The organism is Acinetobacter sp. NIPH 284, assembly GCF_000369425.1.
In the GTDB taxonomy this organism is placed as follows: Bacteria; Pseudomonadota; Gammaproteobacteria; order Pseudomonadales; family Moraxellaceae; genus Acinetobacter.
In genome coordinates, this window is record NZ_KB850011.1 from 1,454,997 (window position 1) to 1,512,667 (window position 57,671).

Sequence of the window (57,671 nt, forward strand, 5' to 3'; positions counted from 1 at the left end):
TTGGAAAAAAAGAAGAATTTAAGAAAGTGCTCGCAATTTTAAGGAAGAAAAAGCCTGATAGGACAAGGGCCCTATGAAATTTGTCGTGTACAGAGTTATATTGGATAAGCACAAAATTAATTATACGGTATTTTCATTTTGGTTATGTGGCAAATTTCCCGTGTAACTATAGTTAAATTTCAAGGAGAATTTATGCATAGTCCCAAAGCGAAAGCACTATATGATCATGTGGATTTCTTGCGTAACCTTATTAATGGGCGACTTGCCAAGGGTCCAAGGGAAGAAGAGTCGTTCCCTTGCTATGCAAAGCGATCACTGAAATTGAATGACGGCAAAGATTGGAGTTTTCTCTGCTCAGGAATGGATCTTATCGGTGATACTTCCTTATCGCTTGATCATTTTTTAAGATTCGGCATGGAAGGTGTTTCGAGGTACAACGAAGTCGGCGAGAAGTACCTCAGATTGTATGGGGCTTTGAATTCAACATACATCCAGCAAGAAGCGGTTTTTACTATTTGTAAACTTTGCCAACTTTCAGAGCAGTCTGCTTTCCGAGATAGACTAGAGAAGCTTGAAATCCGTGATATCAGGCATAAGCTAGGGGCTCATAGCATTGACTATATAGATAAGCAAAAGGAAGACGTTCTTTCTTTCGTCCCAGTAAGATTCGATATGAGAGGGCTGCATCTTAATTATATTAATAACAATGATCTATCACAGATATCTGTAAATTTACTATCAGGCATAAATGAACATCTGGATTTAATGTCTGACATTATTTACGCAACTCTAGAGAAGATTAAGAAAACACTTTATAAATCGAATCCAGATAAGATCGAAGAGATAGATAAAGGTTTGGAAGAGTTGCGAGTCAAGAGAGCTGGTGGTCATGTTTTTGATCATGAGGATGGTACGCGAGCTATATTCTCGCCCGTAGCAGAGAATATTTAACAAGCGCAAGCACAGGGACAAAATTTCAGCTGCGCTTCAATTTTTCCCTTGTTGCGGGCGTTATACTTTTAAAGAACCCACCCTCTTCAAAAAAACAAAGCCGCTATAAAGCGGCTTTATTCAATAATTTAGATTAATCTAAATTATTCATCATCCATCATTGACTGGCTCATACCGACAGTATTGAAACCACCATCAACATAAAGGATTTCACCCGTAATACCTGAAGCCCACGGTGAGCAAAGGAATAACGCTGCATTACCCACTTCTTCAATCGTTACATTACGTTGTAGCGGAGCAATCTTTTCATTAGCATCTAACATTTTACGGAATGACTTAATACCAGAAGCTGCCAATGTACGGATTGGACCCGCAGAGATCGCATTCACACGAATCCCCTCTTTACCCAAGCTTAGTGCTAAATAACGAACACCCGCTTCTAAAGACGCTTTAGCCATACCCATCACGTTATAGTTTGGCATCACACGCTCAGAACCTTGATAAGTCAAGGTTAGTAAACAACCTTTACGTGCTTGTAATAATGGTTTAGCAGCACGAGCCATCGCAACAAAGCTATACGCACTAATGTCATGTGCAATTTTAAAACCCTCACGATCCGTCACGTCGGTAAAGTCACCATCCAACGTATGTGCAGGTGCAAAACCAATCGAATGCACAACACCGTCTAAACCATCCCAATGTTTTGCCAACTCGACAAAAGTATTGTCAATTTCTGCATCAATCGCTACATCACAAGGAAAAACCAGAGTTGAACCAAACTGTGCTGCAAAGTCATCAACACGTTTTTTTAGCTTTTCATTTGGATAAGTAAATGCTAACTCTGCGCCTTCACGGTGTAATGCTGTCGCAATACCGAAAGCAATTGATAATTTACTTGCAATACCAGCAATTAAAAAACGCTTACCAGCTAAAAGTCCTTGTGACATCTTATTCTCACTCGAAAAATTTTCACCACATCATGCCAAGATTCCTGATTTTTCGGAATTGCATAATCCACCTTTTTTACAATCTTGCATAAAAAAATCGCCTTCATATGAAGACGATTTATGTTTTATATCAATTCAAATTTAATCATCACCTTGAATTAGGCTTAATAAGCGCATGAATGAATAGTACATCCACACTAAAGTCGCAAGTAAAGCAATCGCACATACCCATTCAAATGCTTTAGGAGCACGTTGTGCTGCTGCATTTTCAATAAGATCAAAATCCAAAATTAAGTTCAGTGAAGCAATTACAGCAACAAATCCAGCAAAACCAATACCTAACCAATTGCTTTCAAAAATATAAGGAATACTTGAACCAAAGATCAAACGTAAAACGATCTGCACAACAAAAACTAAAGCAATCGCAATAGAAGCTGAAATTACAATTGCCTTAAATTTTTCAGTCGCACGAATAATTTGGAATTTATATAACGCAAATAAAACCAAGGTTGTAACAAAGGTCGCAAGCAAAGCTTGTAAAGGAACACCAGGAAACTTCAGTTGAAAAATAAAAGAAATACCGCCTAAAAATGCACCTTCAAATAATGCATAAGGAATTGCTAAAGCTGGTGCAGTATTTGATTTGAAAGTGGTAATCAAAGCTAAAATTAAGCTCCCAATAATTCCAACAATTGTTGCAGCATACGCAATTGAAAGATTAGCAGTGATTGCACAATAGAAAAATAGTGCCATTCCCAATACAGCTGCAATCACTGTCAATAATACTGACTTCTGAATAGCACCTTGAATGGTCATTGGCTCAGTTATATCAGTATAGGTTTCCACCCGAGTTAAAATTGGATTATTACTTTGCATGTAAGCTCTCTTTTTATAGTAAGCAAATAAAAATTGAGTTTATGATATTTTTTATTCAATCCCAATATTTTTTACATTTAATAAAGCTTTAATTTTTTGCAATTTATTGATAGCTAATCCATTAAAAATATATGAAACAAAGTATTTGATTGCAAAATTAAAGCACATTTTATGACTATAACTTTCATTTCGTAGCGAGAACCATAAGCTTTTATTTATAGTCTACATCTCTTTATACCAACTGAATTAATTGTAATAAAATCTGTATTCATCTAAGTAACATAAGCAATAAAAAAAGGAGTCGCATTTTAGGACTCCTTTTTAAATCATTTTTAGATTAGAGTGAAATATTACAGTTCTTTTAGCTAAAGTGCTGTGGTTGCTCATCAATAACTTCTGCTTGTAACTGATTCATCTGTTTTTCCAACAAACCAAATAAAGCGGCTTGGATCATATGCTGTGCAACGGTTGGCGTCTGATCACCCAAAATCTTTTTAACATCTTCACTAAATTGAATTTTAACCAAAGGTTCTGCTTCCGAACCAGCATTACGCAAGGCAAGCTCTCCACCTTCAAGTTGAACTAACTCGAGAACGGCTTCTTGGCTACCAAATAACTCTTTTAACTGTTGCATTGACATACATTACTCCATGTTTCTACATGGTGGCAAAGCGCTACTGCACTTTGCAATCTCACGTCTTATTTATATAAGTGCTACTCACTCATATTTCAAGTCTATGTTGTACTCGAATTAAAACTCAACCATTTCATTGCGAAAACCGTCAATCAAATGGCTTAATTCTCTATGCCATTCTCGTAATATTTTCGCATCGGGTAACCATGCTTGAGGACTTTGAGTCACCTTAATAATCAAATTCGATGAGGTCTCATTTTCAGGCTCTGGTGCTGTTGGCTCGGGTGCGTACTGACATAAACGATACGCACGTTTGAGTTCTGCAATAAAACCATCTTTAGCAAGTTGCTGTAATACTGAAACTTCTGGTGAGACTTGTCCTTTAACTGCCATCTGTTCTTCAATCGACTTAAACGTCGGTTGCAAATCATTTAAACGATAATAGCGCACCAATTCTTGTAAAAACGCTAAAATTGCCCCGTGTAAATGAAATACTGCTGCCTCACGATATGCCTGCGCTTGTTGAATATGTTCAGTTTGCTCAGCTTGTTGACATGCAAGTCGGGCAAAATACAATTTTTGATTGGTACGATCAGCATGGTAGCGAGCAACACGAGACATAATAAATCCCTTTTTCAGTTCATTTAAATCAAGACTGATTGTAAAGCGAATTGATGCTGAAACAAATAGCACTCACAACATCAATTCAATACGATAAAGTTTACGTTTTGCTATTGTATGTAGAGGTTGGGCGACAGGGCGAATATTACTGATGAGCCAAGCCAAATATCCTTCAGCCCAATACGTTGCACAAGCTGCATCAACTTCATCAGATTGCCATGGATGCACTGATTCAATATCCACCAATGCAACGGCAAAACCAACGTCTTCATCCCCATCATTCAAAAGAAAGTGTTGATTCTCTACAATCATCAAATTTTTCAGTGGCAACATTCGAGGTTGCTATGAGCGAATCTCAAGCGTTTTAATTTTCTTGGCTATTCGTTCAGCATTTGGTGCAACCATTGATAAAGCAGTATATGGCTTTAACATTGATAATTAAGCTTTATCATCCGCAGCTTTGACACGAATGCCTTGGCTTTTTACTTTCAAGGTGTTTAAACCTTTAATTGCTTTAATCGCTTCACGTGGATTTGGCATTTCAACAAAACCGAAACCTTTCGATTTACCCGTTGCTTCGTCTTTGACCACGACACAAGACTCAACTTTTCCATATGCTTTAAATAAGTCGAGAATTTCCGCATCAGTCACATTACGGTCTAAATTACGAACTAAAATTTTCATGCTAAAACCTAAAAGATGATTCATTGCAGAATCAAAAGAATTTGAATCTGCCTAGTTTAATCGAAATCAATCCCAAAACCTAAATTGATTGTAGTCGTACGAGAATGATTGCTTTGGCCGTAGGCACGTGGAATATCCCGATGAATCTGAACATCGACTAAATGTTGAGGTAAATCATTGAGGAAGTAACTTTCTATTTTTCTTCCTAACTCATCATATTGATCTTGTGACCATAAATTTAAATTCTGTTTGGTCAAAATCAATTCATCTTCTGCACGTGTTAAGGCCACATAAAGCACACGACGCTCCTCCTCCACATCATCAAAATCGCCTTGTGCGCGTGCATGAGGATATTGATTGGGAGATACATGTGGAACATAACAAACCTTTTGTTCAGCACCCTTGGCTGAATGGATGGTAATCAGTGTCACTAAGTCTTGGTCAGGTGTTTTATCAATTTCTGAAACAGAAATTGGATCAAGTACATATTCTTCTAAAAATTCACCAAGTGAATGATGCTTACGTGCTAATTGTTTCACCAAATCAAAATCTTTGACTCGGCGTTTCCAGTCTTTGCTTTTATAGTTATTTTCCAGTTGTTCCGTCAAAGCATCCAACGCCAAGCCAATACAGGCTTCCACTTGCTGCTGTAACACATCAAGCTGTTTTAAAATCAGAATTGCCTGTTGTGGCACTTTGCCATGTCGTTCTAAACGTTTGCAACGTTCATCTAGATCAGGCAATTGAATTAAGGCCTGTGCCAACTTACTGGCACCGACATCACCAATACCATCCCAAAGCGTCAGGAAACGCATCCAGGCTAAATCATCTTGTGGGTTAACGCTGACCCGAAGCAAGCTCAATACATCTTTGACATGCGCCGATTCAAGCAGTTTTACCCCACCAACAAAACGATAAGGGATATTGGCTGCAATTAAAGCACCTTCCAAATAACGCCCACTAAAACCTGAGCGCAGCAACACCATATGTTCTGCCCAAGCCGCACCTTGCATATGACGACGATTCAAGTCCTGAATAATCCAATTGGCTTCCTCAAACTCATTACTCAAGATATGCAGTTGTGGCTTTAACCCTTTGCCCCGATAAGCCTGTAGATGCTTGTCATATTCAATTTGGCTCTGCTCCAGCAGCCAATTGGATAAATCCAAAATACCTTGGGTCGAACGATAATTCATTTCCAAAGTCAGTACTTCAGCATCGGGTACACGTTCTTTAAAATGATGGATATTTTCAAAATCTGCGCCACGAAAGCCATAAATGGATTGTGCATCATCCCCTACGCAAAACAGTTTTACCTTGCCAACTAAAGGCTGAAGCAAAGCCCATTGCAGTGGATTAGTATCCTGCATTTCATCAACTAATAAGGCAGAGCAGAAACCAGTGACCCACTTCACTAACTCTGGTGAACTTTGCAAATGCACAGCAACAATAGATAGGATGTCATCATAATCTAGAAAATTACGTTCTTGCTTGCGTTGCTCATAGGCTTTCATCAATTCAGCAATTTGAGCTTTATACTCAACCGCTTGGGGTAACTGCTCAACCAATGCATCTGACAATTTGGTTTTAGTATTCCGCGCATAAGAATACAGATCGCACAATTCTGCAGCCTTCGGCAAGACATTGCCCTTATCTTTACCACGCAATAAGCGGAACATCAACAACTGATCATCTCGATCAATAATACTGAACTGGGTCAGCCCAAAAGCCCGTGGATTACGGCGCAATAGATACATACAAAAAGTATGAAAGGTTGATGCACGTAAACCTTTGGCCTGTGCGCCCATATGTTGTTCAACACGTGTCACGATTTCACTTGCTGAACGTCGGGTAAAAGTTAGAATCTGAATTTGTTGTGAAGCTAAACCTTGATCAATTAAATATGCTGCTCTTGCCACGATGGTTTTGGTTTTACCACAACCTGCTCCAGCCAAGACCAAACAGTTTTGCGCTGTTGTGGTGGCAGCCTGTTTTTGTTGTGGATTCAGTTCATCAATCAGGGCGGCAAGTGTCATACAATCGGTCAAGCAAAAATGAATCGATATTTTAACAGACTAGGCACATGCAAATGTTTCCTGCTACAAAACAAAAAGAGCATGTAAGACACATGCTCTCACTTGTCAAATGAACCATAAATTAAACTGTGGTTGAACTATGGGGTAACTGCTTAATTGCACTCGCAAAGGTTAGATAGTTAATTCCCTGAAATAAAATATCAATTGCAAGGAACATTCCCAATACCCAGAACGGTGAATCAGGTGATGATAAGATCAGGACACCTGTTAACAGGGTGAGTACGCCCGAGAAGAGTACCCAGCCCCAGCCTGAAATTGGTCTCAGGATAAATGCGTTTACACTACGGATAATCCCCGCAATAATTAATGCAATCGACAAAAAACTGGTGAGCATCACTGCAGTAATCACAGGTGTGGTAAAAGCAAAGTAACCAGCGGCTAGATATAGCACACCAAACAAAGCCCACAACCAACGTGTGCCCCCTTTAAACACCATAAATGCGGCAACAAAATGCAAAATACCACCCAACATCATTAACACACCAAACAACAAGACGGCAGATAATGTTGCAAATGGTAACGCTGCTAAAAGCATTAGGCCAAAAATAACCAATAACACACCCAATAACAGATACCATTTACGATCAGCGTGTAGCTGATTGCGAACCAGATCATTACCCACTGTTTTCATCATGATTTACTCTTTTATCATCAATGTGCTATGTATATATTGAGCGTGTTTTAGACCTAACTCTGTATAAGGCATGTTGACAATTCATGACAAAATGTTGAAAAACCAGTGTTTTATTCCATAATTTTTTATTGAGGTTGTTGTTTTACAAGATATGGATAAGTCAAAACTTATCCACAATTTACTTGATCCAGCCAATTTCCTGCGCGGTCAGCACACTAATCACGGTTTGTTCCAAGTCATTTGGCATTTTACTTTTATGCTCTGAAAGTGGGATACGCCCTCCCATGATTTCCGCCTCAATTTGTGGATACAAAGGTTGCTTATCCGCCTGTGCATAACCAATCGGGAAAATAGGTTCACCATTGTTCAAATTATATTTATCGGTCGCGCCAAAAGCGTGCAATAACTCATGCACTAACACTACATTATTTTGCTGTGTCTGTTTAGCTGAGGCAAACAGATTGACTGAACCAATTCGTCCACGTTCCAGCGCAGTTGAGTGCTTGAGTTCCCGATTTTGCTTCGGATCATAGAAATTCAGATATAGAGTTAAACTTGGTGAACCATCAATCGATTGATGCTGCTTCCATGCATAAAAGCGAAACTTTAGGCTCCATAGAATATTATCCAGAATACTTAGCTGCTCAGACATCTTCGGTGGTGCTTGTTGCAATTCCCTTCCGATTTGAACCATAAAGTAGCTGCTTTGCCCTCGATATTGCTGGCTATTTTTTTCTAGATACTGCTTCACCTCAGCAAAATCATCTTGCTGCAATGTTTGAATATACTGCTGTGTTGTAGGCAACCCATCGGCATTAATCGGATGCAACAATACATTAATCGGCTGATTCCAATCCTGATTTTGATCACGATAAGCATTGACTGCAACAATCAACAACACCAGTAGTAAGCAAGCGACTCGAATATTTTTCCACATGCATTTCACCCCAATCAAAATTAATTTTTCTTTTTATTTGTTCAATAAAAAATGCCAGCAATCGCCAGCATTTTTTAAACTTTAATGTTTAAGCTTCTACCCATTTCCCATCTTGGAACACCAAACTCCACTTGGTCTGCTTGCCTTCAGCGGTTTCAGAACCCACATATTGTGCTTGGTTCTTACGGCTGAATTTCACCACCGTTGGATTGCCTTCAGGATCAAGATCTGGTGCTTCTAACAAGAACTGATACTTCGGATCAAGCTGCTCAGCCACACTGCGTAATTCAGCCACTTTTGGTGCACGGGTCTCACGAATTTTCGGAAATTTGCTGGCGGCTAAGAACAGACCTGCCGCACCATCACGCAATACAAAATAATCATCGTGTTTGGTTGAGCGTAGGTGTTCCATTTTGATTGGATCAACACGCGGTGGTGCAGGCTGACCATTCTTCAACACTTTACGGGTATTATCACAGCTTGAGCAGGCAAAATATGGACCAAAGCGACCTGTTTTAAGCTGCATTTCGCCATCACATTTATCGCATGGAATGGTTGGGCCATCATAACCCTTGATCTTGAATTCGCCTTCTTCAACTTCGTAGCCATCACAGTCTGGATTATTACCACAGACATGCAGTTTACGGCCACCATCCACCACATAGCTGTCCATTGCAGTACCGCATTTAGGACAGCGATGTTTCGACATCAGGTCTGCTGTTTCAGCACCATCATCATCCGACAATGCCGCCAAAGACTCGACAGGCGTTAAGTTGAGTGTGCCTTTACAACGCTCTTTCGGTGGCAGGTTATAACCTGAACATCCCAGAAATACACCTGTAGTTCCTGTACGAATCTGCATTGGACGTGAACATTCAGGACAAGCCACATCCGCCACTTCGACTGGCTGATTACGGCGCATGCCGCTTTCACCCTGCGCATTGGTCAAACGTTTCTTGAAATCGCCATAGAATGTATCTAGTAACTCTTTCCAGTTACGCTCACCCATTGCGACACGGTCTAATTGGCCTTCTAAATCTGCGGTAAAGGCGTAATTCATCAAGTTATTAAAACTTTCATCCAAACGGTCTGTAACGATCTCCCCCATCTTCTCTGCAAAGAGACGACGGTTTTCCAATTTTACATAACCACGTTCTTGAATCGTTGAAATAATTGCAGCATAAGTCGATGGACGACCAATGCCTTTTTTCTCTAACTCTTTCACCAAAGACGCTTCAGTAAAGCGTGCAGGTGGCTTGGTAAAATGCTGACTCGGATCAAGTTTTTCTAACTTAAGAACTTCACCAACTTTTACCGCAGGCAATAAAATATCATCATCTGATTTATTGGCACCACGAACACGGGTAAAACCATCAAATACCAGTGTGCGGCCTTTCGCCTTTAACTCAACATTTGACGCTTCAACAGTCAAGGTTGAAGATAAATATTCTGCTGGTGTCATTTGACAAGCAACAAATTGACGCCAAATCAAATCATATAAACGCTGTGCATCACGCTCGACGCCTGCAAGTTTGTCACCCGTCAATCCGACATCTGATGGACGAATCGCTTCATGCGCTTCTTGCGCGCCTGCTTTATTGCCATAACGGTTTGGCTTGGCAGGCACGTATTTTTCACCAAAATTTTGCTGAATATGGTTACGCACCATATTCACCGCGTCATCGCTCAAGAAAGTTGAGTCGGTACGCATATAAGTAATAAAACCACCTTCATACAAACGCTGCGCCAGCATCATGGTTTTCTTTACAGAGAAACCTAAACGCGTACTCGCTGCTTGTTGTAAAGTTGAAGTGATATACGGGGCACTTGGATTAACTTTGGTGGGTTTGTCTTCACGCAATGCCACTTTATATTCAGCATCTTTCAATACACTGAGTAAGGCATCAGTTTCGGCTTTATTTTTAAGCTTGAGTGTTTTACCTGCTTGCTTAACCGCTTCTAAGCGAATGTCTTCTTTCTTGGAAATGGTATCTGCAAAAACTTGCCAGTATTCTTCTGGGATAAATGCACGGATTTCACGTTCACGTTCAACCACCAGTTTCACAGCAACTGACTGCACACGTCCTGCCGATAGACCACGGGCAATCTTTTCCCAGAGTAATGGCGACACCATAAAACCCACCACACGATCGAGGAAACGACGCGCCTGTTGAGCATTCACACGGTTTAAATCAAGTCGTGTTGGCTGTTTAAATGCTTCTTGAATGGCATTCTTGGTAATTTCGTTAAAGACGACACGATGGTAGCGACTATCATCCCCACCAATCACTTCTCTTAAATGCCAAGCAATCGCTTCCCCTTCTCTATCCAAGTCCGTTGCGAGATAGATAGCATCTGCATCTTTGGCGAGTTTTTTTAGTTCGGCAACCACATGTTCTTTGCCTGGGAGCACTTCGTAATGTGCAATCCAGTCATGCTCGGGATCGACACCCATACGATTAATCAGTGCGGACTGGGCTTTTTCGGCTTTCTGTTCATCGGTCAGTTTAGTACGAGTTGCGGGCTTCTTTTCAGTGGATTTCGCCCCGCCTCCTGTCGGTAAATCACGGACATGACCCACCGATGACTTCACCACATATTGTGAACCCAAATATTTATTAATTGTTTTCGCTTTTGCAGGCGACTCCACAATCACTAAGGCACGTTTCTTTGCAGCAGGTGTAGGAGCTGCTGTGCTTTCTGAAGCAGAGCGTGGAGTATTCGCCATAATAAATCGTTTTTCCTATAATTAATCAAATAATTAGCGCTGAGCTAATTCATGTAAATATGCTTTGATTGCTTCAAGCTGAGTGGCTCTTAAATCAGTTTCTTCATCCCAATATAGCCCGACACAGTTTGCCTGCATATCAATAGCATAAACTCCTGTTAATGCAATGGGTAAATCATTAAATTTCTGATCACCCTGCACAACCTGAAGCTTGCCATCAACAACTCTTGCACGCATAAGTGCTAAGCGAGCATCCGGAATAAGCACACTATAATAAGCAACCATACTGGCGCGTTTTTCAGATGCCATTGGAATTTTCGTCCACTCAGGCGCAACGATGAGTCGTGGGTGTAATCCCATTTTGCGAGCTTGATCTCGCATTAAACCGAGTGCTTTTTCTCTTGGACTGACACGTAAGCCAAAAATAGAGCCAAGTACAAATAGCACAATGGCAACAGTTATCCAAATTCCAACATTACTCATTAAAGGTGCCCAAAACTTCCTTTTATTAGCGTTACATAAGTTGAATGAAAAAGGCAAGTTTTCCTTACAATTGTATTCGGAATAAGAGTTAAACTCGGAAATATAATTATAATTTAAGCTTATTAATTTAAAGTTTTAAAATATCATTCATTCAATGAATGACGAACTTTAAAACTACACCTTTATTATTCAATATTATCACCATCAATAATGTGGTGGTTTATTACTCATTGGATCAAAAGGCGCAATCCCTTCCGATAAATCAGAAGACTCCACTCGACGATATAAAAGTTGCATTTGTTTTTTTAAAATTGCAATTTCTTGAGTCTGAATTGCGAGCTGTTGATTTAATTGTTCAACTAAATCGTCTAAAAATGCAATTCGGACTTGCAAATCTTCAATGGGTGCGGACAATGACGCGTGATCATCAATTTTTTGTGGTTTAGTCATTTCAGACCTCATCTGAACTCTTAGGAAACATTATGGCCTACATTACTTTAAGGGATGTCCATCTCGCATTTGGCGGACCTGCCCTACTCGACGGCGCGAACTTTAACCTAGAACGTGGCGAACGAGTCTGTTTAATTGGTCGTAATGGCGAAGGCAAGTCTACTTTATTAAAACTGATTGAGGGAAGTTTATTACCTGATACAGGTGAAGTTTCGATTCAAAATGGTTTAACTGTTTCAATGTTAGCCCAAGACGTGCCGATGGATTCAGGCAAAGTGGCCGATATTGTTGCTGATGGCGCAGGAGAAGCTGCAACCGTACTCAAAGCCTATCATGAAGCAAGTGATGCCTGTGTATTAGGCGATATGGAAGCCTGCGACCATATGGGCATGTTACAACACAAGCTCGATCAGCTCGATGGTTGGGCACTTGAAAACAAAGTAAATACCATTTTAGGTAAAATGGGGCTAGATCCAAATGCAGATTTAGCGGACCTATCAGGTGGACGTAAACGTCGTGTGCTCTTGGCACGTGCCCTACTTACCCAACCTGATGTGTTATTACTGGACGAACCGACAAACCATCTGGATGTTGAAAGTATCGAATGGTTAGAAAAGTTCTTACTTGATCAAAATAATCTAACTCTTTTATTTATTTCACATGACCGTTCTTTCGTAGATAGCATTGCAACACGTATTGTTGAACTCGATCGTGGTATTTTACGTGGTTATGAAGGCAATTATTCACGCTATTTAGAGCTCAAAGCTCAGCAAATGGAAGCTGAAGAAAAACAAAATGCTTTATTCGATAAAAAATTAGCAGAAGAAGAAGCGTGGATTCGTCAAGGGATTAAAGCACGCCGTACCCGTAACGAAGGCCGTGTCCGTGCCTTAAAAGACTTACGTGAACAATCTAAAGCGCGTCGTTCACAGCAGGGCAAAGTCAGCATGGCGACACAAGAAGCTCATCGTTCTGGTAAGCTGGTGTTTGAGATTGAGAACCTAAGCGTCAGTTATGGTGAGCAGCCGTTAATTAAAGACTTCTCAGCAATCGTATTACGTGGTGATCGTATCGGTTTAGTCGGCGATAATGGTGTGGGTAAAACGACCCTAATTAAAGCGATTTTAGGTGAAATAGAACATAGCGGTGCGGTGAAAACAGGTACTCAACTGGAAGTGGCTTATTTTGACCAACTGCGTAATGCACTTGATCTTGAAAAAACCGTGATGGCCAACGTGTCTGAAGGTTCTGATTTTGTCGATGTGAATGGTAACCGCCGTCATATCTATAGCTATTTGCAAGATTTTTTATTCTCGCCAGAACGTGCCCGTACGCCAGTCAAAGCACTGTCTGGCGGTGAGAGAAACCGTATCCTATTAGCAAAACTGTTACTCAAGCCATCGAATTTAATCGTGATGGATGAGCCAACCAATGACTTGGATATGGTGACACTTGAGTTGCTTGAAGAAATGCTGTCTGACTACAAAGGTACTTTGTTACTGATCTCGCATGACCGTGCTTTCATGGACAATGTTGTGACTTCGACTTGGGTATTCGATGGTAAGGGCAATATTGATGAGTACATTGGTGGCTATCAAGATTACTTGGAACAACGCCCTGACCAAAAAGTGGTTGATCAGAAAAGTGATGTGAAAAAAGCACAAGCCAAAGCAGAAGCAGCGGCTGCCGCAGCATCAGCACCAAAGAAGGTCAAGCTGAGTTATAAAGATCAGCGTGAGTTAGAGCAACTCCCTGCTGAGATGGAAAAGCTAGAAAAAGAACAAGCCGAACTTTCAGCAAAACTTGCAGATGGTTCTTGGTTTGTCTCTGACGCTAATGCTGCAACTTTAGCGAGTCAACGTTTAGGAGAAATTGAAGAATCTTTGCTTGAGAAATTGGAACGTTGGGACATCTTAGAAAATATGTCGAAAGGCAATTAATCAGATGATGAGCATCTATCCATAAAATGATAGATGCTCTATTAAAATCCAATGAATGCTTAGATTTCAAAATCATCTTTTAATGACTGATAAATATTAAAATTTTCATCATCAAAACAAACAAAAACTACTTCTTGGACTGACTGACTTTGTTTTAACTCGTCATTAATCACTTTAAACGCGATTTGGGTAATATCTCCCTTAAGTATGCTTATCTGTTTTAACATGGTCTCCTGATCAAAATATTTATTTATCTATACACAAAAAGGCTGTGCTTTATCTTTTAGATTTAAAGTCGTAAAACTGACTTCATGTTACACTGCTTCAAAATTCAATATCATTCATATTTCTAGTTTATGAGCCAACAATCGTCTTATATTCCTGGTGAGTTTCAATGGGAATTTTTACTCCCTAAGTATTGGAAAATCTGGATCGCCATCACTTTTCTCATGCTCTTAGCAATCTTACCTTGGGCAATTCAATGGCGCTTGGCACATGGTTTAGCCTCATTATGCTGGCACTTGCTCAAATCACGTCGAAAAACCACAATCAGAAATCTGGAAGTTTGCTTCCCTGAATGGTCTCCTGTTGAGGTTGAAGCACAAGCAAAACAAGTGTTTGTCGACATGATGTTGGGTGTATTTGAAACATTGAATGCTTGGTATTGTCCAAATTGGTTTAAAGGACGCCATAGTATTGAAGGTCTAGAGCACATTAACTCAGCCAAAGCTCAAGGCAAAGGTATCTTATTGCTAGGTACACACAGTACTTTATTGGATGCCGGTGGTTATATTTGTGCTCAATATTTTGAGCCTGATGTGGTCTATCGTCCTCAGAATAATCCGATGTTGGATATGCTGATTTATCGTTGTCGCGCAACCATTTATCAACAGCAAATTGATCATGATGATATGCGTGGCTTGGTTCGTCGCTTAAAAGATGGCGGTGCGATTTGGTATAGTCCAGACCAAGATTTTGGCTTAAAACAAGGTGTCATGGCACCTTTTTTCGGTGTTCCTGCTGCCACTGTTACTGCACATCGTCGTCTATTAAAAATCTCCAAATCTGTTGCAATCCCGCTTTATTTTTATCGTTATGGTGATGTTCGTAATCCACAATACAAAGTTTTGATTGAGCCTATTGTTGAAAATATGCCGAGTGAAAATGAACTCGATGATGCAATTCGGGTGAATAGAATCATTGAGGCTCAATTGCGTATCGCACCAACTCAATGGATGTGGTTTCACCGTAGATTCAAAACCCGAGCAGAAGGTTACGAAAAAATTTATTAATATTTAGAGAAAATTAAAACCCGAGTTTCGCATCCTGCAAAACTCGGGCAAATGAGGTTGTGCTTTCACATCTTTGTTATTATCTTGCTTCCATCGCATGCATCATATCCATAATGCATTTTCCATCTCAGCGTCGCTATCCTTAAACGGAAATCCATTCCTGCGTCCATGTGCTGATGTATCTAGAATAAATCTTTTGATCAAACTAGACTATTCGCCGTAGACTTAAATCAATGTACGATATTGCTTACATCACGATATTTGCCATTTCATTCTATTGAGTCACTTATAAGGCTGAGCCAATTCATCAACAACTTGCTTGTGCTCTTGTTCTGCTTTTTCTATACCATCCCGAATCGCTTCTTGAGCCTCTTGTTCATCTTCAGCGCTTTGTTCTAGTTCTTCCTGCTGTTGCTCAAAAATACGACCCGTCTGTAAAACGACATAAATTGGAAAATGATCAGAACCTATATGAGATAAACGTTTCATTTCCACTAGGCCAAAGTCGGTACTATGAAAGATATGGTCTAAAGACCAACGTAAAAGCCGATAATCTGCGTGAAAAGTATTCATGAAATAGCGACCTACCCGTGGATCTAGCAAACCACTGATTCGTTGAAATAATCGCGTGGTGCGTGACCATGCCACATCATTAAGATCCCCCATGACAATACAACTTTCATCCAAATCTTTTATTCGATCGCCAATAATTAAAAGCTCGGCATCTCTTAAAGTTGAATCTTTAGCTTCAGTTGGGCTTGGTGGTTTAGGGTGTAAACAATATAACTGTACTTGGATACCTGAACGTAATGTTACCGAAGCGTGTATAGATGGAATTTCATCACTTAAGATAAATTTCACTTCTGTATCGTGCAATGGCAAGCGGCTATACAGATGCATACCATATAAGTTATCTAAAGGTACGGGCACGCGATAAGGATAATCTTGTTCAATGTGAACTAACGCATTTTGCCAACTTGAATCTGACTCTAATGTCAGCACAACATCAGGTTTTAATGTGTCTATATGCTCAAGTAATAAATGATATTTATCATTTGGCGTCAATACATTGGCAACCAGCAATGAGATTTGCTGGTTTTCATTGATTTGCTCAGGCTTAACTTTTTGAACTTGTTTTTTCCAAATCGGGGTATATGGTAGAACCATTTTCAACTGATAAGCGATTGCTGCGACCAATCCAACAAACAACAACTCGGTAGTCAAGGTCCATTCGGGAATGGCAAATAACATTGCAAAAAAGGCGAAGAGACCGAGTGCCAGAATCTGTAAGCGCGGAAAGTCCGCACCTCTAAACCACCACTCATCTCTGGGGATTAATGACCAAAACGAAAGCCATATAACCAATACTGCACAAATCTGAATCCATATCATGTTCATTTTTCTCGTGGGGATGTCTTAGATTCTCAATAAAGTTATGGCTTTATCAATTTTCTATCTAATACAAACAAATTATTCCACTCAATTAAATTATCGTTTTATTTACGTAAAGCTTGCAGTTGTGGTCGCTTTTGATACACTCAAACCCCTTAAAAGTTTTTTGAAATACCGAGGCACAATGACATGAAAGTAGGTCTGGTCGGTTGGCGTGGGATGGTGGGTTCTGTCCTTATGCAACGTATGGTTGAAGAGAATGATTTTGCTCATATTGAGCCATTCTATTTTTCTACCAGTAATGCAGGTGGCGAAGCGCCTTCATTTGGTGGTAAGACTGCCCCAGCACTTATGGATGCTTCAGACATTAACAGTCTGAAACAAATGGATGTCATTTTAACCTGCCAAGGTGGTGACTATACCTCTGATGTATTCCCGAAACTCAAAGCAGAAGGTTGGGATGGTTATTGGATTGATGCTGCGTCTACCCTTCGTATGGCTGATGATGCAATTATCGTACTTGATCCAGTAAACTTAAATGTGATTAAAGATGGTTTAGTCAACGGAACAAAAACTTTCGTTGGTGGTAACTGTACAGTTTCACTTATGTTGATGGGTTTAGGTTCACTTTTCCAAAATAATTTGGTTGAGTGGGCTACCTCAATGACTTACCAAGCAGCTTCTGGGGCTGGTGCGCAAAACATGCGTGAACTCATCACGGGTATGGGCTATTTGTACAACAATACTAAAGAATTACTAGATGATCCAAAATCTGCGATTCTTGATATTGATCGTCAAATTGCTGACTTACAACGTGGTGAAGGTTTCCCTAAAGCAAACTTTGGCGTGCCACTCGCTGGTTCATTGATTCCATACATCGACAAACAACTCGAAAGTGGTCAATCAAAAGAAGAATGGAAAGGTCAAGTTGAAACCAATAAAATCTTGGGTAATCAACAAATCGTTCCAATTGATGGTCACTGTGTTCGTATCGGTGCAATGCGTTGCCACTCACAAGCAATCACTTTAAAGTTGAAAAAAGATGTTGCGCTTGATGAAATTGAAGACATGATTCGTAACTCTAGCCAATGGGCGAAAGTGGTTCCAAATACTCGTGAAGCTTCAATGACTGACCTGACGCCTGTTGCAGTAACAGGTACTTTAACTGTTCCTGTAGGTCGTTTACGCAAGCTAAATATGGGTAAAGAATATTTAGGTGCATTTACAGTAGGCGATCAGCTACTTTGGGGTGCTGCTGAACCTTTACGCCGTATGCTTCGTATTTTAGTTGAATACAAGAACGCTTAAGCAAAAACATTTAAAAAACAAAAGCCGATCACATTTGATCGGCTTTTGTTTTTTATCAAACATGAATATTTTACAATTCATTTACATCACGGTAATGTATACTTTTGAATTGACTAAAACATCACTTTTTCATGGATCGAGATGACTGTTTATAACAAATTAAAAGTTGCCATTTTAGCCATCATTTCTTCGCAACACCTTTATGCGATTACACTCGATCCATTGCAAATCCAATCTGCACCTGGTGAATTACTCTACGCAGAAATGAGTTTTCATCAAGCTGATCCTACCGCAAAATTAGATGTAGGCTTAGCAACACCTGAAGATCTTTTAATGATGGGTGCTGCTCATCAGCCTCCGAGTGGCCTAAATTTTTATACACGTCGCAATTCACAAGGTGAAGGGGTGATTGTGATCACTTCTATACGTCCAATGACAGACAGTGAACTTAATATTATTCTTAAAATACAAGAAAGTGGTGCATCACATTTAAAGCATATTAAGCAACCTATAGGACAAAGTTCGAGAGCGCTATCCGCTAAAGCAGCTACGAATGAAAAAACACTTTCACCTAAATATATTGTCAGTGAAAAAGATATTGCGCTCAATTTACCCGAAAGCACTCGCTTCAGTTCACCGATTGCAACAAATGTAAAAGAGCTTAATTTAAAGCAAGAAAATTTATTAAATGTCTCATCAGCTTTACCACCCATATTAAATAGCTCACAATCAAAGCAAAGCTCTCCAGTAGCAATATCCGTTGTTACAACGCCGATACCAAGCCAAAATAAGGACACTGCAACTGCAAAAATTAGCCCTAAAATCGAAACAAATAATATAAATACGACTGCAAAAGTAAAAATTGAATCAAATCCAACGCCTACCATGACTAAACAGCCTATTGTTCAAGTCGCAGCTCAGCCAGTTCAAACTGCGAGTCAACCACAAACACCAATCGAAAAAAAATCAAAACCTCTCGATACAAAGCCAGCCGAACCACAAGAGAAATTTAAAAAACAACAACCTACACAAACTGCACAACAAGCTAAAAAGAAAGCACCTGCCACAAATAGCAATTCCATGACTGCATCTAATAACTCAGCTCAACAGCATGTCGTGCAGCGTAATGAATCTTTGTGGAGTATTGCGCAACAAATCGCATCACAAACACAACAGCCTGTTGCTAAAGTTATGAATCAGATCAAAGCACAGAATGAGCATGCTTTTATTGGTGGCAATGCAAATCGTTTAAGACAAGGGTCTCGTTTAAATTTCAATCTAAATACAACACCATCTCGTCAGAATACAGCAATAAATCAAATAGCAGCACAGACAACACACCCTCGATCAGGTCAAGCCAAATATCGCCTGCAGCAAGCGGAAATGTCACTGGTCGCTGAAAGTAACCAAGATTCAAGCAATGGAAGTGCGAAAAAAGACACATTACAGCAAAAAACCAGTGCAGATTTATCATTAAAAGTTATGACAGCACGAGAAAAAACCGTTACATTACAAAGAAACGTAACACAGTTAGAATTGGCATTACGTAACAAGGAACAACGTATTCAGCTATTAAATGCTCGGCTTGCAGAGTTACAAGATCAGTTGAAAGTGCAGCAGGAAACTAAAAAGCCAACACGCTAGGTTACGAGAAGATTCTCATAAATTTGCACCAAAGCGGCTCTATCTTTAAGGGGTATAGATCATGTCAACTATAATAATTGTACTGCTAATCGTCGTATTAGTTGTTGCAATCGTTTTAAAAAAACGCAGTGACAACCAAACTACTGCAACATCTAAAAAAGGTGCTACAGCAAAATCAGCGAAGAAAGCAGCTACAACTAAAACTTCACGTACGACATTAGCACGTGAAGAACAAGAATCTGTTCCAGCCGCCGCAACCGCGATTCCAGAGTCTTTACGCCAGAAAATTGAACAGCAAATTCAAAGCGGCAATTATCAAAGCGCAGAAGCACAAATCAATCAGATTTTAAAACAAGATAACTCCCAACATGAGTTATATTTATTTCTCCTTGATATTCACTTAGCTCAAAAAGATGATTTTGCAATTGATCAATTGATCAAACATATTCATGCTTTGAAACTTGATGATATTGCTCAAGCTGCTGAAGCAAAACAACGTGAATATGAAAAAAATAAACAACCTGATGCAATTGATTTCAGTTCAAGCTCAAGCCATTTTCAGCAAACCAGTACATCAGATACTTTAGCAAAAGAGCAAAACAACGCAGATTTTGACGCATTAGCGGCATCAAAAACGTCACAATCATTTGATGACTTACAATCTGGATATGTTGCACCAGCAGAAGAAGCTAAACCAGTTGAACCAGTCCCAGAAGTTCAGCCATTAGATTTTAATTTTTCCTTTGAGAAAAAGGAAACAACCGAAGCTACGCCAACAATCGAGCAACAAGAGAATAAAGAGTCTGCTCCTTTAGAATTCTCATTCAATTTAGATGCTGCACCTGCATCCCCTCCTGTAGTTGAAGAAGCAAAACCTGAATTAGATTTCAATTTTTCAAACTTAGAAGTTACAGAACAAAAAACTGAAGCAGCGCCAACGTTAGATTTTAGTTTTGAACCGACAGAAAACAAGCAAGTTGAAGTTACAGAAACAGTTGTTGAACTTGAACCTATTCAAACCTCGCTTCAAACTACATCTGTTGCAATCAATGACCCTCTTGTACAATCATTTCCTGATTTACAACAGCTTGATGAAGCACAGCTCAATCTAGAACTTGCTGAGCAATATATTGAATTGGGCGCTTATGATTCTGCACGTGAATTATTAAAAAATAGCCCACCATTTAATGCAGAGCAACAACAACATTCACAAAGTTTACTGAATAAAATAGCTTCCTGAATTTGATCGGTCTAATATAAGCAGTCTCTCAGACTGCTTTTTTTATGATGAAAAAAATCGCTTTAATTTATATGGGTGGGACGTTTGGTTGCGTTGGCGAACCATTGATGCCGATGCCAGAACAGGATTTTCTACCTTTACTAGCTAAGATCATTCCACCTCATTTACAGGTCGAATGCTTCGCTGCGCCTAGTATCAAAGACAGTAGTGCCTGCACCGCAACGGATTGGCTAAAGTTGGTACAACAAATCCAGCAATTGCAACTCAATAGTTTTCAACATTTTGTCATTATTCATGGGACAGATACTTTAAGTTACGCTGCAGCAACACTTGCTCGTTTTTTGGGACATTCTTGTCATGCCATCATTACAGGTAGCCAATACCCATTATTGAATGTTGAAGGCAATGATACCCGTGAATTTACAGATGCCACAGGCAACCTATATTTAGCATTAGAGCAAGTCCTCACTTTGCCAACTGGTGTTTATCTTGCATTCCATGAACAAGTTTTTCACGCACAAACGACCTTAAAAGCACATACCACTGAGTTGGATGCTTTCGTCGGTGTTAAAGCAGATCAAAGATGTCAAACCACAGCAGATTTTCTTGTTGTTCAAAATGAATATATTCAGCAAGCAACTGAACTAAGCATCCTAAATTTGATGTTGCAGCCAATTGCAAAAGAACAACTCATTCTACAGTTAAAAAATATTCTGCTTAACCCACCAAATTTCTTGATTCTACAAGGATTTGGCACAGGCAATATTGCAGTAAATGACGAAATTCTAATGCTGTTTGAGCAACTGTATCAAAAAAAATGTCTGCCTATTATCAGCACCCAAGTGACCTTTGGGCAACTAGATCAACGCTATGCCGTCAGTTCATGGATTCAATCTGCCAAAGTTTTAATCAATGATTGCCATAGCCATGCTGATTTATATGCAAAAGTCTTGCAAATCTATTTAAAATATCCGAGCCACGAACAATGGTTCGCGAATTGGCATCAGCATTAATATTTGAGGTTAAAACATGCAACGTTATGCAATCGGTATTGAATTTTGTGGCACGCAATACCGTGGTTGGCAAACCCAGCAGCCTGGCGTTGCAACTGTTCAAGAGACCATCGAGAAAGTACTGAGCCGTATTGCCAATGAGCCCATTATTCTGCATGGTGCTGGACGAACTGATGCAGGTGTACATGCAACCAATATGGTGGCTCATTTCGACACCGAAGCTATTCGCCCAGAACAAGGTTGGATTCGTGGCACCAACAGTCAACTTCCAAAAGATATTTCAATTCAATGGATTAAATGCATGGATGAGAACTTCCATGCACGGTTCAAAGCCACTGCACGACGTTATCGTTATGTCGTCTATAACGCACCCACCCGTCCTGCACTATTGTATAAACAAGTCACTCATCTTTATCAAAAATTAGATGTACCGAAGATGATGGTCGCTGCAGCAAAATTTGAGGGAACGCATAACTTCGAGACCTTCCGAGCTGCTGCCTGTCAATCCAATCAACCCATACGTCATGTAAAACACTGCCGTCTATTTGAACATGGACGCTATTTAGTATTAGATATTCAAGCCGATGGATTTTTACATCATATGGTACGCAATATCATGGGATGCTTACTAGAAATCGGACAAGGTATGTATGAGATTGATCATATCGATACCATGTTTGCCGCAGAAGACCGTACAGCGGCAGGCATCACCGCCCCACCTGATGGTTTATATTTTATTCAGTCCTATTATCCTGATGAGTTTGATTTACCACAGCTGCCTTTAGGTCCCCAATGGTTAAATCTGCCTGAATAAAAAAAGCCTTATCGAGAGATAAGGCTTTTTTCTTAGAAAAATTAACGCTGTTTACGCTTACGATATTCAACAGGGGTTTCATTCGTCCAACGCTTAAATGCACGATAGAACGTACTTGGTTCAGAAAAACCTGTTAAATACACGATTCTTTCTACACTTTCATTGGTATTCGCCAATAATTTCTTCGCTAGGCGGCAACGATAATCTGAAAGGATTTGCTGGAAGCTTGTATTCGCCTCGCTAAGCTGTGTTCTTAAGCGTCGTGGCGTGATGCTTAATTGAGCTGCAACTGTTTCTAACGTAGTTTCACCACTTTCTAAAGTTGAACCAATGGCACGGCGTACCTCGCCCACCAAATCATATCGGGCGAGTTCCTGCAACTTCTCAATCGCTAGTTGTTCATGTAATTGTAGTAGTTCTGGTTCAGCTTGCCACAATGGGTAATCAAGCACAGCATGATCAAAATAAAGGCGGGTTTCTTTTTGACCCAGACTGACAGGACAGCCATACACTCGAAAATATTCATCATCATCCGCACCCTCATTGAAGTTAAAGTCAATGTAGATCGGCTGAAACTGCCCTTCGGTGATGAATTTAAAGAAGCGAAGAATACCTGACATCGCACATTCAGAAAAATGGCGATTGACCAGATTGTCAGACCAGTACTGTTCGCCATTGCTTAAATAACAGCGTCCATCCTGAATCACCAGTTTGGCATCAAAGGCATCACTGATCAAACGCTGATAAGCTAAAGCTCGTTTTAGACCCTCACCAAATGTTTCACTACTAATAAATAGATGCTCAATCACCTGACCACGATAGAGTGGTAAATGCTCACCTAAATGCAATCCAATATCAGGATCATTGCTAACTTCCTGTGCAGCAATCCAAAATGCATTTTGCGCACTTAATGGCGTTCTGGCATTGGTATCAATTTGATTTAGCGCTACCCCTGCTTTTGTTAGAATCTCTTCAGTTGGCAATCCCGCTTTACGAATTGCCTGATAACCAAAGCGCAATACAACTGATGCATCTGTTAACTGACCCACTCAGTGCCCTTCCCTGTAGATACGTTCTTGTAACAATAACAACAATTTTAGATTAACGTTGATTGACCAAACTGACAACAATATTCTGCTTCTTTTGTTAAAAAAGATTGTCAATTGTCCGACAGTTTTTATGAATAAAGATCTAAAAGGTTTACATACGCTTCACCTTGTAAAATTCAAATAAATTGACTATAATTTGCCCCTTTCCAATTTGATCATCAGGTAGGCTATGGCCAATAAAGAGGAACTCATTGAGTTCGAAGGCGTTGTCACCGAAACGCTTCCTAATACGATGTTCCGTGTACGTTTAGAAAACGGTCACGAAGTTATTGCTCACATTTCTGGTAAAATGCGCAAACACTATATCCGTATTTTGACGGGTGACAGTGTAAAAGTAGAAATGACACCTTATGACTTAACAAAGGGTCGTATCACTTATCGTGCGCGCTAAGAGATTCGTGAATGCAAAAAAGCCACATTTTGTTTGTGGCTTTTTTTATGCTTGATTCTTATTACTCACTCAAACGTGTTGTTTTACACCCTACCGTTTGACACTCACGTAATCTTTCCTCTAACCAATGATTACGCTCTTGTGTCGTCGTAAGTCTACATTGCACGCTTACGCTATTTTTTTGATCATCAGTACATTCTGCATCTCGATGATGAATCCATGCGAGCTGGGACTTTTTAAGAATCTTTTGTTGTGTCTTATTGAGTTGGTGACGCAATTGCTGGTAATTTTTATTTAAATCAACATCAGCACTCGCATAAATTTTATTCGTGCAATAAATATCATCATACGTATTGCGTGCCTTATCACAATTATCTGCATGACTGAATGTTGCTAAAGCGCCACACATCAGTCCAAATATAAATTTGTGCATCAAGTTTTCTCAATCGCTTAATATCCTATCTAAGCATATTCGAACTCAATTGAATATTGCCTAAAAATAGACTAGTTTGTATATTTTTATCAATTCACACAAATGAACTCGACACCAACATCATTTAAGGATTGAATAAACATAGATGAGAGGATAAGGATTAATCAAAATAAAAATTTAAGTGTTTGTTATTTCTAATCATATTATCTTTACAAGCATGTACCACTGCATACCAAAATCGAACCAGCCTACCTGATTATTTACAACTTTTTATCGGGCAATCTGCAACCATAATCCAACAGTCGTTCGATTTAAACCTCTAGGTTTTCAGACTATCGCCCAACCAATCAAACAAAGCAATCAGCTGATTTACACTGTCATTCGCCCAATTCGTATTCCTATCGCTCAATCGGCTGAACTTGGTGCTCAAAATATACCAATTCAAAGTGCTGGCAATACAGATAGTACTTATGATCTCAATTTAAAATGTCACATCATTTTTGAGCTAGACCAACAGCAAATTGCTCGCTCTATTCGCCATGAAGGCAAGGCTCGTTAGTTCGCCCATATACATTAAGTTATAAAAAAACGCAGCCCAAGCTGCGTTTTTTATTGGCTATAATTCTTAGTTTAGTGCTGAAACTACAGCTTCACCCATAGCATCTGTACCAACTTTTGTCATGCCTTCAGACATAATATCTGCTGTACGCAAACCTTGATCTAATACTTGACCCACAGCATCTTCAATTGCTTTTGCTGCAGCTTCTTCACGGAAGGTATAACGTAACATCATCGCAACTGAAAGAATAGTTGCCAATGGATTAGCAACATTTTGACCAGCAATATCTGGTGCAGAACCATGACATGGCTCATACATGCCTTTACCATTTTCATCCAGTGAGGCAGATGGCAACATGCCAATTGAACCTGTCAACATCGCTGCTTCGTCAGATAAGATATCACCAAATAAATTACCTGTAACGATCACATCAAATTGCTTTGGTGCACGAACAAGTTGCATCGCGGCATTGTCAACATACATATGTGAGAGTTGAATATTTGAATATTGTGCTTGCTGTAAATCAGTAACCGTTTGCTTCCACAATTCAGTCACTTCCAATACATTGGCTTTATCAACCGAGCATACTTTGCCACCGCGCAAGCCTGCTAGCTCGAATGCAACTTTAGCGATACGCTTGATTTCACTTTCTGAATAAACATCAGTGTTATAACCTTGTTTTTCGCCATTTTCTAATTCGCGAATACCACGTGGTTGACCAAAGTAGATCCCCCCCGTTAATTCACGAACAATGAGGATATCCAAACCAGCAACGATTTCTGGCTTCAAACTTGAAGCATCAGCCAATTGTGGATAAAGAATCGCAGGACGTAAATTTGCGAATAAATTCAATTCGCTACGAATTTTAAGCAAACCACGTTCTGGACGGATTGAACGTTCAATGGTATCCCACTTAGGACCACCAACCGCACCCAACAAGATTGCATCGGCTTTTTTCGCCTGTTCACTAGTGACAGCTGGGTAAGGTTCACCATGTGCATCAATCGCAGAACCACCCAACAAACCATGTTCCCATGTCAAACCTAAATTAAATTTTTGATTCACCTTAGTTAGTACTTGCTCAGCTGCACCAACAATCTCAGGACCGATACCATCGCCTGCTAAAATTAAAATATGTTTAGACATTTATTCTTCCAGTTTCATATATGCAGCGTTCATACTGCAAGCCGATTAAATCTTTTTCTCAACAAATTCACCCAAACCTGTGCTCACATCATATGGGCGACAGAATCGACGAATCGTATGCTGTTCTTGTTGCAAATCCACACATAAGGGTTCAGGTATAGAAACATTTAATAAACTACCCGAACGATATGCACGGTCTCGGTACATTTTAAAGGTATAGCTTTGATGCGGCTTGAACGCATGAATCACATGGAAGGTTTCAGCTCGGTCTGGTGAAATAGGATAAAAGCGAATGACTACTTCATATTGTTTGGCTGGTACATTTAAGTAGATTTGTTGTTTTCTACTAAAAACCGAACCATGCAATCGTACAATCCCTTGCTCCATCGCCTGTTGGCTAATACGGTGCGATTTGGCATCGATCACGGCAATATCATTGATTCGTTCAAACTCACAATTTTCGACGCCTGAACAATACAAAGTTGCATTTTCTGCTTTATTGCCTACTGTATTTTGGGCAATACGAACCTGATCAACCATATTCGTAGAATTCTGACATGCGGTTAATGTCATACCAACACCTAAACACAGCAAAATACTGCGAGGGAGTCTTCTTTTCATTATTCAAGCCCAGTCCTATATCATGCAAACATGCAAGCGAATATATCTACTCGCATGTTAGCAAGAGTTCCATGTCCGCGCTATGGCTATATATAAAATGTACTAAAACATTAAGCTATATTTATATTGATGAGATATAAATAAAACTTAAGCTTCTATCTCTTGAAACACCCAGGGACGCGCCTGTTTGGCTTTTTCTTCATAGGCACGAATATCATCTGCCACTTGTAAAGTTAAGCCAATATCATCCAAACCATTTAATAGGCAGTGCTTACGGAATGAATCAATTTCAAATTTAAATGCTTCACCTGTTGGCGTACGTACTTCCTGAGCCTCTAAATCGATGGTCAATTGATAACCCTCAGTTTCAGCACATTCCTTGAATAACTGATCAACAATCTCTTCAGATAAAATCACAGGCAACATGCCATTCTTGAAGCAGTTGTTAAAGAAAATATCTGCAAAGCTTGGCGCGATCACGGTACGGAAACCATACTCATTCAATGCCCAAGGTGCGTGCTCACGGCTTGAACCACAACCAAAGTTCGTGCGTGCCAATAAAATCGTTGAACCTTGATAACGCGGTTTATTCAACACAAATTCAGGGTTAATCGGACGTTTGCTAATGTCCTGCCCTAAATAACCTTCATCCAGATAACGCAATTCATCAAATAAGTTATCGCCAAAACCTGTACGCTTAATTGACTTTAAAAACTGCTTTGGAATGATTAAGTCGGTATCAACATTTGCACGATCTAAAGGTGCAACAATACCTTGTTCTACAGTGTATTTTTTCATGATTTTGCTCCTTTAGAATGAACGTACATCAACAAAATGGCCTGCTATTGCAGCCGCTGCAGCCATTGCAGGGCTCACCAAATGTGTACGACCACCGTTACCCTGACGACCTTCAAAATTACGATTCGAAGTAGATGCACAATGTTCACCTGGTTGTAATTTATCAGCGTTCATTGCTAAGCACATTGAACAACCTGGCTCACGCCATTCAAAACCAGCGTCTAAGAAAATTTGATCCAAGCCTTCTTGTTCTGCTTGTTGCTTCACCAAACCTGAACCTGGAACGATCATCGCCTGTTTAATACTAGATGCAACTTTACGCCCTTTCACGACATCTGCCGCAGCACGAATATCTTCAATACGAGAATTGGTACATGAACCAATAAAGACACGATCCAATTGAATATCAGACAACGCTTGACCAGCAGTTAAACCCATATATTGATAAGCACGAGTCCAGTCATTACGTTGAACATCATCTTTTGCTTGTTCTAAAGTCGGTACTGCTTGCGAAACAGGAATCACCATTTCTGGTGAAGTTCCCCAAGACACTTGCGGTTCAATTTCTGCACCGTTTAACTCAACAACAGCATCAAACACTGCATCTGCATCAGAATGCAAAGTATTCCAGTATGCAACTGCTTGATCCCATTGCTCTGCTTGAGGTGCGTAGTTACGACCTTTTACATATTCAATGGTTTTATCATCTACAGCTACCATACCCACGCGTGCGCCAGCCTCGATCGCCATATTACAAACAGTCATACGACCTTCAATCGACATATCACGGAATACTTGACCACCAAATTCGATTGCGTAACCTGTGCCACCCGCTGTACCGATTTTGCCAATAATCGCTAAAACCACGTCTTTAGGAGTGACACCTTTACCTAATACACCGTCAACACGAACAAGCATATTCTTCGATTTTTTCTGTACCAAGCATTGAGTCGCTAAAACATGCTCAACTTCAGATGTTCCAATACCATGTGCTAAACAACCAAATGCACCATGCGTAGCCGTGTGAGAATCACCACACACAACAGTCATACCAGGTAATGTTAAACCTTGTTCTGGACCAACAACATGTGCGATACCTTGACGGATATCATTAATACCAAATTCAACGATATTAAAGGTCTTACAGTTATCATCTAAGGTTTGAACTTGGATACGAGAAGTATCATCTTCAATCCCTGCAATGCCTTGTTCACGCTCTTTTTTAGAGGTTGGTACATTGTGATCAGGTGTTGCGACATTGGCACTTAAACGCCATGGTTGACGTCCTGCAAGCTGTAAACCTTCAAATGCTTGTGGACTAGTCACTTCATGTAATAAATGACGATCAATGTAAATTAAACACGATCCATCATCACGCTCAGTGACTAAATGATCATCCCATAATTTGTCATATAATGTTTTGCCTGCCATGTCTTCGCTCTCCGTGGTGCTTGCCATAGGACTGGGTATTTGTAATCTTAGCTTGATTATAACAACCGTTTCACATAAATCTAATTTATCATTTTTATAAATTAAAAAACTTTTAGGAATAAAAAACTCTTTCAAATGATTCAGGATTTCAAATGATTCAGGATTTCAAATGATATATAAGCTTGAATTATATAAAAAACTAGAAACTAGCACTCATATGAAGACTTATCGTTGATTCATTTATAAATCCAATAACGACAAGCTAAAAATTCTTTTTTACAATACAAATGATAATGATTATTATTTAAATAATTAAGATTTAAAATGGTGACTCAGATGGCAAATATTCAACAATTCGTGATAAATAACCAACGAACTTTAAAAAAAACCTTGAGTTACTACATCATGCACATCACTGTTGCTATGATGGTGGCATATCTAGTGACAGGCAATTTGATCATGGCAGCAACGCTCAGTTTGCTTGAGCCAACAGTGCAAGCCTTTGCATTTTTCTTCCATGAAAAAGTATGGAGTCGTTTCTAGAACCTATCCGTTGCAGATACAACGAATTTAAACGCCTTATGGAAAGCCAATATGAATCTTGCTGCTTTTGAAGCATTTGTGAAAGTGATGGAAACAGGTTCTATTTCAATCGCTGCAGAATTATTATTTATCACTCAACCTGCTGTCACTAAACGTATTCATAGTTTAGAAGATTACTTTGGCGTAAAATTATTTGAGTCAGCAGGTCGTGGTATTCAACCAACACATGCTGCACATTCATTACTTCCAAAAGTAAAAACATGGTTAAATGAATTAGGTGAGATTCACCACACACTTAGCCATGAACAGACTCAGGTGCAAGGTCGCCTTAAAATTGGCACTAGCCATCATATTGGTCTACATCATCTCGCCGAACCACTTAAGAAATTTGTTCAACTTTTTCCTCAAGTCACTTTAGATGTGCATTTTGTCGACTCTGAACAAGCACATGAACAAGTCCTTGCGGGAGAGTTAGAACTTGCCTTTTTAACGTTACCCCCAGCAGGTGATGATCGACTCAGCTACGTGACTATTTGGAATGACCCCTTAGTATTTGTGAGTGCACCTTTTCATCCTTTGGCAAAACAAACTCAACTTAATCTTGAAGATTTGATCGCCTATCCTAGTCTTTTGCCTGCTGCACAAACTTATACGAGTCAAATTACGTTGTCAGAGTTTGAAAAGAATGGTCTAAAACCCAAAATAACCATGAGTAACAATCCTTTAGAATCTATTAGGATGCTTGTTTCAATAGGTTTGGGTTGGTCGGTTTTGCCTAAAACATTTCTAAACGAAGATTTAAAACAACTCGATTTAAATTTAAAAATGAATCGTCAACTCGGTATGGTTTGGCATCCTGCACGGATTCAATCTAGAGCTGCTGAAGAGCTGATTCAACTGATGAAAAACGATTAAATTTAATCCCCACCACAACTGCTACAACTACTTCCACAACTCGATGATGAGGACGACTGTTCTTGTAAATATTTTGCATAATCTTTAGTCATTTTATCCAAATCAAAGTGTTGGCCATGCTCCCAATTCAGAGCTTGGTCAATTGCAAATAATCGAGGCATTTGCGTCGTGTTTCTAGGATTATATCCATGCAACAAACAACTATATTTCCATGCTTCAAATAATTGCTTCGCTTGTTGCTCTGCTTGAGTCTCATCACCATAAGGATGATGATTCAACTCTCGGCCAATAGTCTGAATGCATAATTTTCTGTATTGATCAGGATATTCCAACATCTCATGCCATAAGGCATCGACTGCGTTTGAAGGCATTGCATATGCTTGCTGTTGAATTGCATGCAGGGCTAGATAATCTTTAAATCCTGCCTCAATCAGGCGACGTTGCTTTAAACTAATATGTGGGTAGTGTTGTTGTAACGATCGCATAAAAACAGGGTCAAGTTTTATCTCTTGAATCTTTTGTAGTTTTTGTCTTCTGCTTCGAATGATCAGTAAATGGTTAAAGACCAGCAGCATCCATATACTCGGCAAAATCACCCAAGCTGTAAACAGATGTTGTTGCCAACTAAACATTAGTAAAACAATCAAGATGGGCAATATAATCCATCGTATTTTTAAGTGTTGTTGTTGTCGATCTAGTTTCAGTAACACATCAAGCGTAGGGGAAGTATTTTCTTCCTGATTTATTTTTATTTTCATAGTTTTATCTTAAGAAGAAAAGATGACAGTTATATGACAAAAACCTCCCAAATGGGAGGCTTTTAACTTGATTATGCAATCTGTAATAAACGGCGAATTTGCTGTGTGATTTGATTCACATCAAGGTTTTGATTTGAAATCGTCATCGTCAATAATTGATCTGAACGGAATGTACGATCAATTTCTAACATGATATGGGTTTGCTGTGCTTCAGCGACGAATGAAACTTCTACCTCATTAAAGCCACTAAACATATGTGAGGATACAAACTCTAACTCCTGATAGCAGCCAATTGTCGATCTAAAGTTTCGAGCTGTAAGCTGTCCTTTTTCGACATCAACTGTAGATAAAACAAAACCACACTGTTGCATCGCTTGCAAAAAGCTTTGCATTGCTGCTGTTGGCAGTACTTTTAGATAATCACGATCAGTAGCATCTAAGCCCCAATCAACATCCATATGAGTCTGAATCCAAACTCGCGCACCATTTCTACGACACGCAACTTCTGTAATTGGTGTTTCAAAAGGCAATTGGATACTAAATGGGAAAGAATGAGCCTGATGTGCAGGTAATAAGAATCTCGAATTCACTAACCATTCTTGTAAAACCAAAGGTTGATTAAACTCATGATCACCAGATTCTACTTCTGCCATCGTCATCAATTGTAAATAAAGACCATTAATTTCTTTATCAGAAGATCCCCCTTTGAAACTAATTTCCCCATGCAGTGTCTCACCTGCTTGCAAGTTTGGATTCTGTAAACGTGTTTCTACAGTCACGCCTTGAAGACCCAAACCAGACATAATTTTATTAAACATTTTTCTCTAACCTTTCGAATTATTTCATATCATCTGTAGCAGCATACTTATTGTTACAGCGCATCATCTCCAGCGAGCTGAATCTTACCATCAGCAACTTCATTCATAAATTGCTGATAGTCATTTAGATTGCGTTCTGCATAAGCTTCTGCATACGATTGTAATACCTCTACGATCGCACTACCCTCACCGAGATATCCCATCAATACGTCAGCATTTCCAGCCTTAGCGTGAGCATGAGCTAAAGCCAAACCACAACTTTCAGCATATTCATAAAAATATTCATCATCCATATCACTCAGATCAACTGAAATTTTCATATCGCGTAATTGGCGTACATGGAAATGTTGATCAAGTGTTGAAGAGAAACCTAGGAAAATATCACTAGCGGCTTGCATGAGTTGCTGACCATGCACTACGCGCTCACCTTCATGTGTCACTTTGTCCAAAAATAACGAACTAAGAATAGAAGGATTAGCTTCTTTCATTTGTAAAATTAATGGTTCACGATCCGCATCCTGGAATAATGCGATGGCTGATCGTGTCCCCACACTGCCGACTCCGACTACCTTCAACGCTACATCAGTGCGTTGATAACGATCAAAGAGCACTTGGCGATCATATTTCAAAGATTCACGATATTGTTTGAAGAAGATATCTACATCTTTGCTAAATGGTTCATCTGAGTTTGGATGCCATAATAATGGTGCATCATCCACGAAATGGCGGAATCCTGTATCTTCATCTTTTTGCGTGAGCTTAGGCAAAACAGAATATGCATTTCTTTTTTGTGCAGAATCAAGATGCTTCGCACGCTTTTTTCTTAGCTTTCGACATTCAGTATTTTCTAACAAGGTACTGGCATCAACTTTTTCGTACCACACTTGTAATGGTGAAAGTTCCGTATTTTCCAGTAAATGCTGACGGTAGCTGTTCAGCATTGTTTTAATTGCTTTTAAACCTACTTTATCTGCTAGATCAATATCACGTGCAGCAATCACAAAGCTGGTGGCTAAACGTTTTAAATCCCATTCAAATGGCGCAACTAAAGTCTCATCAAAATCATTAATACCAAATAATAAGTTACGTTCTGGACTAGCAAAGCCACCAAAATTACTCAAATGACAATCGCCACAAATCTGTTGAAATAAACCAGAGTTCGACTGCTCCCAAGCTTGATCAAATAACATCAAGGAAGGCATACCACGATAAAAGGTAAATGGTGAAACGCTCATACGTTTTGCACGAATTGGTTTAAGCAATTCTAAACGTCCTTGATTGCTCCAATCATAAATCGTGAGTGCTGTTGTTCCCTTTGGGCGTTCTGATAACTGTGATAGTTGTTCGCGTGGAATTTTTTTTCGTTGAGCTTTACCTAATTTAAAGCCTTCGCTTTTATTGAGTAATCTTCCCTGATAACTATGACGTGTCAAATCAATCGTTTCATCATTCCAAAGTTGTTTTGGTAATTTAATTTGTGGTGTTTTTGGCATTATCCCCTCATCATTTTTTAAATAAAATTTGTATAATATTGATAGAGTTATAATTCAATCTTTTTATTAGAATTAATAACAATTCTCAAATATTATATTTGAAAATTAGAGATTATTAAAATGCATAAAATTACTGGAGACTTAATTGCTTTAGCTCAAACTGGAGAATTTGATGTCATTATTCATGGTTGTAATTGTTTCTGCACAATGGGAGCTGGAATTGCAAAAGTTATAAAGCAAGAGTTTCCAGAAGCTTACCAAGCTGACTTAAATACTATTTATGGAGATAAAGATAAATTAGGAACTTATGGTCAAGCCCACATCAAGAGAGATAACTATAATTTCATTATTATAAATGCATACACACAATTCAACTGGCGTGGACAAGGCAAAAAGGCTGATTATGCTGCGATTAAACAAGTTTTTAGATCAATAAAAAAAGACTTTTCAGCAGCAAGTATTGGATATCCAATGATTGGAGCAGGACTTGCTAAAGGTGATTGGAATATTATTTCTGCAATCATTGATGAGGAGTTAGAAGGTTTAAATCATTATCTTGTTGTCCTTCCAACTCCGTAAAAATCAAATCGACCAGTCTTGAATGTCCCAATCCTGTTCTTTTGCCAATTTTTCTAAGCGGTCATCAGGATTTACCGCAATTGCATGAGTTGCATACTCAAGTAAGAACCGATCATTAATCGAATCAGAATATGCCCAAGACTCATCAACTGCTCTTCCCTCTAACCATTGATCTAAACGAGCAAGCTTACCTTTCTGATAACAAGGTAAACCTGTCACCTTACCCGTATACTTCCCATCAAGAACTTCGGCATTGGTGGCAATAATTTCAGTAATACCAAATTCACGAAAAATCGGAGCCGTAATAAAATCACTGGTTGCAGTAATCCCAACAATCGCATGACCTAAGTCTTGATGCTTTTTAATTGCATCAAAACCTTTCGGACGCATTTGGGGACGAATCACCTTTTGCATAAACAACTGATGTAGTTCAGTTAAATAAGTATTGTCATGCTTGGTCAAAAATTCAAAGACAAATTCGTTATAGGCAATCGGATCAAGTTGTCCTGCCTTATAGTCCTCGTAGAATTTATCATTCATTTGACGATGATGAACTGGATCAACCAAACCTTCATTCACTAAAAACTCACCCCATGAGTGGTCAGAATCGGTATTTAACAGGGTGTGATCTAAATCAAACAAAGCCAATTTCATATAAATACTCATTTAAATGCAAATTAAAGAAAAAAAACGTAAATCTATTTCCGTAAGTCACTAAAAATTCGTTAAGATCATAGCAATTTTAAACATTTTACTTTGACCTTTTTCGAGTTGGACGTGAAGAGTGACTGTCCCCGAGATCAAAGTCAACGATATAGAGAAAATTTAGGTAGCCAAATGATCGATTCAGAAGGTTTCCGACCCAACGTCGGGATCATTTTGGCAAACGATGACGGACAAGTTTTATGGGCAAAACGCATTGGTCACAATGCTTGGCAATTTCCACAAGGAGGGATCCAGTTTGGAGAAACCCCTGAACAGGCACTTTATCGTGAACTGAGAGAAGAAGTCGGTTTATTGCCCGAACACGTCCAAATAGTAGCGCAGACTAAAAGTTGGCTGCGTTATCGTTTGCCACATCGGTACATTCGGTCAGATTCTGATCCGGTATGTATTGGACAAAAGCAAAAGTGGTTTTTACTGAAATTAACGGCATCGCCGCATCATATTCAGTTAAATCTATCAGACCCACCCGAGTTCGATCAATGGCAATGGGTGAGTTACTGGTATCCATTAGGTCAAGTAGTGAACTTCAAAAGAGATGTTTACCGCAGAGCCATGATGGAATTGTGTTTACAATTACCGTAGCGTTAATCGTCAACAAATCATCACTTTAAGCAATGATTTTTGATCATAGAGCTGTTATAACTAGACCGATAACGATTTATAAATTGGAGTAAACATCCATGTCAAACATGCAACTCGACACGCTTAGACGCATTGTGCAAGAAATTAATGCGTCCGTCAGTTTGCATGATTCTTTAGACATTATGGTCAATCATGTGGCTGAAGCGATGCATGTCGATGTATGCTCCATTTATTTATTGGATGAACGAAATAAACGCTATGTGCTCATGGCTTCAAAAGGTTTAAAACCTGAAGCTGTTGGACATGTTTCTTTGAGTGTTGGTGAAGGTCTCGTCGGTTTAGTCGGTAACCGTGAAGAAATTGTAAACTTAGATAACGCACCTAAGCATGAACGCTTTGCTTATTTGCCTGAAACAGGTGAAGAGCTATTTAACTCATTTCTTGGCGTACCCGTGATGTATCGCCGTAAAGTGATGGGCGTTTTAGTTGTTCAAAATAAAGAACCTCAAGACTTTAGTGAAGCGGCTGAATCATTTCTCGTTACTTTATGTGCGCAACTCTCAGGGGTAATTGCCCATGCACATGCGGTCGGAAATATTGATGTTTTCCGCAAACCAACCAGTGGTTCATCTTACAAAACCTTCCAAGGGGTTTCAGGTGCTGGAGGGATTGCATTAGGTCGCGCCATCGTGCTCTATCCCCCAGCCGATCTTGCTGCCATTCCAGACCGTGAAGCTGAAGATATCAGTGATGAACTCGACCTATTAGATCAAGCGATTGCTGCGGTACGTTTAGAGATCCAATCTTTAGATGAGAAAATGCAAGACTCATTGATGTCAGAAGAACGTGCGTTATTTAGCGTGTTCTTGCGGATGTTAGATGAAAATGCCTTACCAAGTGAGATTAAAGATCACATTCGTGCAGGCAGTTGGGCACAAGGTGCGGTGCGTAAAGTCATCGACAAGCATGTGGCGCTATTTGCTCAAATGGAGGACGATTACTTACGTGAACGTGTCTCTGACCTTAAGGACTTGGGACGGCGAATTTTGGCCTGCCTACAGGAGGCGGATTCCAGTCACCGTGAACTTAGCCCAGACAGTATTTTAATTGGTGAGGAAATTAGTACGGCGGCTTTAGTTGAACTTCCTGTTGATAAAATCGCTGCAATTGTGACTTCTGAAGGTGCAGCGAATTCGCACATGGTAATCGTGGCACGCGCTCTGGGGATTCCAACCGTTGTGGGTGTCACCGAATTGCCAATCAACACCCTTGATGACATTGAGATGATTGTCGATGCCTATCAGGGACGTGTTTTTGTTAACCCACCACGTCGATTACGTCAACGATATAAAGAAGTCCAGAAAGAAGAAGAGCAAATCGCTAAAGATTTGAAGCAATATGAAACCAAAGATGCGATTACACCTGATGGTATCTCTATTCCTTTATTCGTAAATACAGGCTTAATGATTGACGTTGTTCGTGGCGTACAACGCGGTGCGAAAGGTGTTGGTTTATATCGCAGCGAAATTCCATTCATGCTACGCGAACGATTTCCAGGTGAAGAAGAACAACGTGCCATCTATCGTCAGCAGTTGAGCCATTTTGCCAATAAGCCTGTGATTATGCGGACGCTGGATATTGGTGCGGATAAAGATTTGCCTTATTTTAGTATTGAAGAAGAAAACTCGGCATTAGGTTGGCGTGGTCTACGCTTTACTCTGGATCATCCTGAAATTTTCTCAGCGCAAATCCGTGCCATGCTAAAAGCTAGTATTGGTTTGAATAATTTACATATTTTGTTACCGATGGTGACAAGTGTCAGTGAAGTGGAGGAAGTCCTTTATTTGCTGGAGCGTGACTGGATTGCGGTTCAGGAAGAGGAACAGGTAAAGATCACCAAACCTAAAATCGGCATCATGGTTGAGGTTCCAAGTGTCCTGTTCCAGATTGGTGAATTTGCAGAGTTGGTGGACTTTTTCTCTGTGGGTTCCAACGACCTAACCCAATACCTGCTTGCGGTTGACCGTAACAACCCGCATGTTGCCAATGTCTATTCACATTTTCATCCGTCTGTGCTGCGAGCTTTGCAGAACCTTGTTCAAAGCTGCCATCAACACCAGAAGCCAATCAGTGTGTGTGGAGAAATGGCAGGCGACCCCCTGACTGCCATCCTACTCATGGCGATGGGTTTCAATACACTTTCTATGAGTTCTAGCAATATATTAAGAGTTCGTAAAGCGATTTGTCATGTCCCAATGAGTGATGCAAAACAACTCTTAGACGATGTTTTACACATGAATAACCCTCTGGTCATTAAAAGTTGGCTTGAACACTACTTTAAAACGCATGGTCTTGCTGATATGGTTAAATCAAATCGTTTGGTCAGTGCCTAGAAAATAACTAGGGCATCCTTTCAAGGATGCCTTTACATAACTGCAACAGGTGAAAAACCTCCTGTTTTTATATATGAGCACACAAGCTGAATGTGGGAGTTGATTATACAATTACCCTTAACGAACTATTCAATTCCCTTTAATTGGTTATTTTAATGGGACTTTTTCAAATTTTAACAATTTATTCCTCAACAATTCTCATTGCCACATTTAAGATTTAAACAGCTTCAATCGGATAAAGCATTTATAACATCAACTTTAATCCATTGGAAAAAAAACTTTCATCAATCTAGAGTAAAAATACAACGGATGTAAACCACATCATTACAAATCAATTTAGGCATCTTCATTTTTGATACCCATTTTGTAGCTGATAAGGTTAAACATTCATATCTTTGAACGGTCAAACAGTTCAGATGACCCAGCTCACAGGTCATCTTGATGGAGATAGAACATGAGCCAAGACGATAAAAAATGTCCTTATAGCCACTTAACCACTGATTTTGGTGCACCCGTGGTGGATAATCAAAATAGTATGACAGCAGGTGCTCGGGGTCCTTTATTAGCCCAAGATTTATGGCTAAATGAAAAACTTGCCAACTTTGTCCGTGAAGTGATTCCTGAACGTCGTATGCACGCTAAAGGTTCTGGTGCATTCGGTACATTTACAGTTACCCATGATATTACTCAATATACTCGCGCTAAAATCTTTAGCGAAATCGGCAAAAAAACAGAAATGTTTGCTCGTTTTACCACGGTTGCAGGTGAACGTGGCGCAGCGGATGCTGAACGAGATATTCGTGGTTTTGCCTTAAAATTTTATACTGAAGAAGGTAACTGGGATATGGTAGGTAATAATACCCCTGTATTCTTCTTACGTGATCCACGCAAATTCCCAGATCTCAACAAAGCAGTAAAACGCGACCCAAAAACCAATCTACGCAGTGCTACCAATAATTGGGATTTCTGGACTTTATTACCAGAAGCCCTGCATCAAGTCACGATTGTAATGTCAGATCGCGGTATCCCTGCTAGCTACCGACATATGCATGGTTTTAGTAGTCATACCTATAGCTTCATTAATGCAGCGAATGAACGTTTCTGGGTGAAATTCCACTTTAGAACGCAACAAGGCATTAAAAATCTGACTGATGCAGAAGCTGGTGAATTGGTGGGTCAAGACCGTGAAAGCCATCAACGCGATTTATTCGATGCCATCGAACGTCAAGACTATCCCAAATGGACGCTTTTCGTACAAATCATGCCAGAACAAGATGCTGAGAAAGTTCCATATCATCCATTCGATTTAACTAAAGTTTGGCCTCATGGTGACTATCCACTGATTGAAGTTGGTGAGTTTGAACTCAATCGCAACTCTGAAAACTTCTTTCTGGATGTGGAACAGTCAGCCTTTGCACCAAGCAATCTTGTTCCTGGTATCAGTGCCTCACCAGACCGTATGCTACAGGCACGCCTGTTTAACTATGCGGATGCGCAACGTTACCGTTTAGGCGTGAACTATCAACAAATTCCAGTGAATGCTGCTCGCTGCCCTGTTCACAGTAATCACCGCGATGGTCAAGGTCGCATTGATGCCAACTATGGTGGTTTACCACATTATGAACCTAACAGCTTCGGCCAATGGCAAGAACAGCCGCAATACAAAGAACCTCCATTGAAAATCAATGGCGATGCAGACTTCTGGGATTATCGTGAAGATGATAATGACTACTTCAGTCAACCTCGTGCCTTGTTCGAGTTAATGACACCTGAACAGCAAGATGCCTTATTTGGCAATACAGCACGCGCGATGGGTGATGCGTTGGACTTTATCAAGTATCGTCATATCCGAAACTGCTATGCTTGCCACCCTGCTTATGGCGAAGGTGTTGCAAAAGCACTTGGTATGACTGTTGCTGATGCACAAGCTGCCCGTGAGACTGACCCTGCTCGTCATTTACCAAGCTTTCTTTAAACCCTAAAACATCCAAATAAAAAGCCATCTTCGGATGGCTTTTTTTATGAACTTAGGTAACAATTTAGTCAATCTCTTATAGAAAAATAATCATGTCAAAACAATTAGATCAACTGATTCAAAGCCATAATATTATCTTGTTCGATGGCGTGTGTGTTCTTTGCTCAGCATGGGCAAATTTTATGATCAAGCATGATCTACGTTATCAATTCAAACTCGTTTCTGTGCAATCAGATTTGGGGCAACAGATCTTAAAAAAGTATCATTTTCCAACTGACCATTTTGAAACCATGCTCTTACTTGAGAAGGGACAATTATTCACTGAATCAACGGCTTTCTTACGCGTGATGGAATCCCTTGATTTTCCTTACAACACATTACGATATGGCAAGTTTGTTCCAAAATTTGTACGTGACTTTACTTATCGACGTATTGCCCTTAATCGTTATCAACTTTTTGGTAAGACTGAAGATTGCTATGTGATTCAAGCAAGTGATAAACAGCATTTTTTATTGGATGATGTTTTAAGATGAGAAATGCTGAACTTACAATTGCACAGATTTTAAAATTCTGTCAGCTGATTATTGCATTTCTTTGGATTTATCAAGGTTTAATTCCTAAATTAATTTTTCAGGTAGAGGGTGAACAATACGTTTGGCAACAATTACATATTCCTGAGGTGTATATACCATGGTTAGTCTCGCTTTCAGGGATTGGCGAGGTCATTTTTGGTATTCTCTTTCTGTTTATAAGACATCAATATTTGCACTGGCTCAGCATTTTGAGTTTAGTTGGGTTATTTATTTTGATTTTATTCATTTATCCAAATCAAATTTACCAAGCATTTAATCCCGTCGTGATGAATATTGCATTAGGGAGTCTTTCGCTGATTTCAATCTGGTGCCTCAACGCAAAGACTCATACTAAGCCCTAATGAAATGTCCTTCACGAATACAATAAAATGGATTGACTAATTTAGATGAGGATTTCATTGCTTGTTGTAACTCATGTTCAGGAGCATTGCGGTCTTCATCGGTAAGCTGGAAAGTACGAAAATGAATGGCCAATGAACGATGCGCATGCAAATCTAAATGAGCGTGAAAAGCATCTTGTGGATTCATATGCACATATCGCATTAACTTTCGTGGCTCATAAGCACCTATGGGTAATAGTGCAATACGTGCATCACCATATCGCTCATGAATTTGTTTGAAGTGCGCTGCGTAGCCTGTATCACCCGCAAAGAAACAATGTCCTGTCTTTGCCAGAAGCGAAAAACCACCCCACAAAGCTCTATTTTGATCCCGTGCCCCACGCCCAGAAGCATGTTGTGCTGGGGTATAGGCAATCTTGATTTCGTCATGAAAAGGAATTTCTTGCCACCAATCCATTTCAATCACATGTAAATGTTTTGCTAAGTAGTAACCATTACCTAAACCCGTATAAATCGGCATTTTAAATTTCTGATGCAGCCACTCCAACGTTGCCAAGTCCATATGGTCATAATGATTATGGCTTAATAGTACTGCATGAATCGTTGGGAGCTTTTCTAGGGCGATCCCTGCTGGGCAAACTCGTTGCGGGCCTTGTCCTTGCTTTGGACTAACATAGTCACACCAGACAGGATCGGTTAAGAAGTTGTAAGGGCCTATTTGGATGAGAACGGTTGCATGTCCTACAAACCAAATCTGCCAATTATTTAAATCTACGTGTGGTCTATTTTGTGGTAACTCAAGCATTTGATTACGCAAATTAGCTTCATGTGCGCGATCAACATTCCAAGTATAAGATTTTCGTGTCGCTAACCATTTAAATAAACCTTTACGGTCAAACGGTGTAAGCGGTTTTTCTAAATTATAAAAACGATCAATACCACAATGATCAGAAGGCTCATGTGGAAATGGAGGTTTCCCCCAAGTATGGCTCAAGCAAGATTGGGTCGGCAATTGATAGGTTAATGTCGGCTTATCTTTCATGTACTTCTTCTTTGCTGGAATTGAATCGCACAAAATTCCGATAGAACTGGGATAATGAGCAGTCCTTTACTCTAACTTTTAAAATCAATCTAATTGTATGATTTTTTTTAGAGGGTTTAATTGTCTCTAAACAATCGAACTTGATCCTAACATAAGCTTGTTAGTTATGCTGATTTTATCCAGTCGAGTCAATACAATTTTAGGGAACACATCAAACTTTTCCACTATATACCTTATATAGTTTTCTTATTTATCTAATACATTTTTTATATTTTAAGAAAAAGTATATTGTTTACAAAAACAGCTATTATATAATGGACATCGAGAAGTACTTTCTAACACTCATACTTTACAATAATAGTAAGACATATTTGGATCAGTCTAATGGAATTACGCCATTTACGTTACTTTATTACTGTTGCTGAGGAATTAAGCTTCAGTAAGGCTGCGATAAAACTGCATACAGCCCAACCCTCTTTAAGCCAACAAATCAAAGATTTAGAGGATGATATTGGTGTTCAATTATTTTATCGCACCAAACGTAAAGTTGAATTGACTGAGGAAGGTCTCGTTTTTTTAGAGCAAGCACGCTTAACCTTAACCCAAGCGGACAAAGCCATTACCATGGCGCGACAAGTTGCGGCAGCAAAAGTACAATGTCTAAGAATCGGATTTGTACCTTCTGCTGAAATTAGAATTTTTCCCTATATTTTCCCTAGGTTACGTGTCAAAACACCTAAACTGCAAATCAACACATTAAACTTAAAAGAAAGTGATCAAATCGCAGAATTAAAAAAAGGTGATTTAGACATTATTTTTATTAATCAAGACTTTCAAAATGAATATTTTGCCAGTCAATTGGTTTTGAAAGAACCGTTAATTTTTATCTTACCGAAACAGCATCCTTTAGTGGAGTTTAATGAGTTAAATATTGAACAACTGAATGGATTGGAACTGACCATCCTGTCACATAAACTTTCTCAACCATTGGCTCAAACGATTCTGAAATACAGAGATCAGCATCAAATTAAATTTAAATCGGTCCACGAAACCAACAAGATCGCTGAATGTATTCAAGCAGTACAGAGTGGTTCGAGCTGCGCGATTTTACCTTCTTATATGCAAGCGCTTGCGACGGATCAAATCGCTGTTCGTCCATTAAACCACCCTCTGCCGAGTCTCGATGTATTTATGAGTTTCCATCGCACCTCACCAAGCCAAGCAGCAGAACAATTTTTGGAAGAAATTAGACAAGTTTTCGAACTAGAACAGTTAGCACTTTATGCAAGCTAAGAAAAAAGCCGATTTAAACTAGCTTTGAGTTTGTCTACTTAGGCTTGCTCACTAAAAAACGCCACAAATTTTTGATAACTTTCACGCTGTTTTATATTTTCTAATCAGATTTTATCTCTACACCCAACATTTTGTTGGTCGATGCTGCTTCTATTCGCTCACAGGCAACCCCCAGTTCAATGAGCAACCAATCAACAACCACACCTCGAGACTGAGTATTTGTATAAAATGTAAGTGCCATTTTTTATATTTCCGTGTTTATTGGTGTTATTAAAATTTAATCGTTCACATTGTCAGTTTTTCTCAGTAGTCGAACGGCATACTTCCTGAGCCCACCATTGTTGAAAAAGTTGTTGTTTGAATTGTGGATAAAGTTCTTGGCTTAAACTTAGATTTTGCATACGATCAAGTCGAAAATTTCGGAAATCATTACGTAATTCACACCAAGCAGCGAGCACAATCTTGTCATTAAAATAACCAAGCGCAAACGGCTAAACTGTTCTCGCACTGGTACGTTGCTGTTCATCAACATAATCAAAGAAAATTTTAACTTGAGATCGAATCGACACTCTGACTTGCTCAACCAATATTTGATTGACAGCTAACCATACGTTAAACGCTACGCTGACTGATCTGCAAACGCTCAGCCAAAACGACTTGTGCGGTGACTGGAGAACGATATTGTCGAAGTAATTGTAATAAATTCAGTAATCGAATAGCACGACTCATGCTATCCCTATTGTTATTATGGATGATGAGAAAATCAGCTTTCTCACCATCTTATCTTTGCAAATAATGTGAATCGCTTAACTTTCACTAATCGCTGCACGTTCTAAGATTGTTTGCAAATAAGCATGTAAATCCTGCACATTATGAGCAATCGTTAAAGGCTGGTATTGTTGCAAAGTTTCAATACTATGCACCCCATAGCTGACGCCAATACGTTGCATATTCAGATTTTCTGCCATTTCTAAATCGTAACTGGTATCCCCCACCATAATGGCGCATTCAACTGCTACATCCAACTCAGCAAGAATCTCCTGCAACATCAATGGATCAGGTTTAGACTTGGTTTCACTGGCTGCACGAGTAGTATCAAAAATCTGATGACTATTGGTTTGACTTAATACACGATCTAAACCTTTACGACTTTTACCCGTCGCAACTGCAAGCTTGATCCCTTGTTGTTTTAAGTCAGCCAACAACTCTGCCACACCACTAAACCATGCATCGCCTTTTGAATTTGCAACATAATGATCTGCATAACATTGCAAAATATCTTGCTGCAAATCTGGAACCTGCGGAAATAAGATTTGCATGACTTCGGGCAAACCCAAGCCAATGATACTTTTTGCGGCATCATCCGTTAAAGGTTGCTCAAATTGCTGTGCTGCATATTGCAGACTTGCTACGATTTGTCCAACCGAATCGAATAAAGTGCCATCCCAGTCAAAAATCACCAGTTCGATATTTTGACTCATTTCTGTTTTCTCAATTCATTGATCACTTGTTGCATATCTTCTGGCATTGGCGCTTCAATGCTTGGATAGTTTGGAATGTCTAAACGCATGGCATGTAGGCATAAACGACGTGCTTCAGGGCCTTTATAGTCTGTATTATGTCCATATTTATCATCCCCAACTAAAGGATGACCAATACTTAAACCATGTACACGGATTTGATGGGTACGTCCCGAAAGCGGTGATGCATGCACCAAAGTCGCTGTCTTAAAACGTTCAACCACTTTCCAGTCAGTCTTACTCGGCTTACCATCTTTAGTCACACGAACACGACGTTCGCCATTCGCCAGTTCATAGCGCAATAAGGGTGCATCAATCAATTGCTGATCCAAACTGACTTGTCCTTTGACAATCGCCGCATACATTTTTTGAATTTTATGCTCGCGTAGTAAATCCTGAAGCAGTTTTAAGGTACTACGTTTCTTACTGATCATGACCAAGCCCGAAGTATCTCGGTCAATACGATGAATTAATTCTAAATATTTTTTGCCTGTCGCAGCACGCATGGCTTCGATTAAACCATAAGCCACACCACTGCCGCCATGAACAGCAATCCCAGACGGTTTATTCACTACTAATAAGCCTTCATCTTCGTAAACCACACGACTAAGCAGGCTTTGCGCCACGCCATCACTCACTGGTGCCGTGCTTTCATCCTTTTGTTCATAACGAATTGGTGCGACACGAATCTGATCGCCAATATTCAAACGCGTTTCTGCTTTTATTCTTTTTTTGTTGACACGTACTTGTCCTTCACGAATCAAACGGTAGATTCGACTTTTCGGAACACCTTTTAATCGGGTAAATAAAAAATTATCTATTCGCTGCCCGTCTTGATGCTCATCCACGTCAAACCAAGTGACACTTTGCCATTGTTGTGTAGAATTCATACGCTCGATTAATCCAAGATTTGCTAAATATGATTAAAAATTGATCATTTAGCTAAGTTATTTCACAAGAAACCTAAACTTAGCCCATAGGCAGATGCCGCAAGGTTTGATATATTCAGCGCACGGATACCACCGTAAGTGAGCATCAGATCAGAAATTTTATTTAGATAAAATTTTAAATCGACGAGATACTCACCAATAACTCGGATAGGTCCTAAAGAATTATGCCGACGCCGAAGGCTTATTATATCGGCAAAATGGCAAACTGTTGCGTTTAATTGTGCATCAGCACATACAGTTTGTTCAGAAAAAATATGTTGCCAACAAATTTGTTGGTTATTAAACGTAAACTGATCCACATCAGACAATTTGCTCCCTGATGTCGCATTCAGGCTAAAGCGTTGATGCATTGGAACTGCTAAGCAGAGATACGATGATCATTCCGTATCACGAGACTTCCAGGTGGATCGACTTCAATGCTTAATGACAGTGAAAGTCACCATCCAATGCACCGCTCACCCGCCAGTGAAGCGTCTAGGAACTTTGATTATGCTGGGTCTAAAGATATTTCACAGATGCAAAACATGGATGAAATATCATTAGACTGAAGATTAAGGCACTATTGCTGACATCGAAATAAACGTATCAAAGCACAAACTGAATATTTACAGTCAGTGGTTTCAGAGCATCATGTACAAAGCTGCTTCTGAATCTTGATCGCGCCAATTTGATGTTTGCTCAAAAGTATCGGGCTGATTGTTTGTGTGCATCACTATTAGGTGTCACACCCATGAAACGTATGTTGATTAATGCAACCCACGCCGAAGAAGTTCGCGTTGCACTGATTACTGGTAATCGTCTTTACGATTTCGATTTAGAAAATCGTACTCGTGAACAAAAAAAATCAAATATTTATAAAGGTCATGTCACTCGCGTTGAACCTTCTTTAGAAGCAGTTTTCGTTGAGTACGGCGCACAGCGTCAAGGCTTTTTATCTATGCGAGAAATTGCAAACTCGTATTTCAAAGCGGATCCTCGTCAAACTTCAAATATTCGTGAACTCATCACTGAAGGCACAGAATTATTGGTTCAAGTCGAAAAAGAAGAGCGCGGTAACAAAGGTGCTGCGCTTTCTACTTTTATTTCTCTTGCAGGCCGTTATTTGGTACTTATGCCAAACAACCCGAAAGGTGGCGGTATTAGCCGTCAGATTTCAGGTTCTGTGCGCGAAGAGCTCAAAGAAATTCTATCTTCTTTAAATGTACCTCGTGGCATGAGCGTCATTGTTCGTACTGCGGGTATTGGTCGTACACAAGAAGAATTGCAACTTGATTTGCAACATTTACTTGACCTTTGGGCTCAAATCCAAGGTTCAGCAGGTTCTGGTCCATCACCAATGTTAGTTCACCAAGAAGCAGGTGTAGTGACACGTGCGATCCGTGATTACTTACGTGATGATGTTGCAGAAATCCTGATTGATAGTGAACAAGCTTATAACGAAGCCTATAACTTCGTAAAAGCAGTCATGCCACGCCAACTTGATAAGTTAAAAACTTATACCTTGAATGAGCCTCTATTTGCTCACTTCGGTATCGAAAGCCAAATTCAAACCGCTTATGAACGTGAAGTTAAACTTCCGTCTGGTGGTTCAATCGTGATTGATCAAACTGAAGCTTTAGTTTCAATCGATATTAACTCGGCGAAATCAACACGTGGTCATGATGTTGAAGAAACTGCTTTAAACACCAACTTGGAAGCAGCTGAAGAAATCGCACGTCAACTTCGTTTGCGTGATATTGGCGGTTTAGTCGTAATCGATTTTATTGACATGACCAAAGACCGTAACCAACGTATGGTTGAAGCGAAATTACGTGAAGCAACGCAAAGTGACCGCGCACGTATCCAGTTCGGTCAACTGTCACGTTTTGGGCTCATGGAAATGAGCCGTCAACGTTTACGCCCTTCTTTAGAAGAAGCGACTGGCTACGTTTGCCCACGCTGTCATGGGACAGGTATGGTGCGTGACTTACGTTCATTGTCACTTTCGATTATGCGCAAGGTCGAAGAAATTGCTTTACGCGAGCGTCAGGGTGAGGTACAGGTGGAAGTGCCTGTGGAAATCGCGGCATTCCTGTTGAATGAAAAGCGTCACAGCCTTGTATATCTGGAGCAAACCTCCAATGTGCGTGTCACCATTTTGCCGCATCCACATTTAGAAACGCCACACTATGAAATCCAGTACAATCCAGCAGGCTTTGCGCCTTCAAGCTATGAACGTACTGAAGCGACCCGTGACAGTGAAAAACAACTCGGTTATGAGTCTTCTGAATGGCATTTAGAAGGAGCAGAGCATCACCATGCAGCACCTGCACAAAATAATGCAGCTGCACAGCAAAAGAAAGCCACTCAACAACAAGCTGCTCAACCTAAGCAAGCACAACAAGCTGTTGCACAAAAGTCAACAAGCCCTTGCGCATGGTTAGAGAACTTATTCGTTCAAAAGCAAGCACAAACGATTGATCAATCACGTTCTGCACAAAATGCTGCCGCAGCAATTGAACAAATGATTAATAACGGTGCAGTCAGCCGTGGTCAGTTTGGTCAAATGAATACGCCTGCTGCTATCACTGAGACTGCAGCACCAACCGTCAATAATGCTTATATTTCACAATCACCCGTGAAACAAGAAGCACGCGAAACATTTGAGAAAGATGAAAAAGCTCATCGCCCAAATCAATCGCAAAATCCGAAGAAACGTAAACATAAAGAACAACGTGAACATCATTCACATGCACATGAACAACAAAATCAAGTGCAGGAAGAAAATGTTCAAGTTTCTTCTCGTCAAGAGCAACCATCACGTCAAGAACAACGTGAGTTAAAGCGTCAGCAAAAACGTCAGCAACCGCAAGAACATCAAAACCAACAGCAGCATCAAGATGCTGGACATGGTAATGATACAAGCGCGTTGCCACGTCGTGATCGCAATAACCAACAGCGTCCAAATCGACCAAACCGTCATCGTGACCAAAGTGTTTTAAATGAAACTGCTGCCGCTACACATGAAACTGTAGCGAGTCCTCAACAAATTAAAGTTGATGTGATTGATGCACCTCGCGCAGAACCAATCAACACAGCATTGATCGTAAATATTGATCAAGGTCAAAGTGAAATTGTTGCATTAAATCAACAACAGGCTAAGCCAGTTACAAAAACTGGAACAGCACCTGTTGCTGTAGAGCAAACTGAAGTCCTTGAACCTGTTCAAACAGAACAAGTGGCTACAGAAGTTGAAGAAGTGACATCAACTGAAGCTGCTCCAGCACCTGTAAAACGTGCTAGCAATGATCCACGTTCACGTCGTCGTCATCGTGATTCACAATCATCGCCTAAAGCCGTTGTGCCTAAAGTTGTACCGTCACAAATTCCAACATTAGCTCAATACACGATGAGTAGCCTGATTCGTCATGTATATGGTGAAGATTGTACTATTTTGATTGAGCAATTCGGCTTGGTGACAACATTTAATCGTGCATTACAAAAGTTTGCTGAGCAATATGCAAATACTTTAGTGGTTGAAGCTGTTGCTGAAGAAAAACGTCCCGTAACTCGTGATGCTGAACTTCCAACTCAAAAGCAAACTGAAGAAGTTGAACCTGCACCTGTATTGGCACTAACTCCACCAGAAGCACCTGCTACTCGTGTTGCAAATGATCCACGCGAACGTCGTCGCTTGGCTAAACTTGCCGCTGAACAAGCTAAGGAAGCTCATATCGCTGCAAATACGACTGCTGCACCTGTTGAAAGCACTGAATCGAAAGAAGAAGTGCCAGAAACAGTCGTTAATATTGTTGCAGATGAAACAGTAGCCACTACACCAGCGCAACAACCACTAGAACTAGACAGTACTGATGTTACGCCAGCAGAAGCCGCACCAGTTGAAGCTTCTGAGCCAGTAACATCGACTGAAACAGCTGAAGTTGAAATCGTAGCTGAAACGGTTTCTGAAACGACTGAAACTGTTCAAGCTGTTGAAAAAGCTGAGCCAACTGAAGCAGAACTAGAGGATGAAGCAGTGAAGGCAGAAAAGGAAAAATCTAGCCGTCCTCGTCGCCCTCGTGGAAGACCCCCTAAAAAGAGCACAACTGGCAATGAATAATTTGCTAAATTGCACTCAATAAGGCAAAGCCTAGTCATTTCGATGACTAGGCTTTTTTGTTATTTTGTCAGATTAGGTTGATTGCTCTAGGAACTTACCAGTAAAAACAGCATCAACAACAATGATGTTAATGGTTGTGTTCTAACAGATAGCCATTTTTGGACTGATCGAAAAATAAACAGGATTGATATGAGCCAAACTACGCAGACCGATATTATTACCCTTAGTGATGTTGCTACTCGACTTCCAAACTTCATCACCAAAGTACCTCATATCCTCAATGGACTTAAACAAGCATATATACGAACGCCAACTTCACCTGCTGGTTTAGGCATTGCCTTTGAAAAAGCAGTCAAGCGTAACCCTCAAGGCATAGCTCTGTTATTTGAAGATCAAAGTTACAGCTACCAAGCACTAAATGAATGGGCCAACCAAATTGCGCATTACTATTTATCGCTTGGTGCTAAAAAGGGTGATGTCATTGCAGTGATGGTTGAAAACCGTCCTGAACTGATTGCTACGATTGTTGCTTTAGCTAAAATTGGTGTCACGATCGCACTCGTAAACACATCACAAGTCGGTAAAATCCTCGCTCATAGCATTAATTTGGTTAATCCAATTGCAGTGATTGCAGGTGAAGAAGTCCGTGCTGCGATTGATGAAGCTCGCACAGAATTAAAAGTTGCTCAAGATCGTTTCCACTGGTTTGCTGATCTAGAAACACGAAAAAATGCAGGGATTGCACCACAAGGTTATGTGAACCTTGCGCAACAAATTGACCAATTTCCAAAATTCAATCCATCGACTACCCGCACCGTGACAGGTAAAGATGGTTTGTTCTACATCTATACCTCTGGTACAACGGGCCTACCAAAAGCTGTTATTTTCACACATAGCCGTTGGACTCTAGCTTACGGTACCTATGGACATATCCTTAACCTCGGTAAAGATGATGTGATGTACGTGACCCTCCCGCTTTACCATGCAACGGGAGTTGTGGTGTGCTGGTGTGGTGTGATTGCAGGCAGTGCAACCCTTGCCGTACGCCGAAAGTATTCAACTAGCGCATTCTGGAAAGATGTACAGAAATTCAATGCCTCTGCAATTGGTTATGTCGGTGAACTGTGTCGTTACCTCATCGATGCGCCTGCAACTGAACAGGATCGTGCCCATCGTGTTACCAAAATGATTGGTAACGGTATGCGTCCAAACATTTGGGGTAAGTTCAAAGAACGCTTTGGCGTGCAAGAAGTACTTGAACTTTATGCATCAAGTGAAGGCAATGTTGGTTTTAGTAATATCTTTAACTTTGACAATACAGTTGGCTTCTCTCCAACACCATACGCGATCGTTGAATTTAATAAAGAAAAGAATGAATTAGTTCGCGATAAGAAAGGCCACTGCAAGAAAGTCAAAACAGGTGAGGTTGGCTTACTGATTGGTAAGATCACTAGCCGTTCACCATTTGATGGCTACACCGATCCAGAAAAGAACAAATCTGTGATTTTAAAAGATGTGTTTAACAAGGGTGATTCATACTTCAATACGGGTGATCTGGTTCGTGACATCGGTTTCCGCCACGCACAGTTTGTGGACCGTTTAGGCGACACTTTCCGATGGAAAGGTGAAAACGTATCCACCACCGAAGTTGAAAACATGGTGTGCGAATACGATAAGATTGCAGAAGCTGTGGTATATGGGGTAGAGATTCCAAATACCAATGGTCGTGCAGGTATGGCAGCAATTACTTTGGTTGATGGTGCAGAGCTTAACGAAACTGATCTAAGCGCTATGGTAAATGTATTTAAAAAATGCTTACCATCATATGCAATTCCAGTATTTTTACGCATTCAAGCCAAAGTAGAAACCACTGGAACATTTAAGTATCAAAAAAATAAACTGAAAGAAGACTCATTTAATCCGAGCAAAACATCTGAACGTTTATTGGTTTTATTGCCAGGTACAAACAGCTATAGTGATGTAAATACTGAAATCTTTGATAACATTCAAAGCTATCAGTACCGTTTCTAGTTTATTTTTTAGCTAAACAAGAGGAAATCGTGCTTTTTATAAACAATCATGCAGATGTTTTTAAATTTCCTCTTGTGTTAGCTGAATAAGTTGCTAGAATACGCAACATCAAAACGAGATGGGTCGTTAGCTCAGTTGGTAGAGCAGCGGACTTTTAATCCGTTGGTCCCGCGTTCGAGTCGCGGACGACCCACCATTTAATGTTTTGAACCCCTATGGGTCGTTAGCTCAGTTGGTAGAGCAGCGGACTTTTAATCCGTTGGTCCCGCGTTCGAGTCGCGGACGACCCACCAGATTCTAAAAAACCTCATCATTTATGATGAGGTTTTTTATTTTGTGCGAACTATCTTTCTAAAAGATGACAACAACGATTAGATTACTTTAAGCATCCTTGCTCAAAGTAATCTTACACCTAAATTATAAAAAACTTTCCAATACCGAATTTAAAAAGATATGCCCCTGCTCTGTGCAAGTAATTCGATTCACATCAGCGACCAAAAGTTTTTTGTCACGTAATTGATTCAGCGTCTCATTGATATCTTGCAAATCAAGCCCTGTGCGTTGAGTATAAAATTTCGCATCTACCCCATCATTTAAACGCAAAGCATTCATCATAAATTCAAATGGCAACTCATCTGCTTCGATACGTTTCATTTGCACATGTTCAGCAGGTACCTTAGCCAAATAATCTTTTGGCAGCCGTGTCTTTTGAAAACGATAAATACCCTCTGGGCGAGTCACTTTGCCATGTGCTCCTGCGCCAATCGCCAAGTAATCACCAAACTTCCAATAATTCAAATTATGTGCTGAGGGTTTTTCTTTACGCCATGCTGAGACTTCGTAATTGATAAAACCATTCGCTTTTAAATAAGCCTCACCCCATTCTTGGATATGTTCTAAAACTTCATCTTGTGGCAATACGGGTTGGGTTCTAAAGAACACCGTATTTGGCTCAATGGTCAGTTGATACCAACTAATATGTGTTGCACCCTGTTCTACAGCTAATCTAAGGTCATTTAAAGCCTGTTCTTGCGTTTGCTGTGGTAAACCATGCATGAGATCAACATTAACGCGCTCAAAGCCTGCTTGACGCGCTTGTTGGATCGCATCTAAAGCATTATTCGCAGTATGAATACGACCCAGTCGCTGTAAATGCTCAGGATCAAAACTTTGTACACCTAATGATAAACGGTTGATGCCAACAGCAAGATAATCCGCAAATGGATCATGTTCAACCGTTCCAGGATTAGCTTCCAATGTGATTTCACAATCAACCTCAAAGTCTAATCGCGCCTTTAATTGACCAAATAACCACTGATAGCCTTGTGCTGAAATTAAAGACGGCGTTCCACCACCAATAAATACGCTATGAATTGACCGACCTTGCGCCATTTCAATTTGAGTCTCAAAGTCAGCCACCAGTGCCTCAAGATATTGTTGCTCTAAATCCACAGACAATTCCCCATCAGGAACAGCATGTGAATTGAAGTCACAATAAGGGCATTTACGCACACACCAAGGCATATGGATATAAAGTGAAAGTGGAATATTTGCTGGATTTAAATGACTCAAAATAGAAGCTCAACAACAGAACCCTTTTATTTTAACATGACTCTATCAATCCGCTTATTATCATCACTTCACTATTCGGTTAGACTGAAACAACGAAGAACAATTAGATTGATAAAATGATCAAAATTACCAGCCAACTGCTATTTATTCTTCCCCTTGCATTAGGTGTCGGTATTGCAATGGCATTTCAAACTGCAATTAATTCACAACTCAGAGAATATTTACACTCACCTCTTCAAGCTGCCTTACTCTCTTTTTTGGTAGGAACAATTGTGCTTGCATGTATGGTTTATTTTCAAAACACAGCAAAACCCAGTCTTGGAGAACTGTCGCAAATTCCATGGTTTTTGTGGATAGGTGGATGTCTTGGGGTTTATGCCATCAGCATGAGCATTTATACTGCACCCAAACTCGGTTTTTTAACTTTTTCAGGCTTAGTTATTTTCGGCCAATTGGCCATTTCAATGTTACTTGACCATTTCGGCTGGTTAGGTACAGAAAAAACACCTGTCAATTGGCAACGTCTTGTCGGCAGTATTGTCATTTTTATTGGTGTGATATTCACTCTACAACGCTAATTCTCCCTCAATCAATAAGAGTATTTTTTGTGTCTCACGCGACAACCAAGCGGTTTGAACTTAAGAAATTATTTCATTTAATGTTTCCGATCTTGATCACCCAATTTGCTCAGGCTGGGCTTGGTCTTATTGATACCATCATGGCAGGTCATCTTTCTGCTGCTGATTTGGCAGCAATTGCTGTCGGTGTTGGTCTATGGATTCCAATTATGTTGTTATTTGCAGGAATCATGATCGCAACAACACCTTTAGTCGCTGAAGCGCGCGGTGCAAGAACCCCAGAGAAAATTCCGACTATTGCACGTCAATCCTTATGGGTTGCGGTCATCCTCGGCATCGTTGCTATGTTGATTTTGCAATGTATGCCGATGTTTTTACCCCTGTTTGGAGTACCTGAAAGTTTATTACCGAAAGCAAGCCTGTTTTTACATGCGATTGGCTTTGGTATGCCTGCGGTGATGATGTACGCAGCATTACGTAGTTATTCTGAAGCCTTAGGACATCCACGACCTGTCACTGCGATTAGCTTAATTGCCTTATTGGTCCTGATTCCATTGAACTTTATTTTTATGTACGGTTTGGGACCTATCCCTGCTTTAGGGAGTGCGGGTTGTGGCTTTGCAACGGCAATATTACAGTGGCTGATGTTTATTACACTGGCGATTTACATTTCAAAAGCTAAGGCTTATAAACAAGCGCCCATTTTCACAAAATGGGAAAAAATTGATCCTGTATGGGTAAAACGCATCTTAAAACTGGGGCTGCCGATTGGTCTAGCTGTATTTTTTGAGGTGAGTATTTTCAGCACAGGCGCGATTGTCCTGAGCCCACTCGGTGAAAATGCAATTGCGGCGCATCAGATTGCAATTTCTGTGACTTCACAATTGTTTATGATCCCATTATCTCTTGCCATTGCACTCACGATTCGTGTGGGCACTTATTATGGAGAGAAAAATTGGTATGCGATGCGCCAAGTTCAAAAAGTAGGCTTGATTAGCGCAACCGTTTTTGCTGCTTTGACCATGACACTGATTGCCGTAGCGCGCCCCTATATCGTGGCAATCTATACCAATGATATTCATGTTATTCCTGTCGCGATGTATCTGTTGTGGTTCGCAATGGCGTATCAACTAATGGATGCATGGCAAGTAAGCGCTGCAGGCTGCCTACGTGGCATGCAAGACACGCAAGCACCGATGTGGATTACCCTGATGGCATACTGGGTGATTGCTTTCCCCATCGGTTTATATTTGGCACGTTATACAATTTGGGGAGTAGCAGGTGTTTGGTTAGGATTGATTATCGGTTTAAGCATTGCCTGTGTATTCTTGATTGGTCGCTTATATTTAAACAATAAACGATTAGCGCAACACATTAATCTCAACTCATAAAAACTTAATGCTGGTTTAATTTTTTAATTGAAAGATGACAAGGATGTCATCTTTCAATTTGATCAAAATGTGCGATCAATCTAATAAAAACTTTGGCTAAATCTTAAAAGATCGGGCTAGATTACATCTAAAGATTCCAACCGATAGATGCCCAATACATCCTGTAAGATCTAATCCATTCCCAATATCTACTTACATCCCTTAACATTTCCATCTAGGCAATTTAAGTTTTGTCGCCTATGATCAGGATATCACTTTGAAACTGAATCGAATGAGGTCAAGCGAATATGGCAAAACATGCAAGCTCTCCCAGTAGACGTTTTTTAAAACTGGCTGGTATGACCGCAAGTATTGCCAGCAAAAGCGTTGCCAACTCCATTCGTAATCTCACCGCAGATGAAGAACAAAAAAACGCAGCACGCAGCCAACTATTTCAAGATATTGGCTTACAGATTGCCGATACATTGGGTGAAATGAAAGGTGCAGTGATGAAAGTCGGGCAGATCGCCTCACAATACAAAGACATTTTCCCACCTGAAGTGGCGAAAGCAATTGCTAAGTTACAACGCCAAGCCCCAGCCATGCCTTTTGCTGAAATCAAGCAGCAAGTCGAAAAAGAGTTGGGCAAACCCTTAAACCAAATTTTTAGCTCTTTTGAAACCGAACCATTTGCAGCAGCTTCGATTGGTCAAGTACATCGTGCGGTACTTCCAAATGGGCAAGCAGTTGTGGTGAAAGTACAATATCCAGGGGTTGACCAAGCCTGTGAAAGTGACTTAAAGCAAGTCCGCCTCGCATTACGCTTAATGGGCGTACTTAAGATTGATAAGAAGCTACAAGATCAACTATTTCAAGAAATTCAGGACAGCCTTTCTGCTGAATTGAACTACGAAATCGAAGCACAAAACCTCGAGGTTTTTAAAATTTTTCATGAGAAGTTGGATAATCAAATCATCATACCAACCGTCTATAAAGATTATTCGTCTCGCCGCGTACTAACGCTGAGCCTTGAACAAGGTGATTCCATTGAAACTGCCAGTACATGGTCAGTTGAAACCCGTAATCAAATCGGTCGTCGTTTGATTCGCGCTTTAGGACAAGAAATGTTTTTCTTGAAGCGTTTTCATTGTGATCCTCATCCGGGCAACTTCGCTTTCCGTGAAGATGGCAGTGTGATTATTTATGATTACGGTAGCGTCAAAACGCTATCCCCTGAAATCATTCAACACTTTAAAGCGTTGGTCAATGCAGCTCGCCAAGAAGATATTGCTCAGGTTGAAGATTTATTGGTTGAACTGCATTCAATTGCTGAAAAGCAGAAATTTCCAACAGAACTGTATACGCAATGGATTGAAATTCTATTACGCCCGTTAAGTACACATTATGATTTTGCCGAAAATTCATCGCATCACGATGGAATGCGACTTGTTAAAAAATCGCTGAAATATTGGGATGTATTTAAACCTTCTCCAGATACGCTCATGGTCAATCGTACGATTTCAGGACATTATTGGAACTTGATTCACCTTAAAGTTCACGACAACTTAAATGATTTATTTGAAGAGCTTGTTCCAAATTACTAAAAAACTGCCCCTTTATTTTTGAATAAAGGGGGTGAAATATTTTACCTACAAGTTATAGATCACTCACTTGAAAGCATTAGAATTGACTCTATATACTGTTATGTTATAACATATCCTGAAATTAGGAGTCATTTAAAATGCGTAAAGATATTCATCCTGCTTATCAACAAGTCTTGTTTCATGATACCAATGCTGATGCCTACTTTTTAATTGGTAGCACACTCCAGACCAAACAAAGCAAAGAATATCAAGGCAAAGTCTATCCATACGTTACCCTAGATATTTCAAGTGCATCGCATCCGTTTTATACAGGTGAAGTACGCCAAGCAAGCAATGAAGGTCGTGTTGCCAGCTTTAACAAACGCTTTGCACGTTTTAATCGCAAGGCTTAATCTAGTTTTAAGCTTTATTGATTAAACTGGCATAATTCGAAGTCTAAGGTTCTATCTCCTCCTCTTAGACTTCTTTTTTTATGCCTAAATTTAATCGTTTGTTTATCTCTTTAACCTAAGCAGCCGTCAGCAATTGATGCAGGCTCATACCTAAGAGGGTAAACAGCAATGATCCAAGCACATGAATCAAAATCGCAGCACAGGCATAACCCAATTTACCACTTTGTAATAAGGTAATAATCTCAGCCGAAAATGTTGAGAACGTGGTCAATGCACCACAAAAGCCCGTGATCACGAACAGTTTGTAATTGGGGCTGAGAGGGCTTTGAGAA

At 40.0% G+C, this 57,671-nt stretch carries 52 protein-coding genes, 2 tRNA genes and 5 pseudogenes (1 of these 59 only partly in view); 27 read left to right on the forward strand and 32 right to left on the reverse strand.

What is annotated here, in order from left to right:
* Positions 1 to 192: 192 nt before the first annotated feature.
* Positions 193 to 951 carry a hypothetical protein gene (locus F908_RS12805; protein WP_005162620.1) on the forward strand — a complete coding sequence of 253 codons (759 nt, stop codon included), beginning with the start codon at positions 193 to 195 and terminating at the stop codon, positions 949 to 951.
* Between the two features lie 143 nt (positions 952 to 1,094).
* On the opposite strand, the gene F908_RS12810 is transcribed toward F908_RS12805, so the two are convergent.
* The 12 genes and pseudogenes from F908_RS12810 to F908_RS12865 all read right to left on the reverse strand — a co-directional run bounded on the left by F908_RS12810 (position 1,095) and on the right by F908_RS12865 (position 12,041).
* Entirely contained in the window at positions 1,095 to 1,898 is an 804-nt protein-coding gene (locus tag F908_RS12810; RefSeq protein ID WP_005162622.1) for an enoyl-ACP reductase FabI, read from the reverse strand.
* A gap of 141 nt (positions 1,899 to 2,039) precedes the next feature.
* The gene (locus F908_RS12815) at positions 2,040 to 2,774 is read right to left on the reverse strand and encodes a Bax inhibitor-1/YccA family protein (protein ID WP_005162633.1); all 735 of its coding nucleotides are present in this window, start codon (positions 2,772 to 2,774) and stop codon (positions 2,040 to 2,042) included.
* A gap of 361 nt (positions 2,775 to 3,135) precedes the next feature.
* Positions 3,136 to 3,414 (reverse strand): hypothetical protein, encoded by a 279-nt coding sequence (locus F908_RS12820; RefSeq protein ID WP_005162636.1) that lies wholly within the window; start codon positions 3,412 to 3,414, stop codon positions 3,136 to 3,138.
* A gap of 111 nt (positions 3,415 to 3,525) precedes the next feature.
* A complete protein-coding gene (locus tag F908_RS12825; protein WP_004659066.1) occupies positions 3,526 to 4,029 on the reverse strand; it encodes a DUF6586 family protein in 504 nt (167 codons plus the stop codon).
* Between the two features lie 72 nt (positions 4,030 to 4,101).
* A pseudogene (locus F908_RS12830) lies at positions 4,102 to 4,461 on the reverse strand (ASCH domain-containing protein).
* A gap of 6 nt (positions 4,462 to 4,467) precedes the next feature.
* Entirely contained in the window at positions 4,468 to 4,713 is a 246-nt protein-coding gene (locus F908_RS12835; protein ID WP_004802550.1) for an RNA recognition motif domain-containing protein, read from the reverse strand.
* A gap of 56 nt (positions 4,714 to 4,769) precedes the next feature.
* Positions 4,770 to 6,749, reverse strand: a complete 1,980-nt coding sequence (locus F908_RS12840) for an ATP-dependent helicase (RefSeq protein ID WP_005162641.1) — start codon at positions 6,747 to 6,749, stop codon at positions 4,770 to 4,772.
* 121 nt (positions 6,750 to 6,870) lie between these two features.
* Positions 6,871 to 7,443 (reverse strand): HdeD family acid-resistance protein, encoded by a 573-nt coding sequence (locus F908_RS12845; protein ID WP_005162644.1) that lies wholly within the window; start codon positions 7,441 to 7,443, stop codon positions 6,871 to 6,873.
* Between the two features lie 178 nt (positions 7,444 to 7,621).
* Positions 7,622 to 8,380 carry a hypothetical protein gene (locus F908_RS12850; RefSeq protein WP_005162645.1) on the reverse strand — a complete coding sequence of 253 codons (759 nt, stop codon included), beginning with the start codon at positions 8,378 to 8,380 and terminating at the stop codon, positions 7,622 to 7,624.
* A gap of 88 nt (positions 8,381 to 8,468) precedes the next feature.
* Positions 8,469 to 11,108 (reverse strand): type I DNA topoisomerase, encoded by a 2,640-nt coding sequence (gene topA, locus F908_RS12855; RefSeq protein WP_005162646.1) that lies wholly within the window; start codon positions 11,106 to 11,108, stop codon positions 8,469 to 8,471.
* Positions 11,109 to 11,141: 33 nt separating this feature from the next.
* Entirely contained in the window at positions 11,142 to 11,591 is a 450-nt protein-coding gene (locus F908_RS12860; protein ID WP_005162647.1) for a hypothetical protein, read from the reverse strand.
* Positions 11,592 to 11,795: 204 nt separating this feature from the next.
* Positions 11,796 to 12,041 carry a SlyX family protein gene (locus tag F908_RS12865; protein ID WP_005162651.1) on the reverse strand — a complete coding sequence of 82 codons (246 nt, stop codon included), beginning with the start codon at positions 12,039 to 12,041 and terminating at the stop codon, positions 11,796 to 11,798.
* Between the two features lie 32 nt (positions 12,042 to 12,073).
* Here F908_RS12865 and F908_RS12870 point away from each other — a divergent pair, with 32 nt between their 5' ends.
* Complete coding sequence (locus F908_RS12870) at positions 12,074 to 13,981, forward strand: ATP-binding cassette domain-containing protein (protein ID WP_005162653.1); 1,908 nt, start codon at positions 12,074 to 12,076, stop codon at positions 13,979 to 13,981.
* 59 nt (positions 13,982 to 14,040) lie between these two features.
* Here the strand turns inward: F908_RS12870 and F908_RS15750 are convergent.
* Positions 14,041 to 14,169 (reverse strand): annotated as a pseudogene (locus F908_RS15750) (RNase III inhibitor); the annotation flags it as partial.
* A 168-nt stretch (positions 14,170 to 14,337) separates the two neighbouring features.
* Between F908_RS15750 and F908_RS12875 the strand changes: the two are divergent.
* Positions 14,338 to 15,273 (forward strand): LpxL/LpxP family acyltransferase, encoded by a 936-nt coding sequence (locus F908_RS12875; protein ID WP_004659087.1) that lies wholly within the window; start codon positions 14,338 to 14,340, stop codon positions 15,271 to 15,273.
* A 282-nt stretch (positions 15,274 to 15,555) separates the two neighbouring features.
* Here the strand turns inward: F908_RS12875 and F908_RS12880 are convergent, their stop codons facing one another.
* Positions 15,556 to 16,665 carry an endonuclease/exonuclease/phosphatase family protein gene (locus F908_RS12880; protein WP_005162657.1) on the reverse strand — a complete coding sequence of 370 codons (1,110 nt, stop codon included), beginning with the start codon at positions 16,663 to 16,665 and terminating at the stop codon, positions 15,556 to 15,558.
* A 189-nt stretch (positions 16,666 to 16,854) separates the two neighbouring features.
* Here F908_RS12880 and asd point away from each other — a divergent pair, with 189 nt between their 5' ends.
* The 5 genes from asd (at position 16,855) to truA (ending at position 22,684) form a co-directional block, all read left to right on the forward strand.
* Positions 16,855 to 17,973 carry an aspartate-semialdehyde dehydrogenase gene (gene asd, locus F908_RS12885; RefSeq protein WP_005162659.1) on the forward strand — a complete coding sequence of 373 codons (1,119 nt, stop codon included), beginning with the start codon at positions 16,855 to 16,857 and terminating at the stop codon, positions 17,971 to 17,973.
* Between the two features lie 141 nt (positions 17,974 to 18,114).
* Entirely contained in the window at positions 18,115 to 19,617 is a 1,503-nt protein-coding gene (locus F908_RS12890) for a type IV pilus assembly protein FimV (protein WP_005162662.1), read from the forward strand.
* Positions 19,618 to 19,678: 61 nt separating this feature from the next.
* Complete coding sequence (locus tag F908_RS12895; protein ID WP_005162666.1) at positions 19,679 to 20,857, forward strand: hypothetical protein; 1,179 nt, start codon at positions 19,679 to 19,681, stop codon at positions 20,855 to 20,857.
* A 44-nt stretch (positions 20,858 to 20,901) separates the two neighbouring features.
* Positions 20,902 to 21,870 (forward strand): asparaginase domain-containing protein, encoded by a 969-nt coding sequence (locus F908_RS12900; protein WP_005162669.1) that lies wholly within the window; start codon positions 20,902 to 20,904, stop codon positions 21,868 to 21,870.
* 16 nt (positions 21,871 to 21,886) lie between these two features.
* Positions 21,887 to 22,684: a tRNA pseudouridine(38-40) synthase TruA gene (truA, locus tag F908_RS12905; RefSeq protein ID WP_005162672.1), complete on the forward strand. Its 798-nt coding sequence runs from the start codon at positions 21,887 to 21,889 to the stop codon at positions 22,682 to 22,684.
* Positions 22,685 to 22,725: 41 nt separating this feature from the next.
* Here truA and F908_RS12910 read toward each other — a convergent pair whose 3' ends face one another.
* Positions 22,726 to 23,733 carry an AraC family transcriptional regulator gene (locus F908_RS12910; RefSeq protein ID WP_005162677.1) on the reverse strand — a complete coding sequence of 336 codons (1,008 nt, stop codon included), beginning with the start codon at positions 23,731 to 23,733 and terminating at the stop codon, positions 22,726 to 22,728.
* A 229-nt stretch (positions 23,734 to 23,962) separates the two neighbouring features.
* Here F908_RS12910 and infA point away from each other — a divergent pair, with 229 nt between their 5' ends.
* Positions 23,963 to 24,184, forward strand: a complete 222-nt coding sequence (gene infA, locus F908_RS12915) for a translation initiation factor IF-1 (RefSeq protein ID WP_001284370.1) — start codon at positions 23,963 to 23,965, stop codon at positions 24,182 to 24,184.
* Between the two features lie 61 nt (positions 24,185 to 24,245).
* Here infA and F908_RS12920 read toward each other — a convergent pair whose 3' ends face one another.
* Positions 24,246 to 24,617: a lysozyme inhibitor LprI family protein gene (locus F908_RS12920; protein ID WP_005162680.1), complete on the reverse strand. Its 372-nt coding sequence runs from the start codon at positions 24,615 to 24,617 to the stop codon at positions 24,246 to 24,248.
* A gap of 185 nt (positions 24,618 to 24,802) precedes the next feature.
* On the opposite strand from F908_RS12920, the pseudogene F908_RS16520 reads away from it, so the two are divergent.
* Positions 24,803 to 25,176, forward strand: a pseudogene (locus F908_RS16520) (hypothetical protein).
* Between the two features lie 66 nt (positions 25,177 to 25,242).
* Here the strand turns inward: F908_RS16520 and leuB are convergent.
* The 4 genes from leuB to leuC form a co-directional block, all read right to left on the reverse strand.
* On the reverse strand, positions 25,243 to 26,322 hold the full coding sequence (gene leuB, locus F908_RS12925) for a 3-isopropylmalate dehydrogenase (protein ID WP_005162683.1): 1,080 nt from the start codon (positions 26,320 to 26,322) through the stop codon (positions 25,243 to 25,245).
* A 45-nt stretch (positions 26,323 to 26,367) separates the two neighbouring features.
* Positions 26,368 to 26,943: a hypothetical protein gene (locus tag F908_RS12930; RefSeq protein WP_005162685.1), complete on the reverse strand. Its 576-nt coding sequence runs from the start codon at positions 26,941 to 26,943 to the stop codon at positions 26,368 to 26,370.
* A 147-nt stretch (positions 26,944 to 27,090) separates the two neighbouring features.
* Positions 27,091 to 27,741 carry a 3-isopropylmalate dehydratase small subunit gene (gene leuD / locus F908_RS12935; protein ID WP_005162688.1) on the reverse strand — a complete coding sequence of 217 codons (651 nt, stop codon included), beginning with the start codon at positions 27,739 to 27,741 and terminating at the stop codon, positions 27,091 to 27,093.
* 12 nt (positions 27,742 to 27,753) lie between these two features.
* On the reverse strand, positions 27,754 to 29,172 hold the full coding sequence (leuC, locus tag F908_RS12940) for a 3-isopropylmalate dehydratase large subunit (RefSeq protein ID WP_005162693.1): 1,419 nt from the start codon (positions 29,170 to 29,172) through the stop codon (positions 27,754 to 27,756).
* Positions 29,173 to 29,508: 336 nt separating this feature from the next.
* Between leuC and F908_RS12945 the strand changes: the two genes are divergently transcribed.
* Positions 29,509 to 29,715, forward strand: a complete 207-nt coding sequence (locus F908_RS12945) for a DUF2061 domain-containing protein (RefSeq protein WP_020899781.1) — start codon at positions 29,509 to 29,511, stop codon at positions 29,713 to 29,715.
* Between the two features lie 51 nt (positions 29,716 to 29,766).
* Entirely contained in the window at positions 29,767 to 30,630 is an 864-nt protein-coding gene (locus tag F908_RS12950) for a LysR family transcriptional regulator (protein ID WP_004916621.1), read from the forward strand.
* A 2-nt stretch (positions 30,631 to 30,632) separates the two neighbouring features.
* On the opposite strand, the gene F908_RS12955 is transcribed toward F908_RS12950, so the two are convergent.
* The 3 genes from F908_RS12955 to F908_RS12965 form a co-directional block, all read right to left on the reverse strand.
* Entirely contained in the window at positions 30,633 to 31,388 is a 756-nt protein-coding gene (locus tag F908_RS12955; RefSeq protein WP_005162697.1) for a glycine-rich domain-containing protein, read from the reverse strand.
* Positions 31,389 to 31,459: 71 nt separating this feature from the next.
* Positions 31,460 to 32,206, reverse strand: coding sequence for a sporulation protein (locus tag F908_RS12960; RefSeq protein WP_004957674.1), 747 nt, complete (start codon positions 32,204 to 32,206; stop codon positions 31,460 to 31,462).
* 53 nt (positions 32,207 to 32,259) lie between these two features.
* On the reverse strand, positions 32,260 to 33,699 hold the full coding sequence (locus F908_RS12965; protein ID WP_005162702.1) for a DUF2252 domain-containing protein: 1,440 nt from the start codon (positions 33,697 to 33,699) through the stop codon (positions 32,260 to 32,262).
* Positions 33,700 to 33,819: 120 nt separating this feature from the next.
* Here F908_RS12965 and F908_RS12970 point away from each other — a divergent pair, with 120 nt between their 5' ends.
* Positions 33,820 to 34,278, forward strand: coding sequence for a macro domain-containing protein (locus F908_RS12970; RefSeq protein WP_005162703.1), 459 nt, complete (start codon positions 33,820 to 33,822; stop codon positions 34,276 to 34,278).
* 3 nt (positions 34,279 to 34,281) lie between these two features.
* Here F908_RS12970 and F908_RS12975 read toward each other — a convergent pair whose 3' ends face one another.
* Entirely contained in the window at positions 34,282 to 34,932 is a 651-nt protein-coding gene (locus F908_RS12975; protein WP_005162707.1) for an HAD family hydrolase, read from the reverse strand.
* 183 nt (positions 34,933 to 35,115) lie between these two features.
* On the opposite strand from F908_RS12975, the gene F908_RS12980 reads away from it, so the two are divergent.
* The 5 genes from F908_RS12980 to F908_RS13000 all read left to right on the forward strand — a co-directional run bounded on the left by F908_RS12980 (position 35,116) and on the right by F908_RS13000 (position 40,888).
* Positions 35,116 to 35,586 carry an RNA pyrophosphohydrolase gene (locus F908_RS12980; protein WP_005162709.1) on the forward strand — a complete coding sequence of 157 codons (471 nt, stop codon included), beginning with the start codon at positions 35,116 to 35,118 and terminating at the stop codon, positions 35,584 to 35,586.
* A gap of 98 nt (positions 35,587 to 35,684) precedes the next feature.
* Positions 35,685 to 37,979 (forward strand): phosphoenolpyruvate--protein phosphotransferase, encoded by a 2,295-nt coding sequence (gene ptsP / locus F908_RS12985; protein WP_005162711.1) that lies wholly within the window; start codon positions 35,685 to 35,687, stop codon positions 37,977 to 37,979.
* Positions 37,980 to 38,433: 454 nt separating this feature from the next.
* The gene (locus F908_RS12990; RefSeq protein WP_005162712.1) at positions 38,434 to 39,954 is read left to right on the forward strand and encodes a catalase; all 1,521 of its coding nucleotides are present in this window, start codon (positions 38,434 to 38,436) and stop codon (positions 39,952 to 39,954) included.
* Positions 39,955 to 40,046: 92 nt separating this feature from the next.
* Entirely contained in the window at positions 40,047 to 40,487 is a 441-nt protein-coding gene (locus F908_RS12995) for a thiol-disulfide oxidoreductase DCC family protein (RefSeq protein ID WP_005162714.1), read from the forward strand.
* Positions 40,484 to 40,888, forward strand: a complete 405-nt coding sequence (locus F908_RS13000; protein WP_005162717.1) for a DoxX-like family protein — start codon at positions 40,484 to 40,486, stop codon at positions 40,886 to 40,888. Before F908_RS12995 ends, F908_RS13000 begins: the two co-directional genes overlap by 4 nt.
* Here F908_RS13000 and F908_RS13005 read toward each other — a convergent pair.
* On the reverse strand, positions 40,878 to 41,930 hold the full coding sequence (locus F908_RS13005; RefSeq protein ID WP_005162719.1) for an MBL fold metallo-hydrolase: 1,053 nt from the start codon (positions 41,928 to 41,930) through the stop codon (positions 40,878 to 40,880). The two genes, F908_RS13000 and F908_RS13005, sit on opposite strands and share 11 nt — an antisense overlap.
* Positions 41,931 to 42,314: 384 nt before the next feature.
* On the opposite strand from F908_RS13005, the gene F908_RS13010 reads away from it, so the two are divergent.
* On the forward strand, positions 42,315 to 43,223 hold the full coding sequence (locus F908_RS13010) for a LysR substrate-binding domain-containing protein (RefSeq protein ID WP_005162720.1): 909 nt from the start codon (positions 42,315 to 42,317) through the stop codon (positions 43,221 to 43,223).
* A 115-nt stretch (positions 43,224 to 43,338) separates the two neighbouring features.
* Here F908_RS13010 and F908_RS16355 read toward each other — a convergent pair.
* From F908_RS16355 to F908_RS13030, 5 genes and pseudogenes are all read right to left on the reverse strand, one after another.
* Positions 43,339 to 43,464 (reverse strand): annotated as a pseudogene (locus F908_RS16355) (glutathione S-transferase family protein); the annotation flags it as partial.
* 52 nt (positions 43,465 to 43,516) lie between these two features.
* Positions 43,517 to 43,952, reverse strand: a pseudogene (locus F908_RS13015) (helix-turn-helix transcriptional regulator).
* Between the two features lie 77 nt (positions 43,953 to 44,029).
* On the reverse strand, positions 44,030 to 44,704 hold the full coding sequence (locus F908_RS13020) for an HAD-IA family hydrolase (RefSeq protein WP_005162725.1): 675 nt from the start codon (positions 44,702 to 44,704) through the stop codon (positions 44,030 to 44,032).
* A complete protein-coding gene (locus F908_RS13025) occupies positions 44,701 to 45,633 on the reverse strand; it encodes an RluA family pseudouridine synthase (RefSeq protein ID WP_005162731.1) in 933 nt (310 codons plus the stop codon). Before F908_RS13025 ends, F908_RS13020 begins: the two co-directional genes overlap by 4 nt.
* A gap of 62 nt (positions 45,634 to 45,695) precedes the next feature.
* Positions 45,696 to 46,043, reverse strand: a complete 348-nt coding sequence (locus tag F908_RS13030; RefSeq protein WP_004659153.1) for a hypothetical protein — start codon at positions 46,041 to 46,043, stop codon at positions 45,696 to 45,698.
* 380 nt (positions 46,044 to 46,423) lie between these two features.
* On the opposite strand from F908_RS13030, the gene F908_RS13035 reads away from it, so the two are divergent.
* The 4 genes from F908_RS13035 (at position 46,424) to F908_RS13050 (ending at position 52,116) form a co-directional block, all read left to right on the forward strand.
* Positions 46,424 to 49,792 (forward strand): Rne/Rng family ribonuclease, encoded by a 3,369-nt coding sequence (locus F908_RS13035; protein ID WP_005162735.1) that lies wholly within the window; start codon positions 46,424 to 46,426, stop codon positions 49,790 to 49,792.
* 189 nt (positions 49,793 to 49,981) lie between these two features.
* Positions 49,982 to 51,823, forward strand: coding sequence for a long-chain-acyl-CoA synthetase (locus F908_RS13040; RefSeq protein ID WP_005162736.1), 1,842 nt, complete (start codon positions 49,982 to 49,984; stop codon positions 51,821 to 51,823).
* Positions 51,824 to 51,943: 120 nt separating this feature from the next.
* Positions 51,944 to 52,019: transfer RNA gene (locus F908_RS13045), tRNA-Lys, on the forward strand.
* Positions 52,020 to 52,040: 21 nt separating this feature from the next.
* Positions 52,041 to 52,116 (forward strand) — tRNA-Lys (locus F908_RS13050).
* Between the two features lie 124 nt (positions 52,117 to 52,240).
* Here F908_RS13050 and hemW read toward each other — a convergent pair.
* Positions 52,241 to 53,395 carry a radical SAM family heme chaperone HemW gene (gene hemW / locus F908_RS13055; protein WP_005162737.1) on the reverse strand — a complete coding sequence of 385 codons (1,155 nt, stop codon included), beginning with the start codon at positions 53,393 to 53,395 and terminating at the stop codon, positions 52,241 to 52,243.
* Between the two features lie 116 nt (positions 53,396 to 53,511).
* On the opposite strand from hemW, the gene F908_RS13060 reads away from it, so the two are divergent.
* The 4 genes from F908_RS13060 (at position 53,512) to F908_RS13075 (ending at position 57,339) form a co-directional block, all read left to right on the forward strand.
* The gene (locus tag F908_RS13060; RefSeq protein WP_005162738.1) at positions 53,512 to 53,973 is read left to right on the forward strand and encodes a DMT family transporter; all 462 of its coding nucleotides are present in this window, start codon (positions 53,512 to 53,514) and stop codon (positions 53,971 to 53,973) included.
* 29 nt (positions 53,974 to 54,002) lie between these two features.
* Positions 54,003 to 55,364, forward strand: coding sequence for an MATE family efflux transporter (locus F908_RS13065; protein ID WP_005162739.1), 1,362 nt, complete (start codon positions 54,003 to 54,005; stop codon positions 55,362 to 55,364).
* 287 nt (positions 55,365 to 55,651) lie between these two features.
* The gene (locus F908_RS13070; RefSeq protein WP_005162743.1) at positions 55,652 to 56,947 is read left to right on the forward strand and encodes an ABC1 kinase family protein; all 1,296 of its coding nucleotides are present in this window, start codon (positions 55,652 to 55,654) and stop codon (positions 56,945 to 56,947) included.
* A gap of 137 nt (positions 56,948 to 57,084) precedes the next feature.
* A complete protein-coding gene (locus F908_RS13075; protein WP_005162745.1) occupies positions 57,085 to 57,339 on the forward strand; it encodes a type B 50S ribosomal protein L31 in 255 nt (84 codons plus the stop codon).
* 115 nt (positions 57,340 to 57,454) lie between these two features.
* Here the strand turns inward: F908_RS13075 and crcB are convergent, their stop codons facing one another.
* Positions 57,455 to 57,671, reverse strand: partial view of a fluoride efflux transporter CrcB gene (gene crcB, locus F908_RS13080; protein WP_005162748.1) — the 3' portion only. 164 nt of this gene lie beyond the right edge of the window; 217 of the gene's 381 nt are visible here — the last part of the coding sequence; the start codon falls outside the window, past its right edge; it ends in the stop codon at positions 57,455 to 57,457.

Coding starts and splice junctions, on each gene's coding strand:
- F908_RS12865 (WP_005162651.1), bottom strand. CDS start 12,041: ATGACTAAACCACAAAAAATTGATGATCACGCGTCATTGTCCGCACCC.
- F908_RS12975 (WP_005162707.1), bottom strand. CDS start 34,932: ATGAAATTGGCTTTGTTTGATTTAGATCACACCCTGTTAAATACCGAT.
- F908_RS12920 (WP_005162680.1), bottom strand. CDS start 24,617: ATGCACAAATTTATATTTGGACTGATGTGTGGCGCTTTAGCAACATTC.
- leuD (WP_005162688.1), bottom strand. CDS start 27,741: ATGAAAAAATACACTGTAGAACAAGGTATTGTTGCACCTTTAGATCGT.
- F908_RS12820 (WP_005162636.1), bottom strand. CDS start 3,414: ATGTCAATGCAACAGTTAAAAGAGTTATTTGGTAGCCAAGAAGCCGTT.
- F908_RS12840 (WP_005162641.1), bottom strand. CDS start 6,749: ATGACACTTGCCGCCCTGATTGATGAACTGAATCCACAACAAAAACAG.
- infA (WP_001284370.1), top strand. CDS start 23,963: ATGGCCAATAAAGAGGAACTCATTGAGTTCGAAGGCGTTGTCACCGAA.
- F908_RS12815 (WP_005162633.1), bottom strand. CDS start 2,774: ATGCAAAGTAATAATCCAATTTTAACTCGGGTGGAAACCTATACTGAT.
- F908_RS12960 (WP_004957674.1), bottom strand. CDS start 32,206: ATGTTTAATAAAATTATGTCTGGTTTGGGTCTTCAAGGCGTGACTGTA.
- F908_RS13025 (WP_005162731.1), bottom strand. CDS start 45,633: ATGAATTCTACACAACAATGGCAAAGTGTCACTTGGTTTGACGTGGAT.
- F908_RS12880 (WP_005162657.1), bottom strand. CDS start 16,665: ATGATATGGATTCAGATTTGTGCAGTATTGGTTATATGGCTTTCGTTT.
- F908_RS13075 (WP_005162745.1), top strand. CDS start 57,085: ATGCGTAAAGATATTCATCCTGCTTATCAACAAGTCTTGTTTCATGAT.
- F908_RS13020 (WP_005162725.1), bottom strand. CDS start 44,704: ATGAGTCAAAATATCGAACTGGTGATTTTTGACTGGGATGGCACTTTA.
- F908_RS12950 (WP_004916621.1), top strand. CDS start 29,767: ATGAATCTTGCTGCTTTTGAAGCATTTGTGAAAGTGATGGAAACAGGT.
- F908_RS12875 (WP_004659087.1), top strand. CDS start 14,338: ATGAGCCAACAATCGTCTTATATTCCTGGTGAGTTTCAATGGGAATTT.
- F908_RS12825 (WP_004659066.1), bottom strand. CDS start 4,029: ATGTCTCGTGTTGCTCGCTACCATGCTGATCGTACCAATCAAAAATTG.
- F908_RS13035 (WP_005162735.1), top strand. CDS start 46,424: ATGAAACGTATGTTGATTAATGCAACCCACGCCGAAGAAGTTCGCGTT.
- F908_RS13040 (WP_005162736.1), top strand. CDS start 49,982: ATGAGCCAAACTACGCAGACCGATATTATTACCCTTAGTGATGTTGCT.
- F908_RS12870 (WP_005162653.1), top strand. CDS start 12,074: ATGGCCTACATTACTTTAAGGGATGTCCATCTCGCATTTGGCGGACCT.
- leuB (WP_005162683.1), bottom strand. CDS start 26,322: ATGTCTAAACATATTTTAATTTTAGCAGGCGATGGTATCGGTCCTGAG.
- F908_RS12930 (WP_005162685.1), bottom strand. CDS start 26,943: ATGAAAAGAAGACTCCCTCGCAGTATTTTGCTGTGTTTAGGTGTTGGT.
- F908_RS12980 (WP_005162709.1), top strand. CDS start 35,116: ATGATCGATTCAGAAGGTTTCCGACCCAACGTCGGGATCATTTTGGCA.
- F908_RS13005 (WP_005162719.1), bottom strand. CDS start 41,930: ATGAAAGATAAGCCGACATTAACCTATCAATTGCCGACCCAATCTTGC.
- F908_RS13060 (WP_005162738.1), top strand. CDS start 53,512: ATGATCAAAATTACCAGCCAACTGCTATTTATTCTTCCCCTTGCATTA.
- F908_RS12835 (WP_004802550.1), bottom strand. CDS start 4,713: ATGAAAATTTTAGTTCGTAATTTAGACCGTAATGTGACTGATGCGGAA.
- truA (WP_005162672.1), top strand. CDS start 21,887: ATGCAACGTTATGCAATCGGTATTGAATTTTGTGGCACGCAATACCGT.
- F908_RS12810 (WP_005162622.1), bottom strand. CDS start 1,898: ATGTCACAAGGACTTTTAGCTGGTAAGCGTTTTTTAATTGCTGGTATT.
- F908_RS12860 (WP_005162647.1), bottom strand. CDS start 11,591: ATGAGTAATGTTGGAATTTGGATAACTGTTGCCATTGTGCTATTTGTA.
- asd (WP_005162659.1), top strand. CDS start 16,855: ATGAAAGTAGGTCTGGTCGGTTGGCGTGGGATGGTGGGTTCTGTCCTT.
- F908_RS13030 (WP_004659153.1), bottom strand. CDS start 46,043: ATGCATCAACGCTTTAGCCTGAATGCGACATCAGGGAGCAAATTGTCT.
- F908_RS12990 (WP_005162712.1), top strand. CDS start 38,434: ATGAGCCAAGACGATAAAAAATGTCCTTATAGCCACTTAACCACTGAT.
- F908_RS13000 (WP_005162717.1), top strand. CDS start 40,484: ATGAGAAATGCTGAACTTACAATTGCACAGATTTTAAAATTCTGTCAG.
- F908_RS12900 (WP_005162669.1), top strand. CDS start 20,902: ATGATGAAAAAAATCGCTTTAATTTATATGGGTGGGACGTTTGGTTGC.
- F908_RS13010 (WP_005162720.1), top strand. CDS start 42,315: ATGGAATTACGCCATTTACGTTACTTTATTACTGTTGCTGAGGAATTA.
- F908_RS12890 (WP_005162662.1), top strand. CDS start 18,115: ATGACTGTTTATAACAAATTAAAAGTTGCCATTTTAGCCATCATTTCT.
- F908_RS12845 (WP_005162644.1), bottom strand. CDS start 7,443: ATGATGAAAACAGTGGGTAATGATCTGGTTCGCAATCAGCTACACGCT.
- F908_RS12850 (WP_005162645.1), bottom strand. CDS start 8,380: ATGTGGAAAAATATTCGAGTCGCTTGCTTACTACTGGTGTTGTTGATT.
- topA (WP_005162646.1), bottom strand. CDS start 11,108: ATGGCGAATACTCCACGCTCTGCTTCAGAAAGCACAGCAGCTCCTACA.
- F908_RS12945 (WP_020899781.1), top strand. CDS start 29,509: ATGGCAAATATTCAACAATTCGTGATAAATAACCAACGAACTTTAAAA.
- F908_RS12955 (WP_005162697.1), bottom strand. CDS start 31,388: ATGAAAATAAAAATAAATCAGGAAGAAAATACTTCCCCTACGCTTGAT.
- F908_RS12895 (WP_005162666.1), top strand. CDS start 19,679: ATGTCAACTATAATAATTGTACTGCTAATCGTCGTATTAGTTGTTGCA.
- F908_RS12970 (WP_005162703.1), top strand. CDS start 33,820: ATGCATAAAATTACTGGAGACTTAATTGCTTTAGCTCAAACTGGAGAA.
- F908_RS12965 (WP_005162702.1), bottom strand. CDS start 33,699: ATGCCAAAAACACCACAAATTAAATTACCAAAACAACTTTGGAATGAT.
- F908_RS12995 (WP_005162714.1), top strand. CDS start 40,047: ATGTCAAAACAATTAGATCAACTGATTCAAAGCCATAATATTATCTTG.
- ptsP (WP_005162711.1), top strand. CDS start 35,685: ATGTCAAACATGCAACTCGACACGCTTAGACGCATTGTGCAAGAAATT.
- F908_RS12805 (WP_005162620.1), top strand. CDS start 193: ATGCATAGTCCCAAAGCGAAAGCACTATATGATCATGTGGATTTCTTG.
- leuC (WP_005162693.1), bottom strand. CDS start 29,172: ATGGCAGGCAAAACATTATATGACAAATTATGGGATGATCATTTAGTC.
- F908_RS13070 (WP_005162743.1), top strand. CDS start 55,652: ATGGCAAAACATGCAAGCTCTCCCAGTAGACGTTTTTTAAAACTGGCT.